This is a genomic window from Paenibacillus sp. KS-LC4 (assembly GCF_036894955.1).
Lineage (GTDB): Bacteria > Bacillota > Bacilli > Paenibacillales > Paenibacillaceae > Pristimantibacillus.
Map to the genome: position 1 here is coordinate 1240243 of NZ_CP145905.1, position 57671 is coordinate 1297913.

General features: G+C 48.9%; 46 protein-coding genes (1 of these 46 running past the window's edge). 39 read left to right on the forward strand and 7 right to left on the reverse strand.

Annotated features, from left to right (window positions below; genetic code table 11):
* Window positions 1-191 precede the first annotated feature (191 nt).
* From V5J77_RS05230 to V5J77_RS05255, 6 genes are all read left to right on the forward strand, one after another.
* Window positions 192-1541 carry a sugar ABC transporter substrate-binding protein gene (locus V5J77_RS05230; protein ID WP_338554736.1) on the forward strand — a complete coding sequence of 450 codons (1350 nt, stop codon included), beginning with the start codon at window positions 192-194 and terminating at the stop codon, window positions 1539-1541.
* Window positions 1542-1744: 203 nt separating this feature from the next.
* Window positions 1745-2635, forward strand: a complete 891-nt coding sequence (locus V5J77_RS05235; protein WP_338554737.1) for a sugar ABC transporter permease — start codon at window positions 1745-1747, stop codon at window positions 2633-2635.
* A gap of 33 nt (window positions 2636-2668) precedes the next feature.
* A complete protein-coding gene (locus V5J77_RS05240; protein WP_338554738.1) occupies window positions 2669-3511 on the forward strand; it encodes a carbohydrate ABC transporter permease in 843 nt (280 codons plus the stop codon).
* 110 nt (window positions 3512-3621) lie between these two features.
* Complete coding sequence (locus tag V5J77_RS05245) at window positions 3622-4929, forward strand: arabinan endo-1,5-alpha-L-arabinosidase (protein ID WP_338556563.1); 1308 nt, start codon at window positions 3622-3624, stop codon at window positions 4927-4929.
* A 507-nt stretch (window positions 4930-5436) separates the two neighbouring features.
* Window positions 5437-6282: a DUF421 domain-containing protein gene (locus V5J77_RS05250; protein WP_338554739.1), complete on the forward strand. Its 846-nt coding sequence runs from the start codon at window positions 5437-5439 to the stop codon at window positions 6280-6282.
* 109 nt (window positions 6283-6391) lie between these two features.
* Window positions 6392-7540: an MFS transporter gene (locus V5J77_RS05255; protein ID WP_338554740.1), complete on the forward strand. Its 1149-nt coding sequence runs from the start codon at window positions 6392-6394 to the stop codon at window positions 7538-7540.
* 81 nt (window positions 7541-7621) lie between these two features.
* Here the strand turns inward: V5J77_RS05255 and V5J77_RS05260 are convergent, their stop codons facing one another.
* Window positions 7622-8329, reverse strand: a complete 708-nt coding sequence (locus V5J77_RS05260; RefSeq protein ID WP_338554741.1) for a YhcN/YlaJ family sporulation lipoprotein — start codon at window positions 8327-8329, stop codon at window positions 7622-7624.
* Window positions 8330-8651: 322 nt separating this feature from the next.
* On the opposite strand from V5J77_RS05260, the gene coxB reads away from it, so the two are divergent.
* The 24 genes from coxB to V5J77_RS05380 all read left to right on the forward strand — a co-directional run bounded on the left by coxB (window position 8652) and on the right by V5J77_RS05380 (window position 36942).
* The gene (coxB, locus tag V5J77_RS05265; RefSeq protein WP_338554742.1) at window positions 8652-9701 is read left to right on the forward strand and encodes a cytochrome c oxidase subunit II; all 1050 of its coding nucleotides are present in this window, start codon (window positions 8652-8654) and stop codon (window positions 9699-9701) included.
* A 68-nt stretch (window positions 9702-9769) separates the two neighbouring features.
* Window positions 9770-11611, forward strand: a complete 1842-nt coding sequence (gene ctaD, locus V5J77_RS05270) for a cytochrome c oxidase subunit I (RefSeq protein WP_338556565.1) — start codon at window positions 9770-9772, stop codon at window positions 11609-11611.
* Window positions 11608-12225: a cytochrome (ubi)quinol oxidase subunit III gene (locus V5J77_RS05275; RefSeq protein WP_338554743.1), complete on the forward strand. Its 618-nt coding sequence runs from the start codon at window positions 11608-11610 to the stop codon at window positions 12223-12225. The genes ctaD and V5J77_RS05275 overlap by 4 nt, the downstream gene beginning before the upstream one ends.
* Window positions 12226-12229: 4 nt before the next feature.
* Window positions 12230-12553 (forward strand): cytochrome C oxidase subunit IV family protein, encoded by a 324-nt coding sequence (locus tag V5J77_RS05280; protein WP_338554744.1) that lies wholly within the window; start codon window positions 12230-12232, stop codon window positions 12551-12553.
* 80 nt (window positions 12554-12633) lie between these two features.
* Window positions 12634-13530 (forward strand): cytochrome c oxidase assembly factor CtaG, encoded by an 897-nt coding sequence (gene ctaG, locus V5J77_RS05285; protein WP_338554745.1) that lies wholly within the window; start codon window positions 12634-12636, stop codon window positions 13528-13530.
* Window positions 13531-13575: 45 nt separating this feature from the next.
* Window positions 13576-14040: a DUF420 domain-containing protein gene (locus tag V5J77_RS05290; protein WP_338554746.1), complete on the forward strand. Its 465-nt coding sequence runs from the start codon at window positions 13576-13578 to the stop codon at window positions 14038-14040.
* Between the two features lie 68 nt (window positions 14041-14108).
* On the forward strand, window positions 14109-15749 hold the full coding sequence (locus tag V5J77_RS05295; protein WP_338554747.1) for a GAF domain-containing sensor histidine kinase: 1641 nt from the start codon (window positions 14109-14111) through the stop codon (window positions 15747-15749).
* A complete protein-coding gene (locus V5J77_RS05300; RefSeq protein ID WP_338554748.1) occupies window positions 15746-16465 on the forward strand; it encodes a response regulator transcription factor in 720 nt (239 codons plus the stop codon). Before V5J77_RS05295 ends, V5J77_RS05300 begins: the two co-directional genes overlap by 4 nt.
* A 155-nt stretch (window positions 16466-16620) precedes the next feature.
* Complete coding sequence (locus V5J77_RS05305) at window positions 16621-17247, forward strand: FMN-dependent NADH-azoreductase (RefSeq protein WP_338554749.1); 627 nt, start codon at window positions 16621-16623, stop codon at window positions 17245-17247.
* A gap of 230 nt (window positions 17248-17477) precedes the next feature.
* A complete protein-coding gene (locus V5J77_RS05310) occupies window positions 17478-18191 on the forward strand; it encodes a hypothetical protein (RefSeq protein WP_338554750.1) in 714 nt (237 codons plus the stop codon).
* 40 nt (window positions 18192-18231) lie between these two features.
* Window positions 18232-18621, forward strand: coding sequence for a GntR family transcriptional regulator (locus tag V5J77_RS05315; protein ID WP_338554751.1), 390 nt, complete (start codon window positions 18232-18234; stop codon window positions 18619-18621).
* A gap of 20 nt (window positions 18622-18641) precedes the next feature.
* The gene (locus V5J77_RS05320) at window positions 18642-19553 is read left to right on the forward strand and encodes an ABC transporter ATP-binding protein (protein WP_338554752.1); all 912 of its coding nucleotides are present in this window, start codon (window positions 18642-18644) and stop codon (window positions 19551-19553) included.
* Window positions 19554-19572: 19 nt separating this feature from the next.
* Window positions 19573-20475, forward strand: coding sequence for an ABC transporter ATP-binding protein (locus tag V5J77_RS05325; protein ID WP_338554753.1), 903 nt, complete (start codon window positions 19573-19575; stop codon window positions 20473-20475).
* Window positions 20468-21787: an ABC transporter permease gene (locus V5J77_RS05330; protein WP_338554754.1), complete on the forward strand. Its 1320-nt coding sequence runs from the start codon at window positions 20468-20470 to the stop codon at window positions 21785-21787. Before V5J77_RS05325 ends, V5J77_RS05330 begins: the two co-directional genes overlap by 8 nt.
* A gap of 309 nt (window positions 21788-22096) precedes the next feature.
* On the forward strand, window positions 22097-24367 hold the full coding sequence (locus V5J77_RS05335; protein WP_338554755.1) for a glycoside hydrolase family 95 protein: 2271 nt from the start codon (window positions 22097-22099) through the stop codon (window positions 24365-24367).
* 371 nt (window positions 24368-24738) lie between these two features.
* A complete protein-coding gene (locus V5J77_RS05340; RefSeq protein ID WP_338554756.1) occupies window positions 24739-25764 on the forward strand; it encodes an ABC transporter substrate-binding protein in 1026 nt (341 codons plus the stop codon).
* Window positions 25765-25772: 8 nt separating this feature from the next.
* Complete coding sequence (locus tag V5J77_RS05345) at window positions 25773-27830, forward strand: iron ABC transporter permease (protein ID WP_338554757.1); 2058 nt, start codon at window positions 25773-25775, stop codon at window positions 27828-27830.
* A 290-nt stretch (window positions 27831-28120) separates the two neighbouring features.
* Entirely contained in the window at window positions 28121-28273 is a 153-nt protein-coding gene (locus V5J77_RS05350; RefSeq protein ID WP_338554758.1) for a hypothetical protein, read from the forward strand.
* 393 nt (window positions 28274-28666) lie between these two features.
* On the forward strand, window positions 28667-29686 hold the full coding sequence (locus V5J77_RS05355; protein ID WP_338554759.1) for a fibronectin type III domain-containing protein: 1020 nt from the start codon (window positions 28667-28669) through the stop codon (window positions 29684-29686).
* Window positions 29687-29866: 180 nt separating this feature from the next.
* A complete protein-coding gene (locus V5J77_RS05360) occupies window positions 29867-31660 on the forward strand; it encodes a histidine kinase (RefSeq protein ID WP_338554760.1) in 1794 nt (597 codons plus the stop codon).
* 24 nt (window positions 31661-31684) lie between these two features.
* Complete coding sequence (locus V5J77_RS05365; RefSeq protein ID WP_338554761.1) at window positions 31685-33259, forward strand: response regulator; 1575 nt, start codon at window positions 31685-31687, stop codon at window positions 33257-33259.
* Window positions 33260-33438: 179 nt separating this feature from the next.
* Window positions 33439-34359 carry an ABC transporter permease subunit gene (locus tag V5J77_RS05370; RefSeq protein WP_056042839.1) on the forward strand — a complete coding sequence of 307 codons (921 nt, stop codon included), beginning with the start codon at window positions 33439-33441 and terminating at the stop codon, window positions 34357-34359.
* Between the two features lie 15 nt (window positions 34360-34374).
* Entirely contained in the window at window positions 34375-35301 is a 927-nt protein-coding gene (locus V5J77_RS05375) for a carbohydrate ABC transporter permease (RefSeq protein ID WP_338554762.1), read from the forward strand.
* Between the two features lie 69 nt (window positions 35302-35370).
* Entirely contained in the window at window positions 35371-36942 is a 1572-nt protein-coding gene (locus V5J77_RS05380) for an ABC transporter substrate-binding protein (RefSeq protein WP_338554763.1), read from the forward strand.
* Window positions 36943-37037: 95 nt separating this feature from the next.
* On the opposite strand, the gene V5J77_RS05385 is transcribed toward V5J77_RS05380, so the two are convergent.
* The 4 genes from V5J77_RS05385 to V5J77_RS05400 form a co-directional block, all read right to left on the reverse strand.
* Window positions 37038-38150: an endospore germination permease gene (locus V5J77_RS05385; protein WP_338554764.1), complete on the reverse strand. Its 1113-nt coding sequence runs from the start codon at window positions 38148-38150 to the stop codon at window positions 37038-37040.
* 15 nt (window positions 38151-38165) lie between these two features.
* The gene (locus V5J77_RS05390; protein WP_338554765.1) at window positions 38166-39344 is read right to left on the reverse strand and encodes a Ger(x)C family spore germination protein; all 1179 of its coding nucleotides are present in this window, start codon (window positions 39342-39344) and stop codon (window positions 38166-38168) included.
* Window positions 39341-40858, reverse strand: coding sequence for a spore germination protein (locus V5J77_RS05395; RefSeq protein WP_338554766.1), 1518 nt, complete (start codon window positions 40856-40858; stop codon window positions 39341-39343). Before V5J77_RS05395 ends, V5J77_RS05390 begins: the two co-directional genes overlap by 4 nt.
* Window positions 40859-41041: 183 nt before the next feature.
* Window positions 41042-41578 (reverse strand): cupin domain-containing protein, encoded by a 537-nt coding sequence (locus V5J77_RS05400; RefSeq protein WP_338554767.1) that lies wholly within the window; start codon window positions 41576-41578, stop codon window positions 41042-41044.
* A 192-nt stretch (window positions 41579-41770) separates the two neighbouring features.
* On the opposite strand from V5J77_RS05400, the gene V5J77_RS05405 reads away from it, so the two are divergent.
* The 4 genes from V5J77_RS05405 (at window position 41771) to V5J77_RS05420 (ending at window position 49360) form a co-directional block, all read left to right on the forward strand.
* Window positions 41771-42631, forward strand: a complete 861-nt coding sequence (locus V5J77_RS05405) for a VOC family protein (RefSeq protein WP_338554768.1) — start codon at window positions 41771-41773, stop codon at window positions 42629-42631.
* A 6-nt stretch (window positions 42632-42637) separates the two neighbouring features.
* Entirely contained in the window at window positions 42638-43714 is a 1077-nt protein-coding gene (locus V5J77_RS05410) for an LLM class flavin-dependent oxidoreductase (protein ID WP_338554769.1), read from the forward strand.
* A 307-nt stretch (window positions 43715-44021) separates the two neighbouring features.
* The gene (locus V5J77_RS05415) at window positions 44022-47975 is read left to right on the forward strand and encodes a S8 family serine peptidase (RefSeq protein WP_338554770.1); all 3954 of its coding nucleotides are present in this window, start codon (window positions 44022-44024) and stop codon (window positions 47973-47975) included.
* 146 nt (window positions 47976-48121) lie between these two features.
* Window positions 48122-49360, forward strand: a complete 1239-nt coding sequence (locus tag V5J77_RS05420; RefSeq protein WP_338554771.1) for an S-layer homology domain-containing protein — start codon at window positions 48122-48124, stop codon at window positions 49358-49360.
* Window positions 49361-49446: 86 nt separating this feature from the next.
* On the opposite strand, the gene V5J77_RS05425 is transcribed toward V5J77_RS05420, so the two are convergent.
* Complete coding sequence (locus V5J77_RS05425) at window positions 49447-50415, reverse strand: MraY family glycosyltransferase (RefSeq protein WP_338556567.1); 969 nt, start codon at window positions 50413-50415, stop codon at window positions 49447-49449.
* Between the two features lie 254 nt (window positions 50416-50669).
* On the opposite strand from V5J77_RS05425, the gene V5J77_RS05430 reads away from it, so the two are divergent.
* A complete protein-coding gene (locus tag V5J77_RS05430) occupies window positions 50670-52547 on the forward strand; it encodes an AbfB domain-containing protein (RefSeq protein ID WP_338556569.1) in 1878 nt (625 codons plus the stop codon).
* A 344-nt stretch (window positions 52548-52891) separates the two neighbouring features.
* Here the strand turns inward: V5J77_RS05430 and V5J77_RS05435 are convergent, their stop codons facing one another.
* Entirely contained in the window at window positions 52892-53413 is a 522-nt protein-coding gene (locus tag V5J77_RS05435; protein WP_338554772.1) for a molybdenum cofactor biosynthesis protein B, read from the reverse strand.
* A 388-nt stretch (window positions 53414-53801) separates the two neighbouring features.
* Between V5J77_RS05435 and V5J77_RS05440 the strand changes: the two genes are divergently transcribed.
* The 4 genes from V5J77_RS05440 to V5J77_RS05455 form a co-directional block, all read left to right on the forward strand.
* On the forward strand, window positions 53802-54518 hold the full coding sequence (locus V5J77_RS05440) for a metal ABC transporter ATP-binding protein (protein ID WP_338554773.1): 717 nt from the start codon (window positions 53802-53804) through the stop codon (window positions 54516-54518).
* Entirely contained in the window at window positions 54455-55414 is a 960-nt protein-coding gene (locus V5J77_RS05445; RefSeq protein WP_338554774.1) for a metal ABC transporter permease, read from the forward strand. Before V5J77_RS05440 ends, V5J77_RS05445 begins: the two co-directional genes overlap by 64 nt.
* Window positions 55398-56522 carry a metal ABC transporter substrate-binding protein gene (locus V5J77_RS05450; RefSeq protein ID WP_338554775.1) on the forward strand — a complete coding sequence of 375 codons (1125 nt, stop codon included), beginning with the start codon at window positions 55398-55400 and terminating at the stop codon, window positions 56520-56522. Before V5J77_RS05445 ends, V5J77_RS05450 begins: the two co-directional genes overlap by 17 nt.
* Before the next feature lie 98 nt (window positions 56523-56620).
* On the forward strand, window positions 56621-57671 hold the 5' portion of the coding sequence (locus tag V5J77_RS05455) for a GTP-binding protein (protein WP_338554776.1). Its footprint extends 167 nt past the window's final position; the window shows 1051 of its 1218 coding nt (coding positions 1-1051); the start codon lies at window positions 56621-56623; its stop codon lies beyond the right edge, outside the window.

Consider the following 57671-nt stretch of genomic DNA (forward strand, 5'->3'; position numbering starts at 1 on the left):
CATTAATAATTAATAAAATTATTATCAATGTTTGTTAGGCGATATGCAATCATACGGCGTCATACGACGGTTGAAGGGGCAATTGGCTTGAAATCAGATGTGTAGCGTAAGCCAGTACTTATACCAGCATGATGCACGTCAACTTTTTTGAAATATGTATGCGGTTTCAATTTGAGGAGGAGGGCTTGAGGATGAAAAAAAGTTTACTTGCAGCAATGGCAGCGACGCTTGTGATAGGGGGAGTTGTTGCAGGATGCAGCAGTAATTCGCCAACAGACGGAAGCTCCGAGGCTGGGCAGGGAGGCACGAAGCAAATTAGCTTCATGTTCCGCGGCGGACCAGAGGAGCAGAAAGCATACGAAGCAACGGTCAAAAAATTTGAAGCGGATCATCCTGACGTTAAGGTGAAGATTATTACGACGACGGGGGATCAGTACGCGACGAAGCTTAAGGCGGCTATTACAGGGAAAAGCGTGCCGGATGTGTTTTATTTTGAGCCGGGTGATTTAAGAGCTTATGTAAATGCGGGAGTGCTCAAGGATATTAGCGAATATGTGAAGGATGTCGACTTCGATAACCTATGGAAGCGCGGCGTCGATATTTACCGCTATGATGGCAATAACGTAGGCCAGGGCAGCATATATGGTTTGCCGAAGGACGTCGGCCCGTTTGCGCTAGGCTACAACAAAGATATGTTCACAGCGGCTGGAATCCCGTTGCCTGATAAGGAAAAGCCGTACACCTGGGACGAATTCATTAAGGTCAATCAGCAATTGGTGAAGGATACGAATGGCGACGGCAAAATCGACCAGTATGGAACGGGCTTTAATGTCAACTGGGCGCTGCAAGCCTTCGTCTGGAGCAATGGCGCGGACTGGCTGGATGCAACGAATACGAAGGTGACGATTGACGATCCGAAGTTTGCGGAGGCGCTGCAATATTTTGCCGATATGCAAAATGTACATAAAATCACGCCTTCCATTGAGGATGCGGCGACGCTTGATACGTATCAGCGCTGGATGAAGGGCGAGCTCGCTTTTTTCCCGGTAGGCCCTTGGGATCTTGCGACGTATGAGACGCTTCCTTTCGATTACGATTTGATCCCTTACCCCGCTGGCTCGACAGGCAAATCGGCAACCTTCCTTGGCTCGCTTGGCATCGGCGTATCCAGCAGCTCGAAGAACCCGGAAGAAGCAGCGGAGCTCGTAACGTATTTGACCGCATCGCCGGAAGGCATGCAGCAGCTCGTCGATGCGAAGGTGCAAATTCCGAATTTGATTGATATGGCGGAAAAATGGGCGGCCGACACGACTACGAAGCCTGCTAATAAAGCAGAATTCCTGCGTATCGTCGAGGATTACGGCAAGCCGATTCCTAATACGTTGACATACAACTCGGAATGGTATCAGTTATTTTTCACCGACATTCAGCCTGTGCTTGATGGCAAGCTGACAGCAGCGGATTATGTAAAGGCGGAACAGCCTAAGATGCAGAAGCTGCTTGATAAAGCGATTGAGCAGGAGGCAAAATCCAAGAAATAAGCGAAGGCGTAAAGCTAATCTCAGTACCGGAAGGAGGGAGGGCGAGCGGACGGACGGACGGATGGCTGGGGCGAAGCAAGGCTGTTTGTCTCCAGCAGAAGGCGGCCGCCTTGCCGCCTAGCTGCCTAGCTGCCTAGTCGCCTAGCTGCAATGCCGTCAGGTGTGCCTGCTTCTCCGCCACCGGCCATTATGAGGGGTGAAACATGAAAGCAAGATCGCATCTTTACCGAAAGGAAAGCTATTACGGGTATTTATTCGTGCTGGCGCCTGTTGTTGGCTATCTCTTGTTTACGCTGTACCCGCTGCTTTACACCCTATATGGCTCATTCACCGATTGGGACGGGCTCGGGCAGATGACGTTTATCGGTCTGGACAATTTTAAGGATATTGTCGCGGATGAGCTTTTTTATAAGGCGAGCTTTAATACGATATTTATGATGATTGGCATTCCGATTGAAATTACATTGGCGCTGCTGCTGGCGATGGGGCTGAACCGAAAAATGTTCGGTACGACGACGTTCCGGGTCATCTATTATGTGCCGGTGATTTCCTCACTCGCGGCTGTATCCATTTTGTGGCAGTGGGCTTATAACGGTGACTACGGACTAGTGAATCAGTTTCTGGCGCTGTTTGGCTTTGAGGGCCCGAATTGGCTCACGGATAAATACACGGTAAAGCCTGCACTTATTCTAATGATGATTTGGAAAAATATCGGCTACTCCATGCTGCTTTATTTGGCTGCGCTGCAAAGCGTGCCGAAGGATTATTATGAAGCGGCGGCGCTGGACGGAGCGAATAGCTGGAAAATTTTCTGGAACATTACGTTTCCGATGGTGAAGCCTGTCACGTTTTTTATCGTCGTCACGAAAATGATCGGGGGAGCGCAAATTTTTACTGAGGTTAACATTATGACGCCAACGGGCGGGCCGGAATACAGCTCCGCAACGGTCGTTTTCTACGTATGGAAGAAAGCGTTCGAGAACCTGCAGATGGGCTATGCTTCGGGGATGGCGATGCTGCTGGGATTATTTATCTTCATTATTACACTCGTGCAGTTCCGCTTGAATGAACGTTCCTCGAAGGATATGGAATAAACCTGCCTGCAGGAAAGGAGTGAAGCCTGACTTATGCTATCTTTAAAAAGATTTAAGCCTACCGATTTGCTCGCTTTTATCGTCATCAGTATCGGCGGCGTATTCATGATTGCCCCGCTGCTGTGGACGCTGTCGACCTCCTTCAAGTCGAAGGCGGAGGTTTTTGCGCTGCCTCCGGTATGGATACCGGAAACGTTCCATTTTGAGAAGTATATTGAAATATGGGAGAAGGGTCCGCTGCTCAGCGGCATCCAGAACAGCCTGATCATTACGGTGTGCGTGACGATTATCGGCACCTTCACCTCCAGTCTGGCGGCGTTCGCCTTTGCCAAGCTGCGGTTTCCTTTCAAAAATATGATTTTTCTGCTGCTGCTTTCCGCCCTCATGATTCCTTACCCGGCGGTTATGATACCGCAGTTTATTTTATTCTCCGAATTTGGCTGGGTCGATACGCTGAAGCCGCTAATCGTGCCTGGTTTATTCGGCAATATAATGATGATTTTTTTTCTGCGTCAGTATTTGACGAGCGTGCCTAGCGCTATTATTGAAGCGGCGAAAGTGGATGGAAGCTCGTACTTCGGCATTTTTTCCAAAATCATTTTCCCGCTTATCCGCCCAGCTGTGGCGGCGCAGCTCATTTTATGGTTTATGGCGGTATGGAATGATTATTTGGCGCCCATTATTTATTTGAATTCGCCAGAGAAGCAGACGCTTCAGCTCGTTATTGCGAATTTTAACGCGACGTATGCGATTCAGACCGACTATGCGCTTATTATGGCGGCCTCGTTCGTTGCGCTGCTGCCGATGCTTATTATTTTTCTCGTGTTCCAGAAGCAAATTATTGAATCGGTTGCCATTTCTGGCGTGAAAGGATAGAGGCGCCTATGAAACGATATTTGTTAACGATTACGGCAGTTGCAGCAGTATGGCTGTCTGGCTGCTCCGGCGAGGCAATAAAATATCCGCAGGCGCCGCCTAGCTACCCGATGTACGATACCTCGTCAATCGACAATGAGCAGGGCTGGAATATAAGCAATGTGCATGATCCTTCTATTATTAAGGAGGGGGATACGTATTATATTTTCTCGACGGATGTTAAGGTTGGCGGGACGGCAAAGCCGGGACTCATGGTCAGAAAATCGAAGGACTTAATAAGCTGGGAATGGGTAGGCTATGCGCTCGATGGTGTCCCAGCGCAAGCAGAGGCTTGGACGGGAGCAACAGGGATGTGGGCGCCAGAGGTTGCGAAGCTGGGCGAGCGCTTCTACTTGTATTATTCCGCGTCAACCTTCGGCTCGAATCGCTCGTTTATTGGTGTGGCAACAAGCGATTCGCTCGAAGGACCGTGGACAGACGAAGGAGAGGTTATAAAGACAGGATCAGGTGATGAACCGAATGCCATTGACCCCAACATCGTAAAGGATGCCGATGGCAAGCCTTGGTTTGTGTATGGTTCTTTTTTCGGGGGAATTTATGTATCTCCGCTTGATCCGGCTACGGGCAAGCTTGAGGAGCAGGGCTTCGGGACGAAAATTGCAGCTCGTGCCGCCTTGGAATCGGGTGCCGTGGAAGGTCCTTATATGATTTATAATGCGGAGCAGAAGCAATATTATTTGTTCGTTTCCTACGATTCGCTCAGTCAGGATTATAATGTGCGAGTAGGACGCTCGTCGTCGATAACAGGGCCTTTTCTGGATTCTCTCGGACGGGATCTGCTCGATACTGCCTATGATCCGACCTTCGATGTCGGCAATAAGCTGATGGGCGGCTATCGGTTCGCGGAAGGAGAGGGCTGGATCGCACCTGGCCATAACTCGATTTTACAGGATGGCGACAGCGATTATATCGTTCATCATGCTCGTCCTGAGAAGGATTCGAACTGGATGTATCTGCATGTACGCAAGCTGCTTTGGACTGGGGACGGCTGGCCGGTAGTATCGCCGGAGCGTTTCGCGGGGGAACAGGTACAGACGCTGCCTAAGGCTGCGCTGGTGGGAGCATGGGAGCGCATTGTACACGAGAAATATATAGACGGGCCGATTGATTCGGATAGGCTAGAGCTGAGAAAAGACGGAAAGATTGGCGCCAAAGACGCAAAAGATGCAGTCGACTATTGGGAGTTTGACGGCGAGCATACGCTGCGCTTGTACTTTCAAGAAGAGGATCAGACGGAGGCGGCGGTCGAGACGGTGCTGGTACTGCCAGCATGGGACTGGGAGCTGAACGAGCCTACGCTCGTATTTACCGGCATGAACGACAAAGGGCTTGCTGTCTGGGGCAAAAGGATCAAATAGCTAAAATACCTCTATAAAATTGGATAGCGGCACCCTAATAATAGGTGCCGCTGTTTGTGTATCGTATATTTAACCGGGCCTTCTGCAACAAGATGGCCGTTATATCCCTTGTTAATTGTGCAAGACAGCATAATCTTGCTTCGTAACCTAACTCCAAAACAACGGAAGCCCTACCTCTCTTCCATCCTTGCGGCTCCTAGACCGCGCCAGTGTGAATCAAAGCTCGTACAGCACGAACGTGAGAATTCAGAAATAACAGAAAAGAAAATCCAGAAAAGAAGATTAAAATCTGTGGAAAACATTGAATCTCTAGGAGGGATATTTGGGGGTTAAATATAACACATCAAAGTTCATTATAGCCCATGCAAGGAAGAATAGCAAGGGCAGATGAAAAAAACCTGAGCATGTATGAGTTTTGCCCATCTGGATATTCTATTGTTGGTAAAGATGGATGATCCATCTTCTAACAGGTGCAAGAGCATATCAATGCAGGAGGCGGAATCTTATATGCAAGATTGGTTGGAAATTACGCTGCGAACGTTGTCCTCGGTCGTCATATTATTTGGCATGACGAAGCTGCTGGGCAAGCGCCAAATCTCGCAGCTGTCGTTATTTGAGTATATTACCGGCATTACGATGGGCAATATCGCCTCTTATGTTTCGCTTGATCTCGATAATGACTGGTATTTGGGTATTGTGGCTTTATCGGTGTGGGTGATTGTGTCTGTAGGCTTTGAGTTCGCGACGATGAAAAGCAAAAAGCTGCGCAACTTTATAGATGGACAAGGAACGGTGCTTATTAAAAAAGGAAAGCTGCTGGAGAGAAATTTAACCAAGGAGCGTATGACTCTGGACGAGCTGCTTGAGCAGCTGCGCAAAAAGGATGTTTATCAAGTAGCGGATGTGGAGTTTGCCATCATGGAGCAGAGCGGCGAGATCAATGTGCTGCTGAAGAAGGAGCAGCAACCGCTCACCGCCGAAATGCTAGGCATTCAGGTTCCGGAGCAGGCAGAAGCTAAAACCATTATAATGGATGGAAAAGTACTCGTACAGGCGCTGCGCGAGGCAGGCCTTGATGAAAATTGGCTGAACAAAAAGCTGCGTGAGCAGCAAGTAAAAGTAAAGGACATTTTTTTGGGCCAGGTGGACGATCAGGGAGGTCTCATGCTTCAGACGGGCAATAAAATAATTGAGCCGACAAAGCCTAAAAATCCCAAAACGCAGCTTCTTCAGATCATGAAGCAATTTGAGGCTCAACTACAGCTTCAAGATCAGCTGTTTCTTGATGAGAAGGACAGGTCCGACTATCAAAGTGCGATAAACAAGCTGCAAGCGCTAATTAATAAAAAATAGGCGGGCGGCTAATGACGCAGAGTCATCAATGCGGTAAAATCGTCTGTTCAAAGCAGACAATCTACTTTAACATATACGGAGGTGAATATATAACGTTAAGGGGAGAGCTATGAGACAGGTTATACTTTTGCGCGCATACAATTACTTTTATTTCTCGCTGTTTGCCTTATTTCTCTCCTTTCTGCCCATCTATTTGGCTGAACGCAATATCAGCGCGACAAATATTGGATTCATGCTGGGGCTGGGCAGCCTCATAGGCGTCGTATCTCAGCCGCTCTGGGGCATGATTAGCGACCGATATAAAGTAGTCAAAAAGGTTTTGCTGCTGCTAATTGCGATATCCGTCGTAATCGGCGGTATGCTCTTTCGCTCAACAGAGCTGGTGCCGTTGTTTGTAGGAATTAGCCTGATGTATTTTTTCTTCATGCCGACCGACCCTCTCGTTGAAAGCTTCAATTATCGCGTGTCCCGTCAATACAAGGTCAATTTTGGCTCGATTCGGATGTATGGCGCGCTTGGTTTTGCGATGGCATCTTCCATCATTGGCTATGCGGGTAAGCACTATGGCATTGGCAGCTTGGCGATATTGTTTCTGGCTTATGGGGTCATTACCTTGCTGCTGTGCAGTCTGCTTGCAGAAGTGCCGGCAGCCTCCAAGCCGATTGCGGCTAAGGATATCGGCTTGTTTCTCAGAAGCAGGCAGACGCTATGCTTTCTCGGGCTCGTGCTGTTTCTCGCTGTGCCGCACCGGATGAATGATAATTATATCGGCCTCTACATCAAAAGCTTAGGCGGTGATGTAGAGCTGGTCGGGCAAGCCTGGACCGTAATGACGATTATTGAGGTTGTCTTTTTTGCCATAAGCCATTATTTTATTAAACCGGGTAAAGAGCTGGCCGTTATCGCTGCTGCGGCTAGTTTTTATGCGCTGCGCTTTGCGCTGTCTGCTGTCGTCACCGATCCTGCCGGGCTCATGTGGCTGCAGCTGCTGCAAGGCGTCTCCTTTGTGCTTTTTTATGCGGCTTCGATTCAATATTTGTATGCGATTATTCCTGAGGAATGGAAGGCAACGGGGCAGACGGTGCTGGCGGTATTGCTGTTTGGAGTATCCAGCATCGTATCGGCAACCTTCGGGGGATGGTTCATGGATCAGTACGGCGGGGCGAAGCTTTACGGGACGATGGCGCTCTGGTCGCTTGCTGCCATGCTGCTATGTCTGTTCATTAGGCGGAAACAGAAGAAAGGGGACCTTGCTTAACGGTCCCCTCTCTTCATTGTTGCGTTGCATCAGCATATATAATAGAAGAGTTTTTTTGATTCATAACGATAAGGCAAGACTTTATGGTATTTTTCTGGATTGAATCGGCTTTGGCATTTGCTTGCCGCCGATAAATTGATGTTTCACCAAAGTATTAAAAGCATCGACATGCGGCGTCAGCGGTCGTCCGCCCCAAGACTCCACCGCATAATCATTCATTTGGTTCACAAAATCCATATTGGCGGATATGTGCACCTCCTGCACCATGGGAGCGAGCTCGCGAATACGCTTGGCGATCGTCTGTTTAAGCTCTGGCGACAGCTCATTGTGGTCGTTGACTGAGAAATACGACTGATAGGGCTTGACGAGCAGACGATTGTCCTCAAGCGGGCTGACACGGCTTGTGTTGTAGGCATCCTCCGGCTTCCCGCCGTTCAGTTGCTCCCGATTGCCGCCAGCGCCTCTTGTGCCAACAGCGGTCCAATCAAGCACAATACCGACATAAGCGTTTTTGTCTGTCAGTATGACGTTCGCCGAGGCAACGCCATTTAAAGCCGTCACCTTTTTCGAGAGGGTATTGCTGTATTCAAAAAAAGCATTGTCATGCTGATGCGGATTGCTTGTCGTCGTGCCATACATTTTGCTGCCCAGCATTTTTGGATCGCCGGCTTGTCTGCTGCCATAATCGTAGTCGCTGTTTTGTACCCGCTGCTCGTAGTTGCAGGCAGTAGTTGAGCAAACGAGAAGTGCGGCGCATAATAACGCATGAAGCATTCGATTTTTAGGCATTGGGATAACCTCCATTCCTGCTGTAATAAGAATAGGGTTTGTAGGGAACGATTAAATATACACAGGAAAAGCTATACAGATTTGACTTTGTGAACGGAAAGCCCGTGATTCTCGAAAAAAGCGCTTTAAAATAACGAATTTGACAGCTTTGCGAACAATTTGTGAACTCTCTGTGGAACATTGACAAATAAGGGCTTCAACTTTATATTTAATAAGGTATTAAGGTCGCAGAAGTTGTCTTTTTTTATTAGCTTAAAACAAGCAGTTTGCCACAATTTCGGGGTGTTTACAGCTGCAAAAACGTCAAAAGTGGGGTTGATTATTGATGAATCGGTGGCAGTTTTTAAAACGGCTTACGCCGCTTCTGGCCTTGATGGTATTGGTGCTGTCAGCATGCGGACGAGCAGATTTATCCGCGCTGAATCCCCAGGGGCCCGTAGCGCAAGAGCAATTCGGATTGATGAAGCTCGCATTTTCAATCATGATTGGTGTAGTAGTGGTTGTATTTGCGCTTTGTTTGTTTGTCATTGTTCGTTTTCGCAGACGCAGAGGGGATAAGTCGATTCCCAAGCAGGTCGAAGGTAGCCACAAGCTAGAGATTATTTGGACCGTAATTCCTATTATTCTCTTGATTATTTTGGGTGTTCCTACTGTACAGTCCGTATTTAACCTGTCAAAGGATCATTCAAACGATCCAGATGCGGTTAAAGTTATCGTGACTTCACATCAGTATTGGTGGGAATTCGAGTATCCGGAGCTGGGTATTAAGACTGCACAGGAATTGGTTATTCCGAAAGGCAAGATCATTACGATTGAAGCGAAGACAGCAGACGTGCTTCACTCGTTCTGGGTACCTTCCCTTGCAGGTAAAATTGATACGAATCCTGGCGGCAATGCCAATAGAATGTACTTCTCGGCACCAAAAGAAGGCGTTTACTTGGGAAAATGCGCCGAGCTTTGCGGACCTTCCCACGGCTTGATGGATTTTAAGGTGAAATCGGTTGATGATGCATCGTTCGACCGTTGGGCAGCCGCGCTTCAAAAGCCAGTAGCAATGCCAAGCGATCCGGTAGTTGCCGCTGCTTTCGAAAGCAAATGTCTCGTTTGCCACGCTGTAGGCGACAAAGGCGGACCATTGTATCCGAACCTTACCGGTATCGGAAGTCGTGATTCCGTTGGTGGTATCCTGATTAATACAGATGATCCTAAGTACTCCAATGAAGGTTCCACTTACGACAATCTTCATCGTTGGATTGAAAACCCGGATGACATTAAGCCAGGCAATCTGATGGGCAAGATCGATCTGACGCAGCAAGAGCTTGATGGTATTGCGAAATACTTATCAGAATTAACATTGGATAACGAAAAATAGATCATCGTTGATGAAAAGGAGGTACCAACTTGGCTCAAGGACACGCGGTTAAGCGTTACTCTGGTCTGATGGACTGGTTAACAACGGTTGACCACAAAAAAATCGGTATTTTATATTTGATCGCCGGCGGTTTTTTCTTTCTGGTCGGTGGTTTGGAAGCACTTCTTATTCGGATTCAGCTTTGGAAGCCGCTCAATGATTTCGTTAGTGCGGATACATACAATGAGCTGATTACGATGCACGGTACGACGATGATTTTCTTGGCGGCGATGCCGATGCTGTTCGCTTTAATGAATGCGGTCGTTCCGCTGCAAATTGGCGCACGCGACGTTGCCTTTCCGTTTGTAAATGCACTTGGCTTCTGGACGTTTTTCTTCGGAGCCGTATTATTGAATGTAAGCTGGTTCACAAGCACAGGCGCACCGGCTGCAGGCTGGACGGCCTATGCACCGCTTTCAGGGCCGGCGTTTAGTACTGGACATGGGATGGATTATTATGTTCTCGGTCTTCAGATAGCCGGTATCGGTACGCTAATTGGGGGCATTAACTTCCTGGTAACCATTATTAATATGCGTGCGCCAGGCATGACCTTTATGCGGATGCCGATGTTTACGTGGGCTTCGTTCATTACGTCAGCGCTTATTTTGTTTGCTTTCCCTGCACTTGCTGTAGGCTTGGCAGCATTGATGTTCGACAGAGTATTCGATGCCAACTTCTTCGACCCTAACAATGGCGGTAACGCTGTATTATGGGAGCATATTTTCTGGATTTTCGGACATCCTGAGGTATATATCCTCATTTTGCCTGCCTTCGGTGTTATTTCCGAGGTAATCAGTACGTTCTCGCGTAAACGCCTGTTCGGCTACAGCTCGATGGTGTTCGCGACTATTCTGATCGGCTTTTTGGGCTTCATGGTATGGGCGCATCACATGTTTACAACGGGTCTAGGTCCTGTAGCAAACGCCTTGTTCTCCATAGCAACGATGCTGATTGCGGTACCGACAGGTATCAAAATCTTCAACTGGATCTTTACGATGTGGGGCGGCTCGATCAAGTTTACGAGTGCTAACTTGTATGCGGTTGGATTCATTCCAACCTTCGTTATGGGTGGCGTTACAGGCGTTATGCTTGCAGCTGCGCCAGCGGATTTCCAGTATCACGATACGTATTTCGTCGTTGCGCATTTCCACTACGTTATCGTCGGCGGTCTGATTTTAGGTATTTTCTCCGGTCTTCACTACTGGTGGCCTAAAATGTTCGGTCGCATTCTGAATGAAACGCTTGGAAAATGGACGTTCTGGATGTTCTATATCGGCTTCCATCTGACATTCTTTATTCAGCATTTCCTCGGCTTGCTCGGTATGCCGCGTCGTATTTGGACGTACCTGGACGGCCTTGGATTCAATGAAATGAACCTGATTAGTACAATCGGTGCGATTATGATGGGTATTGGTACGATTATGTTCATCCTGAACGTAGTCATTACGAATGCAAAACCACAAAATGCAGCGGATGATCCGTGGGAGGATGGCCGTACGCTGGAATGGACCATTCCATCGCCGCCTCCGGAGTATAACTTTAAGCAAACTCCGCTTGTTCGCGGCTACGATGCTTATTGGAAAGAAAAAATGGATGGACACAAAGGCATGACACCTGCTGAGCCAATTGGCTCAATTCACATGCCATCTCCTTCTATTCTGCCGTTCACAATGTCGCTTGGCTTGTTCATTACAGGCTTTGGCCTGATGTATTCGAGAGATTGGACGTTCATTACAGAGCATATCGGCTTCTATATTGCCGGTCTTGGCCTGCTTATTACGTTCGGAAGCATGTTCCTTCGCTCGGTATATGATGATCACGGTTTCCACATTGAGCCGGAAGAGTTGGAAGACAAGGGGGTTAAAGCATGAGTTCACATTCACATGCAGAGGGGCAGCTTCCTCATGAGCCCGAGAAAGCCACTCTTGAGGGCCGCAATAAAGTATTAGGCTTTTGGCTATTCCTTGGTGGTGAAACGGTTCTGTTCGGAACGCTGTTCTCAGCGTTCCTTGCCCTTCGCCATCAAGTGCTGGATGGACCGCAGCCGAATGAGCTGTTTAAGCTTTCGCTCGTTGCAGCAGCAACTGCTATTTTGCTTACATCAAGCTTAACTAGCGTATTTGCTATCCAAGCGTTGCATAATCATAATGTAAAAGCGTTAATCAATTGGTTGATCGTAACCGTAGTGCTCGGACTTGGATTTCTTGGACTCGAAATTTATGAGTTTTACCACTATGTGCATGAAGGACATGGCTTTACGACAAGTGCGTTCAGTTCTTCCTTCTATACACTGGTCGGATTCCACGGCGCTCACGTTGCGTTCGGTATCGTCTGGATTTCCAGCATTATCGGGCAGTTGATGAAAAAAGGCCTTACCGTTGTTACCGCTCCTAAAGTGTATGTTGCAGGGATGTACTGGCACTTTATCGACGTAGTTTGGGTATTTATCTTCACCGTCGTTTATTTGATGGGAAAGGTGGTCTAGCCAAATGGCAAGCAATCACTCGACAGCTGAAGAACAGCAGCGTCCCGTTCGCCACAACTCAGAAGGACCTAAGAAGCATGTTATTGCTTTCATTTTCTCCATATTGCTTACACTCGTAGCATTTGCTGCGGTTGCGGCTGGCGAAATCAATAAAAGCTTCATCTATATCATTATTATGGGTTGCGCTATGCTCCAAGTATTCGTACAAATGGCATTCTGGATGCATATGAAGGACCGCGGTCACGTTTTCGCGACGATCGGCATTCTTATGGGTGTATTCATTGCATTCACGTGTATCGTTATGGCAGAATATTGGGTTTGGTGGTAATACAGATTTACAATTGCACAGAGGAGGGTTCCCGGGTGGGTTCCCTCCTCTTTTGCAGAAGATAAAGGGAGGTTGCAGCCATGCTTGGCCTGGAATATTTCAGTTTTGAAGAGTTGTGGACCCCATGGTACATGTTCGGTACAATTGCAGTTGTGATTTTGTATTTTTATTTGAACGGACCATGGCGGGAGAAGCACGCACCGCTTGAGGCGTCTGCAACAGGCAAGCAGCGGTTTATGTTTGTTGTTTCAGCTATTCTCTATTATTTGTGCAATGGCGGGCCGCTTAATTTCCTGGGACATTTAATGTTCACCTTCCATATGTTCAATATGTCGATTTCGTATCTCATTGTGCCGCCAATGCTTATTTTGTCAATTCCTGCATTTATGTGGCGCAAGCTGTTTGCTTCGACAAAATGGCGTTCGCTCCATTTTCTAATGAATCCTATTGTATCGCTTCTGCTGTTTAATCTCTTGTTTTCTTTTTACCACGTTCCAGGCATTCATGACTTTGTCATGACTCACTATACGATTCACCGTATCTATTATTTTGTTATGCTAATTGCTGCGATTATGATGTGGTGGCAGATTGCATGTCCTGTGCCGGAATGGAATCGCCTGACAGATTTGAAGAAGATGGCGTATGTTTTCGCGAATGGCATTTTGCTCACTCCCGCGTGCGCCTTAATTATATTTGCAAGCGCCCCCTTGTATGCGGTATATAATGATCCAAACGTTTGGGTTCTGGCGATGGGTTATTGTGTATCGGGTGATCCGACAAGGCTGCTTACGATGTTCGACGGCCCTCAATTTTTCAATTTAATGGATGTGGTTGAGGATCAGCAGCTTGGCGGGATCGTCATGAAGCTATTGCAAGAAGTCATGTATGGCATTATACTGGCGTATATATTCAAGCAATGGTACAAGCGTGAGCAAAAAGAAGACGATTTGCCTAATACCAATACAGGTACGGCATAATAGATATACGGATTTACCATTTTACCGATATAGGTGGGATCGACATTGGATTGGTATTTTATTCTCCCAACAATAAGCACTTCGTTTATCGTTATTAGTGCGATACTCGTTGCAATCGGTTGGGGACTAATTATTAAGCGGAAGGTTGAGGCGCATAAGAAAGTAATGATTGCAGCTGCTATTGCAGCCATCATCTTCTTTATTATTTACTCCTCACGAACAATCGTTGTCGGCAATACGACATGGGGCGGACCCGACAGCATGCATCTCTATTATGTTATCTTTCTGATTTTCCATATTACGCTCGCAACGGTAGCAGCGGTATTCGGAATTACGACGCTGGTGCTGGGCTTTAAAGAAAAGTATGCCAAGCATATGAAGTGGGGACGCGTAACGTCGATCATCTGGTTTTTAACAGCGATTACTGGCGTATTTGTTTATGTACTGCTCTATTTATTGTATCCAGGCGGGCATACAAAGCCGATGATTGACGCTATATTTGGTCTATAAGGTCTAAAATCACGACAACGAAGCCGCGAAGCTGATTCGCGGCTTTGCTGTATTAAGGGGGGCTTGCTATGCCTAGAGAGATTCATGCAGATGAGCTGGCGGCGCTCAAGGAAATTGCCGAAATGCTCAATTCAATGAATGATATGAAGGTCATGCTAAATGCGGTGCTGGTGAAGCTGCTTGAGGTCACGAGCTTTACGACGGGCTGGATCTTCTTGCTTGATGAGCATTCAGACAGCATATGCGCAGCGGCGCAAAATCTTCCTTCGACCCTTGCTGCAAACGATAATGAGGCGATGTGCGGAGAAGGCTGCTGGTGCACCGAAAGCTATCGGCAAAATAAGCTGAACCGCGCGGTCAACATTATTGAATGCTCACGAATCGTATATGCTGCGGAAATCAATTCCGGCGATAAAGGCGGCTTGACCCATCATGCGACGGTACCACTGAAAGCAGGGGCAGAAAGCTTTGGACTGCTGAATGCAGCGCAGGCGGGCAAGGATTTTTTTTCGAATGAGGAGCTGGCTCTACTACAGGCGGTTGCCTACCAAATAGGAACAGCAATTAAGCGTATCCGCCTATATCAGGCACAGGAGCGAAGCGCGCTGCTTTATGCGAAGCTTGGGGATGTTATTACGCGAATCCATGCTGTGCAGGACATTAGCGAGCTTCCACTTAAAGCCATAGAACATATAGCTGAAGCGTTCAATTGGCCGCAAATGGCTTTATTCGTCTATGAGCAGGATAAGCTCTCGCTTCGTGCTAATTACGATGGACGGCAGACGAGGGAAGGCTGGCAGCAGCTTGATTGTGAACAGGGAGGTCTTGTTGCCGAAGCGTTTCACCATAATCGTCTCGTCGTTGCCGTGGATAGCAAGGAGGAAACGGTTGTGCCGCTAACAGCTGCGGGGCTAAAGACATTCTCATCAGCCGTGGCGATTCCGCTGCGAAGGGGAGGCTGTCCGTATGGTGTTTTGTTCATTAGCAGTATGGATAATGGGCAGTTCGATCATTATCCTGAGGAATTTATGTATGCGCTCGGTGAGCATTTGACGCTCAGCATTGATAATTTGAGAGTCATTGAGCAGCGCAGGGAGCTTGCTCGTATGGAGGAAAGAATCCGAGTGGCAAGAGATTTGCATGATTCGGTGATGCAGAAAATATTTTCGATGTCCTTTATCGCTAAAGGGGCAGAAAAGATTCTTGGCGGTAAAGAGCCGATTGTGGAGCGCTCGCTTCAGGAAATTTCCAGCTTGTCGCAGGAGACGCTTGGGGAGATGCGTAGCCTTATTTGGCAGCTGCATCCGGCTGGTTTGGAGAATGGGCTGCTGCCTGCGCTTAAGCAATACGGTGAAAGGATGGAGCTTACTGTACATACGAAGGCAGAAGGGCTGAAGGAGATGCCCCGAATGCTGGAGGAGGGGCTGTGGCGAATTGGTCAGGAAGGGCTCAACAACATTCGAAAGCATGCTGGTGTGAATGAGGCCTATATTCGAATGGTGAAATCGGAGCGGGCAGTATTGCTGGAAATTGAGGATCATGGGCGAGGCTTTTCACCTGATGAGCTGAATGGACAGACGATGGGGATGCTGTCTATGCGTGAAAGAGCGGAGGCGCTCGGCGGTGAATTTATGATTCATAGTGAGATAGGGCAGCGAACGGTTATTCGAGTTAGCATGTCGCTGGCATCAGAGGAGAGCGACCGATGAAAATTAGGCTTTTACTCGTGGACGATCATCAAATTGTTTTGAAGGGCATTGCTTTTTTTCTGAGCTTGCAGCCGGATTTTGAAATTGTCGGAGAGGCAGCCAATGGACAGGAAGCGGTGGAGAAAGCGGCTGAGCTGCAGCCGGATCTGATCTTGATGGATTTGCAAATGCCTGTTATGGACGGCATAGAAGCAAGCCGAATCATTGCCGAGCAGCATCCGGGGATAAAGGTGCTGGTGCTGACCAGCTTCGCTGACCGCAGCCATATTGTACCTGCTCTACAGGCGGGGGCAATTGGCTACATGCTGAAGGATGTCGCACCGGATCAACTAGCGGAGGCGATACGGAGCGCCTATAAAGGCAATATTCAGCTGCATCCCGATATTACCGGCGTGTTAATTGGTGCGGGAGCAGCCTCTTCACCGCTCGATGATATAGAGGAGCGCTTATTCCATTCGCCCCTGCAAGCAGAGTCGAAGCGCGATGGATCGCGATCCAAGTCAGATCAAATAGCCTTTGCTTCGCTGACGCCCCGTGAAACGGAGGTGCTCAGGCAATTGATGAAAGGAAGCAGCAATAAAGAAATTGCCCAGGCATTAGTCGTTGCTGAAAAAACAGTCAAAACACACGTCAGCAGCATTCTTGGCAAGCTTGATGTAACGGATCGAACACAGGCTGCGCTGCGTGGCATTCATTATTTGGGCCCGGAGGCGTAAGTCTGGACTTAAGCCCTCCGCGCCTCTAAGCTGGCGATTTTCATGCTATTGGCCGATGATTTGTGAGCACAAGGCTTGTAAAATAAAGCTTATCACAAATACACAATAGAGAAGCTGCCCGAATAGAGCGCTTTTTTACGGAGGGAATATTGATTATGAGTACTGTACTTTTTGTAAAAGCAAATGATCGTGGCTTAGACCAAGCGGTTAGCGTAAAGCTTTATCAAGCTTTTCTCGATTCATATAAAGAAACACATCCGAATGATGTCGTGACAGAGCTCGATTTGTTCCAAGAAGAGCTTCCGTATATGAATGCTAATATGATTAACGGCAATTTCAAGGCGCCACGCGGCTATGAGCTGACACCAGAAGAGCAAGCAGCGGTTGACGTTTCCGGCAAATATATTGATCAATTTCTTGCGGCGGATAAAGTTGTTTTCGGCTTCCCGCTGTGGAATTTGACGATTCCTGCTGTGCTGCACACTTATATTGACTACATTTACCAAGCAGGCAAAACATTTAAATATACCGAGCAAGGTCCAGTTGGCCTTATTCCTGATAAGAAGGTTGCTCTGCTTAATGCAAGAGGCGGCGTATACTCCGAAGGTCCGGCAGCGGCAGCAGAAATGTCCCTCAATTATGTCCGCAACATTATGCAGTTTTTCGGCGTAACGAATTTCGAAATCGTGATTGCAGAAGGTCACAACCAAATGCCAAATGAAGCGGAAGCGATTGTTGCTCATGCCATTGAAGAAGCGAAAGCAGCAGCAGCGCGTTTCTAATTTGCAGCATATAATGGAAAGTAGTAAAGCCTTGTCCAGTGCCTAATAGGTGCTGGACAAGGCTTTTTTGTCTTACTGCTGCCGGATCGTTCGGATAGAGTAGTAAAGCAGAATAAGGCAGCAAAGCAGCTTTGTAAAAATTTGCTGGCGATGGATTGACAACGAAAGAGGGTGTGTTTATACTGTGTATAAAGATATATACAGTATACAGAGTGACAGGAGGAAAGCTTGTGAGTATGTGGCAAGGGGCATGTCATATTTTAATTTACGAATTGCGGAAGACTCGTTGGGGTTTTCTAGGCTCGTTCTTTTTAGCTTTATATTTGGCGATTATTGGGGGGGCGCTCTTCCAGCTAGATGAGCCGCTGGTTGTGGCAGCCGAGTATTGGCCCATTGATTTTGTTTTTCTCACGACGCTTCCTTGTTTAGGCTTTGTGCTGAGCCATACGAATATGCTCTCTTGGCGTCAAGATACCTTTAGCGGGAAGCTGGCTGAATGGCGCATCTTGCCGATATCGCTGCCTCAGTTAATTTGGGGAAGGCTGCTGCAAATTGTGGTTATACTGCTTCCGATGCAGATTGTTTTTTTCCTCAGTCAGTATTTTTGGGTTAATGGGATGAAAGAAACGATTTCTCCGGGCTCTTATATTTTATTCGGATTATTCTGGTTTCTATACTCACTTGGTATGGCAGCAACCTATGCCATTTGGGAGTACGGCTACAGTGGAAAAACGTATATGCTCGTTTGTATAGTCTATAGCGTTTTTTATCTGTTGCTCACGTTCTTGCTTAGTGTCAATGATATTTCGATTGTCCAAAGCTTGTTAAGTGCAATGGAAAATGGCGAGTGGTGGTATTTGTTAATCGGATTATTGATAAGTATCGTTGGCATTGCCGTCAGCTATATGAGTCTTAAACGCCGTTTGGAAACACGAAGCTTTTAAAAAGCAAGACATTCAGTAATTAAGCAAAGAAGGTGAAGCCGTGTGGCTGCCGATTCAAATTAATGAGCAAAGCGCAGAACCGCTTTATTATCAAATAGAAGTACAGCTGAAAGCGCTGATTGTTAGTGGACAACTGGCCGAAGGAACGCTGCTCCCGTCTATTCGGGAGTTTGCACAATCGTTGAAATGCAGCGTCATTACCGTTCGACGGGTTTATCAGGATTTGGAGTCGGAAGGGCTGCTGCGAACGAGGCAGGGAACGGGAACCTACGTTGCTGCGGTTGAGCAGGGTGATCGTGATCGCTATCGGCTAAATGCTGTAGTTGAAGCATTCGAGACAGCAATTACAGCGGGACAGCGAGTGAAGTGCTCCCGCGAGGAACTGGAACGGATTTTTCGCGAGCAGTTGGAGAAGCTTTTTAAGGATTAAGCATAGAGGGAGGGCAAGTCATGAGCAACGATATTGCTATACGAATACACGAAGTAGAGCTGCGGCATGAGCGGTTCCAACTGGGCCCTTATTCACTGGAAGTACCGAAGGGCTGCGTCACCGCAATTGTTGGTCCGAATGGCTCGGGCAAAAGCTCGACCTTCCGAATGCTGCTGAACCTGATTAAGCCGGATAAGGGCGAGCTGAGCATTCTCGGACATTCTATTGCAGATCACAAGGATATGGGATGGAAAAATAAAATCGGTTATGTACCAGAGCTGTTTGGCAGCCATGATAATAGGTTAAGAGCCTCGGACAAGACGGAATTTGTGCGAAAATGGTATCCGAATTGGGATGTAAACCTGTATCGTGAAATTTTGCGAATGTTCGAGGTCGATGACAGCATCAGGCTTGGCAAAATGTCCAAGGGGACGCGGCGCAAGTATGAATTTGCACTTGTGCTTGCCCATCGCCCTGAGCTGCTGCTCCTTGATGAGCCTTCCTCTGGCTTCGATCCGTTGGCTTGGCGCAGCATGATGAGCTTTCTGCACAATTATATGAATGATGGAGAGCGGACGATTCTTATGGCCTCCCACGTTGTAGAGGAGGTAAAGCGTCTCGCGGATTATATCGTCTTTATGTCGCAGGGCCGTATACTCGGCATGTACGAGAAAGATGAGCTGCTTAGCAGCTGGCATATGTTTTATGTGAGTGGCAGCTCGCTTGATGGTAGGGATGTCAAGAGCATCCCCGGCGATTGCATAATCGAGGATGCAGGCGGCGGAAATATGCAAATCATTACGCGGCAGGCACGGGACACCGAGCGGTGGCTGGAGCAGTCGGGCATTCAGATCATGGGGCGGCAGCCGCTCGACCTTGATGATATTTTGGCGATCTTAATTGATCAGGACAGACAGCATATTAGAGCATAATAACGAGGAGGCTACGACGATGAATCCATTAAAAATCGAACAAATTTATAAGCAATATGGCGATAAAACAGCCGTAAATGGCATTAGTCTAGAAGTAGGAGAAGGAGAAATTTACGGCCTGCTAGGTGCGAATGGCGCGGGCAAAACGACGACGATGCGTATGGTGCTGGGACTTATTTTTCCCGATGGGGGCCAAATTTTATATAACGGTAAGCCATACAGCCATAATCAGCTGCAAATGCTCGGTTATTTGCCGGAGGAGAGGGGCATGTATCCGCGTGTTCGTGTAAGCGACCAACTGCTGTACTTGGCGAAGCTGCGGGGGATGTCGAAGCGGGATGCCGATCAAAGCCTAAAGTATTGGCTGGAAAAATTCGGCGTGCCGGAATATTACAATAAGAAGCTGGAGGAGCTGTCGAAGGGCAACCAGCAGAAAATCCAGTTTATCGCCTCGGTCATTCATAAGCCGAAAATCGTCATTCTGGATGAAGCCTTTAGCGGGCTTGACCCCGTGAACGTAGAGCTGCTGAAGGCTGCGGTGAAGGAGCTCCGTGAAGAAGGCACGACTATGCTGTTCTCGACACACCGTATGGAGCATGTGGAGGAGCTGTGCCGCAATATTACGATTATGCACCGCTCGAACGCGGTGCTGCAAGGCAATCTTAAGGAGCTCAAGGGGCAGTATCCACGCGAGCGCGTCATGCTGGGAACCGAGCGCACCGTGAAGGGGCTGGAGACGCTGAAAGGCGTAACGAATGTGCAGCGCAATGAATCAGGCTACGAGCTCCGAATTGAGAACGAAGCGGCGGGCGGGCTTATTTTACGCCATGCGATGGAGCAGACAGAGGTTCGACGCTTTGAGATAATGGAGCCAACCTTAAACGAAATCTTTATAAAATTGGTGGGTGAAAAGCATGAGTAATTTTTGGACAGTCGTCAGCTTTACCGTTCGCAATAAGTTTCGGACTAAATCCTTTCTCGTTATGACATTGATCTTCGCAATCATTATTACGATTGGCGCTAATTTGCCTTATCTAATTTCCTTATTTAACAATGACAGTGTAAAAACGGCCTCGATCGGCTATATTCAGTCGGAAGCGGGCAGCGCGGCCGAAGGAACAAAGCTTGCCGAGCAGCTCAAAGCTTATTATTCGCAGCAGGAGCAGCCTAATGTGGTGCTGGTTGATTTTGCGGACACAGGCACGGATGCTGGCAATGAGCAGGCACTTAAGCAGGGCATTATTGATCAGAAAATTAAAGGGTATTTGACCTTTGGCGACGTTCAGGCCAATGGCCTGCCAGCTGTAACTTATAAGTCTGAGAAGCTGATGGATGAATCCACAACTCGTTCGCTGCAAGGTGCTCTGCAAACGATCCGCACCGAAATGATTTTCAAGGAAGCGGGACTGAGCGAGGAGCAGAAGGTGCAGCTATTCGCGCCAGTTTCAATTGAAACGATGCAAATTGCTGCGGAAGCGGGAACAGGGTCTAATACTGATGGTTTATCGCCACAGCAGCAAGCGGTCAATATGGGACTCGTATCCATTATCGTCATTATGCTGTTCTTCGTCATTATGGTGACGGGGCAACTGATTGCGACAGAAATTACATCGGAGAAGGGCTCGCGGGTTATGGAAATACTCATTACTAGCGTATCGCCGCTGACGCAAATGTTCGGAAAGGTGTTCGGCATGTTCCTCGTCGGCTTGTTCCAACTGGTGCTGTATGGAGCCGTAATGATCATTAATTTATCGTTGCCGCAAAATAAAAATGCGTTTATGAATTGGAACATTGATTTCAATCAAATTAACCCATCGCTGATTGTATATGCAATCATCTACTACTTGGCAGGCTATTTCCTATATGCGATGCTGTATGCGGCGATTGGCTCCATTGTAAGCCGGACGGAAGATTTGGCGCAGGCAGTTATGCCGATTACAATTCTGTCGCTAGCAGGCTTCTACATTAGCACATTCAGCATTTCTAATCCGGATACGATGCTCGTGAAGGTTGCTTCCTATGTGCCGTTCTTCTCGCCATTCGTCATGATGCTGCGAATTGGACTGACGAACCCGCCAGTGTGGCAGGTGCTGCTGTCGTTGGGCATTTTGTTCGTATCCATCTACATCTTCGGCTGGCTGGGCGCGAAAATCTATCGCACCGGCGTCCTGATGTACGGCAAGCGCCCGACTTTTAAAGAACTGATTAAGGCTATGCGTGCGTATAAGGTTTAAATTGTTTTTGAAAGTAAGTTGTAAGATTCTATTATAACTGAGACAAAGTACAATACATGTTTGAGACAACCAAAACCCTTGATACATCAGGAGATACCGATGTATCAAGGGTTTTTTATGACCGAAAAGGGCTGGATCAATTAAATAAAAACTTAAGTATATTAGATGATCAGGTTTTTTTGCGTTTAAGCTCAGGCTAGTATAGAAGAGGATAGAATAGTTCATGCATAAGTTAATTTTCTACATTCTATATGAATAAGGCATAACTTAGAATGAAAGAGTCTTTTTAGTGAGGGAGGACGATGAAACTTGTTGAATAACGGACAAAAAAATAAATTATGGTATAAAGAGCCGGCCTCGGAGTGGAATGAGGCGCTTCCTATTGGCAATGGTCGATTAGGTGCGATGATCTTTGGTGGCGTATATGAAGAGAAGCTTCAACTAAATGAGGATACGGTGTGGTACGGCGGACCGCGGGATAGGAATAATGAAGATGCGCTGCCTCATTTGCCGCAGCTGCGGGAGCTGTTAATGCAAGGACGGCTGAAGGAAGCCGAGGAGCTCGCAGCCCTTACACTGCCGGGTCTGCCGGAAACCCAGCGGCATTATTTGCCGCTCGGTGATCTGCTCCTTACGATGGGTGGACATGACCAAGAGGCTAAGGATTACCGGCGGGAGCTGGATTTGTCTGACGGAGTGGCAAGGGTCAGTTATCGTATAGGTGCTGCAAGCTGCACCCGGGAGCTGTTCGCCAGTCATCCTGACCAGACGATTGTGCTGCGGTTTACTGCCGATACACCAGGAGCGATATCACTGAAGGCCCGATTCAACCGCAATCAGTGGAGGTATATGGAGAAGACGGAAAAATGGGGTCATAACGGACTGGTCATGAAAGGCGAATGCGGGGGTGAAGGGGGAAGTCAGTTCCGGGTGGTGCTTAAGGCTGTCCTTGAAGGGGGAAGCTGCCGGACGGTTGGTGAGCATCTCCTTATTGAGAAGGCGGACAGTGTAACCTTATTGCTGATGGCGGCTACTACCTTTCGTTACAACGATCCCGAGACACACTGCAAATTACAGCTAAGCGCATTGGAGAAGCTGCCGTATAATGAATTACTCGTTCGGCACACTCAGGATTACAAAGCCCTATATAATCGGGTGGAGCTAGAGCTTCCGGCGGATAATGGCGGGGCAATGGTCGAGCTGCCAACTGATGAAAGGCTAGGCAGGTTCAAGGAAGGGAAGGCGGACAATGGTTTAGTCGCCCTTTACTTTCAGTATGGGCGCTATCTGCTGATCTCCTCCAGTCGTCCCGGTTCTTTGCCAGCTAATTTGCAGGGCATCTGGAATGACAGTTTTCTGCCGCCATGGGACAGTAAATATACGATTAATATTAATACTCAGATGAACTACTGGCTGGCGGAAAATAGTAATTTAGCGGATTGTCACGAGCCTTTATTTGAGCTGATTGAACGGATGAGAGAGCCTGGCCGCCGCACAGCTAGAGTCATGTATGACTGCGGAGGCTTTACAGCCCATCATAATACAGACATCTGGGCGGATACCGCCCCGCAGGATACTTATTTGCCGGCTTCCTTCTGGCCGATGGGCGCAGCATGGCTCTGCCTGCATCTCTGGGAGCATTATCGTTTTGGAAAGGATTGCTCCTTTCTGGAACAGGCCTATGAAACCATGAAGGAGGCGGCAGAGTTTTTACTGGATTATTTAATAGAAGATACAGAAGGAAGGCTGGTCACCTGTCCATCTGTATCTCCTGAGAACCGTTACTCCTTGCCCGGAGGGGAGAGCGGTGTACTCTGCGTGGGTGCCTCTATGGATTTTCAAATCATTAGGGCTTTGTTCGGCGCTTGCATAAGCAGCAGTGAAATTCTGAATCGGGATCAGCCGTTCGCTGAAGAGCTTGCCGCAGCGCTGAAACGGCTGCCGCTGCCGCAGATCGGCAAATATGGACAGGTTCAGGAATGGATGGAGGATTATGAGGAGTCGGAACCGGGTCACCGTCATATTTCCCATCTGTTTGCCCTCTATCCTGGCGACGAGTTTAATCTGGAGCAGACGCCAGAGCTTGCGGCTGCATCCCGTGTAACACTGGAGCGCAGGCTGAGCGCCGGCGGCGGGCACACGGGATGGAGCCGTGCCTGGATTATTAATTTTTGGGCACGTCTTCAGGATGGGGAGAAAGCTCTCTCCAATGTTGTGGCATTATTAGATCATTCGACACTGCCTAATCTGTTCGACAATCATCCGCCGTTTCAAATAGACGGCAACTTTGGTGGAGCGGCAGGCATCGCCGAGATGCTTTTGCAGAGTCATACTGGGGAAATTCTGCTCCTGCCAGCTCTGCCGGAGGCATGGAGCACTGGCTTTTTCCGTGGTCTTAGAGCGCGTGGAGGATTTACTGTAAGCTTGCAGTGGTCGGAATTGAAGGTGGTAGAGGTCAGGGTAGCGTGTACAGAGGCTGGCCTATGCACAATAAGCGGGCCGGGTCTCGCGAGGATTGAATTTATGGCTAAAGCGGGACACACCTATTCCTTCTCATCGAACAAGGAAATTCATTTATAGTCTTATTAGCCTTATATATAAGCTTCGAACGTATCCCCAAACTTCTATTATAAGTAAGCCAAACAGCGATTGCTCATAAATAGAGAAAGGATGTAATTTTTTGATCCTTTCTCTATATTTCTACGCGAAACGGTAGCTTTACCGCCAGAGGACGGCGACAGCCGTTTACGCTCGTGTATGAGGGAATCGTTGTTTGGCTTTTTTTGGCTTTGCTTTAGAGGTGGTTATTTGTGAGAAAAGCATTGACTTTCGGTAAAATGGTAGCTAATATAGCTATTGTGCCCAATCATGATAATCATTATCAACATAATGATAAACATTATCGCAGTAGAATAGCTTTTGATTTTTAGAATAATAGGGGGAGAAACAAAATGAACAGAAGGCTAGTAGGTTTAATTATGCTTATCGTTGTAATGCTCGTCGTAGCAGGCTGTGGATCTAACACTGCGAATACTTCGACAGCAGAAGGAACTGCAACTGATCAGGCAGCTGCTGCAAATTCGAATGGGGAGTCCGCTGCGGCTGGACCAATTGTATTAAAGGATGCTAAAGGCGAGGTTAAGCTGGATAAGCCCGCGCAAAAGGTTGTCGTACTAGAGTGGACATTTACGGAGGATGTGATTGCGCTTGGCGTGCAGCCAGTTGGTAATGCCGATAACGCACAATATAAGCTGTATGTGACATCAGAAGCTCCACTGGATGAAAATGTGACGGATGTTGGTATGCGTGACGCACCGAATCTGGAGACAATTGCGGCTTTGAAGCCCGATTTGATTATAGCGAATACGAATAGCCACGAAGCGATTTATGATCAATTGAAAGGCATTGCGCCAACGTTGATTTTTAGTCTATACCCGCTTGAAGGGGATATCAATCAATACGACCAGATGGAAGAAGTGTTCAAAACGATTGCAGCTGCTGTTGGCAAAACAGAGGAAGGCACTAAAGTTCTAGCTGACCTCGATGCGCATTATGCGGATGCAAAGGCTAAGCTAGCTGCGGCAGGAAAGGGCGGCTTCAACTACGTGCTGACGCAAGCGTACAGCTACCAAAATGCAGCGACGCTGCGCCTTTTTACCGACAACTCGCTTGCCGTACAAACGCTGGATCGGATTGGTCTGAAAAATGATTGGAAATCGGAAAAATTTGAGGTTTACGGATTTAGCACCTCGACGGTTGAAGCGCTGCCGGCGGTTCAAGACACCAATCTGATTTATATTGTTCAAAAGGATGATAATATTTTTTCGAAAGAACTAAAGGATAACTCAGTTTGGAACGGTCTTACCTTCGTTAAGGAGAAACGCATTTACGGACTTGATAGCGCGACCTGGGTGTTCGGCGGTCCAATTTCCTCGAAAGTAATCGTGGATGAAGTTGTGAATACATTAACGAAATGAGTGCCAAGATGAACGATAATCCTAACAATGAAGCTACTATCGGAATGGTCTGGCGGGTAATTGGAATTTTTGGGGGCGGCCTTGCCGCCCTTTTCGTGTTATCTCTGCTTAGTTTTTGCTTCGGGGAAGCTAAAATTCCGGCAGCCACCGTGTTAGATGGATTGCTCAGCCGTCAGGATGTGATGGAGCATAATCTGCTGTGGGATATCCGCATGCCGCGCACGGTTATTGGCATTTTGGCCGGAGCTGCGCTCGCTGCGGCTGGCGCCTTACTGCAAACGATAACGAAAAACCCGCTCGCTGCCTCAGATACACTAGGCATCAATGCCGGGGCATACTTTATGGTTGTCCTTGGCGTGGTAGCTTTTCCTGCTCTACAGCAGCAATTCCCTTTTTTACTGGCGGCGGCCGGGGGCTTACTGGCGGCGTTAATTGCCTATTTCCTGAGCGGCGGCCGGAAGGCTACGCCAATTAGGCTAGCTTTATCAGGCATGATCGTATCTATGGTGCTTGGAGCGTTTACTACGGCCATTCATATTTTTAAGCAGACGGAAACGCAAAATTTATTTTTATGGGGCTCAGGCTCCTTAATTCAGCTGAACTGGAGCGGAGTCGAATATGCATGGCCCTTCGTCATTGCCCTGCTCGGAATCGCGATGCTCGCCGGAAGGCAATTTGATGCCTTGGAGCTAGATGAGTCTACGGCTCGCTCGCTTGGGCAGCGCGTAGACCTAATACGGGCAATGGGGCTTGGCCTCTCGGTACTGCTGGCTGCGATTGTAGTCAGTGTCGTTGGTCCGATCGGCTTCGTTGGTCTGGTCGCGCCCCATCTTGTCCGGCTTAGCGGTATTCGCAAGCATCGCTTGCTTATTCCTGCCAGCGCATTGTGGGGAGCACTGCTTATTACGGCGGCGGATGTACTTGCTCGAATGGTGCGGAGCAATTTAGGGGAAATGCCGGTTGGCGCGGTCATGGCGATTATTGGAGCGCCTTGGCTCATCTGGCTCGTACTGACCAAGATGAAAAATATATCCGGTTCGGGCTCCGGGCAGTCATCTATGAACATCGGCGGGGTAGCGCTGCGTATGCGCTTCGCTCCGACTGCGATATCCATGACCGTGCTGCTCATCGTTATCATCCTCGTCAGCTTGTCGCTTGGAGGATCGAGAATACCGATTGCCGATTTGCTGGGCGGCCTCGTCGGTGGAGGAGACTCATCCTATTCCGTACTGTTGAAATTAAGGCTTCCGCGTACACTCGTTGCAGCTGGTGGGGGGATAGCGCTTGCTATAAGCGGCGTCTTAATTCAAAGCGCCGTCCGAAATCCGCTGGCTGATGCCTCAATTATTGGCGTGACGTCAGGGGCGGGGTTTGGCGCACTAATCGTGCTGGTTGCGCTGCCGAATGCAACAATCTTTGCTCTTCCGCTGGCGGCAATTGCTGGTGGAATTTTTGCCGCAGCCTTTGTCTTTTTCTTAGCTTGGCGCAAATCTTTAAATCCGTCTGTTCTTATTTTGCTGGGCATCGCCGTATCGGCAATCGGCTCTGCGGGCATACAGGCGATGATCGTCAAGGCGAGCCTTTGGAATAGTACAGCTCTCATTTGGTTAACGGGCACAACGTATGGGAGAGGCTGGAATCAATTTTATAGCATGCTGCTGTTTCTGCTTATCCTTTTACCGGTTGCCTACTATTTGGGCCGAAAATTCGATTTGCTGGCGTTTGGCGACGAAAGCTCGATTGGCCTTGGCCTGCCGGTTCGAGGAACGCGGCTTTGGGCGATGATTATCGGCGTATTGCTGGCAGCGGGAGCTGTTGCGAGCGTAGGTACGATAGGTTTTCTCGGGCTTATGGCACCGCATGTTGTGCGCATGATGATTGGGCATCACACGAGACGGTCTATTATTTTGTCTGGACTGCTCGGCAGCTTGCTGCTCGTCATAGCCGACACGCTCGGTAGAACGATCATGGCGCCGAAAGAAATTCCATCAGGCCTAATTATTATGCTGATCGGCAGTCCGTATTTCCTATTCCTTATGTACCGCTCGGTAGTTAGGAGGTTTTAGCCGCGTTTGTGCGGCTGCTTGGAGCCTGCTGCTTTCCAATGCAGGTGGGTACGGAACGGCAAACTCCCTGAGCAAAGTCAAGTTTGGTGGTGGACACAGCAGCCGCTATTTCAGCAGAATGACGGATATGACGCACGCCGCGGACTTAGGGGACGTTAATGCGCTGCCATAAGCCATTTTGATGGGATATTGAGGGCAATAAGGGTTTTCCTGTCCGCCTATGGCCTGAAATGGGATCAGAAGCCAAAATAGCGGAGCGTCTGTCCGCCAAAAAAAGCATGGGGGGGCCGATGCCTGAGGTAAGCTATCCGATCTGGAAGGGCATTCCAGCAGTGAAAAATAACAACGTCTACTCATATCACAACAATGCGAGCTGGCATTACACAGGAACAATTGCCAGCTCGCAAATGCTTGATGATGTGCTTGAAAGTATTGTGAAATAAATGTAATTGAGGATAAGACAAAGCTTAGAAACCCGTGGCCTTATGTACACAGGTTTTTTTAATTTTGAATTTGAAATGGAAAATTACTATTTTGTATTTCGTGAAAAATTAAATTCACTAATTTAATTTCCGTAAACTAAATTAGTGATTTTTTTTAAAATGAATATATATAATAAAAAAGAATTTATTGTAATCCATAAACTTATTTTTTTAAAAAAATAAATAAAAACAAATATCTTTAATTTATTTAATAATTAAAATAATTACATTTAATTATTTTTTTTAATTCCAATCTTTTATTGTAACTCGAAAAATGAATTCGAAACAGTCTATTAAAAATAATTAAATAGGAATATAATTTATTTATTACATAACCAAGGGGCTGGGATAAAGATGCGTTGGAAGAGTGGATTAGCGAAGTGGGTATTATGTTTAAGTTTAGTGGTAACTTTTTTTTCATTTCAAACCAATACATATGCGGCGACTGTTGGCAGTACCAAGCTAACGCAAGCTGAAGCTGGTTGGCAAAGGTTTGACGATTCTGACAATCACTTTGTTTATAGTGGCACTACAACGTTTGTAAGTGGGAATAACAAATATTACAACAATACACTAACTAACTTGCTAGCTGATGGATCGAAAGTTACCTTCAAATTTGAGGGAACAAAGATCAGAATTATAGGGTCACGGAATCCGGATAAATCTGATTCAATGAAAATAACAATTGACGGAACGGACTACACGTTTAAAGCTAAAGGGGCCGAGCAAACTCAAACCCTTCTATATGAAAATACTACATTACAAAATGGCATCCATGACGTTACGGTTACCTATGTTGCGGCCAATTCTTCTTCTAACTTTGTATTTGACGCTGTAGATATTGATGCTACTGGGAAATTGGTATCTTTGCCTAAAGCAACAACTAACCTTCAAGCAGTACCTGTATCCGAAACACAACAAATTGCTCTCACTTGGAGTACTGTTGGCGAATCGACCTACTATAATGTATTTCGTTCCGTGACACCGGGAGGACCTTATAGTCAAATAGCTACCAACGTAGATGGAACAAGCTATAATGATCAAAATGTTGTCCAAGGAGTAACTTACTATTATGTAATAACTGCTATTAATAATGTAGGAACAAGTGGTTATTCAAATGAAAGCTCCGCAGCTCTTGAAGAAACAGGTAGAGCCATTTTGACAATCATTATGACAAATGGTCTTGAGAAAGAATATGATTTAACGATTCAAGAAGTAAATGCTTTTATTGCTTGGTATGATGCGAAAGCATCTGGGACAGGTCCTGCAAAATATGCGTTTAATAAAAGCTGGAATAAAGGACCATTTAATAGCCGTACCGAGTATATCATTCATGATAAAATTCTTGTATTTAATGTAGATCAATATTCATAAACGTAATAGTTAAATTGTCATAACCCGTAAAGTAGACTCTAAGAGTTTACACTTTACGGGTTATTTTCTTATATGAATAAAATAAGTGCAGGAATAGTGATTTTATTGCCATACCAAAATCCCCTTCTATATTGTAGAATGATGCACATAAGCGCTGCATGACACGAAAGGGGAAGACAGATGAAGAGCTTCCAGCTGAGCAAGCTGTATATACCATTTACGTATAAAATGATGATTCCTTATATGGCGCTTGTATTGCTGACGGATGTGCTGGTCGGCTATATATCTTATACGATGCTCGTTCAGTCACGAACGGAGATGGCGGAGACGAACATTCGCACCGCTCTCGAGCAGACACGCAATAATATTGTATACCAGATGGACGAAATTGAGCGCATATCGAGCACGCTTTTTAGCAGCTTAACGTTTCAGAATGCGCTTCAAAACACAGGCGAGCCGCTGGAAATGATGCTGAAAATGAAGGATGACATCATCCCGCAGATGAGAGCGCCGCTCCAGCTGTATGGCAATAATATCAGGCTTGCCGTCTACACCGTAGACGAGAAATTGTACGAGGTGCCCGGCGATGATATGGACAAGCCGATTCAACGAAAAGACTATTACGTGCTGTCGGTGCACCAAATCGAGAATACGGACTGGTTCAAGTCGCTCCAAGCCTCCAATCAGGATAATCTTTGGATCCAGCTGGCTTCCGACCGCAAGCTGGAAAACGTTTCGCATTTTCGGAAGCTGGTGTCCTCCAGCGGCATAGCCTCGGTTATCGGCTATGTGCGTGTGACGGCCCGCTTCGATGAACTGCTTGGCAACTTCGATACGTTTCCGATTGATCAAGGCATCAGCTTGCGGCTTCTAAACACCCAATCAGGCGAGGTCATGTATACGCGCGGCCTAACCAGCGACCAGTCTAAATCCTCCTCCTACCTGAGTGTAAGAGAGAATATACCCGGAACGCCATTCGTCATTGAAACGCTTGTGCCGCATGCCTATTTAAACAAGGACGCCAGCCGTATGCAAAAGGTTATTTTCGCCGTGTGCTTAATCAGCTTTCTAGTCATGGTGTTTATTGGCTACATCGTTGCCCGGCTTTCCGGCAAAAAGATGAAGCGAATCGTCACCTTGGTTCGCTCCTTCCAAGAGGGGAATTTTCATAAGCGAATCGGCTTTACCGGCAATGACGAGTTTGTCCACATCGCCAATTCCTTCAACCAAATGGCGACGAGCATTCAAGAGCTGATTAAAAATGTCTACGTGCAGGGCATTCAGAAAAAGCAGGCGGAGCTGGACGTGCTGCAAGCGCAGATCAGCCCTCATTTTTTGTATAACACGCTCTCGACGATTGGCAGCTTGGCTAATTTGGGCGAGACGGACAAGGTGACGGCGATGGTTCAAGGGCTGTCGAAGTTTTACCGTTTAACGCTAAATGGCGGCAATGTGTACATTACGCTGGAGAAGGAGCTTGAGCAGGTAAAGACGTATTTGGACATTCAGCGGGTAAAATATGCCGATACGTTCGAGGTTTATTACGATATCGAGCCGGACATTTTGCAAACGCCAATGATTAAGCTGATTTTACAGCCCTTTGTCGAAAATATATTTAAGCATGCCTGGTTTGGCAAAAGGATAGCCATTCGCATAACGGGCAGGCGGCTGGGCGACCGCATTGAGCTGAAAATTATTGATACCGGCATCGGAATGCGACCGGATACGCTGAAGAAAATGCTCTCCAATACGTCCTTGCCTGTACCTGCTCCTGCGGGACAAACGGATAAAGTGGAAGAGGCTAAATCGGATAAATATGGTCTGAAAAACGTCGAAGAGCGAATTAAGCTTCGCTATGGCACGGATTTTGGCATTCAAATTGGCAGTCATTATGGCGCGGGCACAACGGTGCAAATTATTCTTCCGGTCGAAAGCGCCGAGATGCGGGAGGATGCAGAAGGGGCTTGGCTATAGGCAGCTTAGAGGGGAGCATGAAGGATGGACATTAGTTTATTGCTCGTGGATGATGAGGCGATTGATTTGGAATGGCTCCGGCGACGGGTAGTCGGCAATGAGCGCCTGCAATTGCAGGATGTGTCTGTTGCAACTAGCGGGTTCGAGGCGCTGGAAATGATGGAGCAGAAGCGCATCGACCTGATTCTCTCGGATATTCGTATGCCGATTATGTCGGGGATGGAATTTGCCCGCAGGGCGAAGGCGATTAACCCGATGGCGCATCTTGTTTTTATAAGCGGCCATCAGGATTTTAGCTACGCGAGAGAAGCGATTCAACTGAACGCCTCCGGCTATTTGCTTAAGCCAGTTGACGATACCGAGCTGCATGATATGCTGCTGGAGCTGTGCAACAAAATTGAGCAGGAGCGGCTGCAAAGCCAGTCGCTGACCGAGACGCTGACGCTGGTGCATCAGGAGCTGCTGCTGCGCTGGTTCAACGAGCCGACATCTGGGCGGGTGGAGCAGCATCTTCACAGCTTTCTTACACCGCTGCTGCAAGGCGGAGCAGCCGTTGCCATTATTGAAATAGATGATATGGAGTGGAAGCTGGGCAAGATGACAGCGGATGAGCGGCGTTCCTTAACAGCGGAAATGGCTTTGTTTATTCGCACCTTTGTTGACCGTCATCAGGTGGGGACGCTTTTGACTAGCTATGACTATCATTTTGTGCTGCTGGCGACGGTGCAGGAGGCGGAATGCAAGGCGCTGCTTGAAAAGCTGGTGCAAGCGTTTAATGAAGCCTTTCCCTATTCTATTACGATTGGCGCCGGCATGCATACAACGGTTATTGCCAAGCTCCATGACGCCTATCAGCAGGCACAGGCAGCTCTAAGCATCAAATGGATTGTCGGGAAAAACAGGCTCATTCACGATGCAGCATCCTGGTCGCCTAAAGCAGCGATGGCATATAGCCTTGAGGAGACGGTAGACCGAATGCTGCGGGCGATGCTGGAATATGATCTGACGACGGTGGATGATTGCCTGCGGGAGCTGTTTAGCGGCGACCAGCCGCTAACAGGGAAAAACGACATCTACGATCTCATCATTCGCATTACGTCCAAGCTGCATGCGGATCTCCAGCAAATGAATGAGCATTTATATGAAATTTTAAAATGGGATTCCCATCAGCCGTTTGTGTTGTTTCAATTTGAGACGGTGCACGACATTCTCTCCTGGCTAAGAAGGCGGTTTTTCGAGCTGTCCGAGCTGCTGTATTTGAAGAAGCAGCGGCAGAAGCGGAAGCTGATTGAAGAAATCGCACTGTATGTGGAGCAGCGGCTCGATCAGAAAATTACGCTCAATGAGGTGGCGGCCCACTTTGATTTTACGCCGAACTACTTGGGTCAGCTGTTCAAAGCCGAGACGAATACGCTGTTTAGCGATTTTCTAAGCGAGCTGCGTATGAAGCATGTGTGCAAGCTGCTGGAGGACCCGACTAAGAAGATCTATGAAATTGCCGAGCTGGCTGGCTATAAAAATATTATTTATTTTAATCGCCAATTCAAGCAGCAGGTTGGCATGTCGCCGGGGGAATATCGGAAAAAACATAACATTTAAGCGTTTTTCAGTGTTTACCTCAACGTGCCGGCTCGGAGTCCGATGGATTCCGGGTTATTTTTTGCCCGCTATTATATGCAATCGTTGAATTAGTATAAGTTTTAGTTGTTCCCCTTAATTATGCGGACGTCCTGCTTTTCTTATAATAAAAGCAGACAAGAGAAGAGAGGGGAGCACAGATGAAGCGACACGGATTTATACAGGATGTCATCAAATATCGGGCTATTTTGCTCATGCTGCTGCCAGCCGTTTTATTTTTTCTACTGTTTGCTTATATACCGATGGCGGGTATTATTATTGCTTTCAAGCATTATGATTATGCCGGCGGAATTTTCGGCAGCGCGTGGAATGGGCTGGACAACTTTCGGTTTTTCTTTGAATCGGGCGATGCCTGGCGCATAACAAGAAATACGGCGCTCTATAATATTGCTTTTATTGTAGTCAACAATGTGCTGCAAATTTTCACGGCGATTTTGCTGTTTGAGGTTGGGGGCAAATGGTTCCGCAAAATCGCTCAGTCGATTTTATTCCTGCCTTACTTTATTTCCTGGGTTGTCGTGGGCGCGATTGCCTACAACCTGCTTAGCTTTGACATTGGAACGGTTAATTCCCTGCTCAGAAATATAGGGATGGAGCCCATTGATATTTATAATACGCCTGCCTACTGGCCGATTATTCTCGTACTGGTCGCGGCGTGGAAAACGCTAGGTTATGGTACGATTATGTATTTGGCGGCGATTACGAGCATTGATACCGAAATGTATGAGGCCGCGGAAATTGATGGCGCGAACATTTTTCAGCGTATTTTCAAGGTAACGATTCCTAATTTATATCCGACCGTCATTATATTGGTGCTGCTGGCAGTGGGCAATATTTTCAAAGGTGATTTTGGGATGTTTTACAATATGGTCGGCAATAATGGTGTGTTGTTCTCGTCTACTGATGTTATTGATACATTCGTATTCAGGTCACTCATCACTTCGAATGACATTGGCATGTCGGCCGCTGCGGGGGTTTATCAATCGGTGCTCGGATTTACCACCATTATGCTGTTTAACTATGCCGTTCGCAAGTATGACAAAGATCGCGCCTTATTCTAGTGGGAGGTCATGAAAATGAGTGTATCTGATGCTAATATCGGCAGTAACAAGTCTCTGAAAAGCGGTCAGCTTGACCGCCAGCTTCTTGCCATAATCGGCTATACATCCTTAACCGTACTGTCGGTTCTGTGCATATTGCCTTTTATTCTAATCGTATCCTCTTCGTTAACGGAGGAAAGCACGATAGTGCGTGAGGGATATCAATTTTTCCCTACTGCCTTCTCGGTGGAGCCTTATAAAATCCTGTTCAAATATCCTGAGCAAATGATTCGGGCGTATGGGGTCACCATCTCCGTTACCGTTATCGGTACGGCGATCGGCCTGTTTCTGACCGCAATGACCGCCTATTGCTTATCGCGTAAAGATTTCAAGTGGCGTAATTTTTTCTCCTTCTTCTTTTTCTTTACGACGCTGTTCAGCGGCGGGCTTGTGCCTTGGTACCTGCTCATCGTCAATTATCTCCATATGAAGGATACGGGGCTGGCGCTCATTGTGCCGCTGCTGCTGAACGTGTTTTATATCATCGTCATGAAATCGTTTATGAGCAACATACCAGAAGCGATTGTTGAATCGGCTAAAATTGATGGCGCAGGCGATTTTCTCATTTTCATGAGACTTATTCTTCCGCTGTCCAAGCCTGCGCTCGCAACGATCGGTCTCTTCCTTGCTCTTGGCTATTGGAATGATTGGTATAATGCCCTGCTGTTCGTTGCGGACGACAAGCTGATGCCGCTGCAATATTATTTGTACAAAATGTTGGGCAACATGGATGGTATGCGCAAGGCAATGATGGGCTCAGGCGCTGTTGTGACGACAAGCCTGCCGTCAGAAGGTCTTAAGATGGCAATGACGGTTGTAGCCAGCGGTCCGATCCTGCTTGCTTATCCCTTCATCCAGAAGTATTTTGTAAAAGGCTTGACGATTGGCGCAGTGAAAGGATAATCCCAAGGGAACTTGGTTTATCAGGATAGATGGGCATATCAACAGTTACATTTAAGGGGGAAATTCAATATGCAAAAGAAGAAAAAAGTCGTTATACCGGCGGTAGCCTTAACTTTAGCCATGGTTCTTGGAGCATGCGGCAACGGTGGCAATACAGGAACAGAAGCAAGCACTGCGCCAGCGTCAGGCGCCAATTCTTCCGCTGCGCAGTCACAGACGAAGGACGGCGTAGATATTTCCAAAGAGGTTAAGCTGAAAATGGTGTTTGTCGGCCCGAAGCCGGTTGATTATGATGCCGTATTCGCAGAAATTAATAAAAAGCTCAAGGAAAAAATCAATGCGACGGTCGATGCCGAATTTCTGGATTGGTCCGATTGGGCGCAAAAATATCCGCTGAAGCTGGCGGCGAATGAAGATTTTGACCTTATCTATTCTGCGAACTGGGCGGGCTATAACGATCAGGCGCTCAAAGGCGGCTTTCTGGAGCTGACCGACGATATGCTGTCCAAATATATGCCGGAAACGTGGAAAGCGATGGACAAGGTAGGCTGGGATCAAGCGAAAGTAAACGGCAAGCTGTACATGGTTCCGCAAAACAGAGGCGAATCGGTAGAGAAGCTGATTTTATACCGGGAGGACCTGCGTAAAAAATACAACCTTCCTGCTATCGACAGCCCGGAAGCCTATGCTAACTATTTGAAAACAATTGCTCAAAACGAGAAGGGCATTACGCCATTCACACCGGAAACTGGCGATTGGAAGCTGCACAATTTAGACCGCATTCTGCTCAAGCAGCAAAATGACTGGAATATGCTCGATTTCGACCTGCCGATCGGCTTTAAGCTGACGGATGAAGCAGGTAAAGTGTTTAATGTCTATGAAACAAAGGAATTCAAGGATTTGCTGTATTACTACAAAGATCTTGCTGACAATAACGCCTGGTCAAAAAACGTATTAAACAATAAAAATGACCATCAGCAGGATTTCAAGGAAGGCAAAACAGCATCTATTACGCATAATTTGGGAACGCTCGGCTCTCTCATGGCATTGATGCGCATGGAAAAATCGCCTTATGAGCTTGCGCTTGCGGACATTACGCCAAATACGAAAAAATCGAATGCCGTATCGACACAAAACGGCGTTTCTGTCCATGCTACCTCCAAAAATCCGGAGCGTGCGCTGATGTTTGTGGACCTGATGCAAAATGACAGAGAGCTTCATGACTTGGTGCAATACGGCATTCCTGGCGTGCATTTCACAGCCGTAGGTGACGATAAATACGATACGACAGATAAAAGCGTGAACTTCACAGGCTTCTCCAGCTGGGGCTTCAATTCGCCGCTTAACCGTGACAACGCGTCCTTCCCAGAGGAAGCAACTGCGCTCACGAAGGATTGGGAAGGAAAGGTTTACCACTACCCGCTGGAAACCTTCGTTTTTGACAACAGCAAGGTGAAGACGGAGGTGGCGAACGTCGGCAATGTAATGCTCCGCTTTGCTATTCCACTGGAATATGGCGCGATTAAAGATGTAGACAAAGGCCTTGAGGATTTGAACAAGCAGGTGAAAGCGGCCGGTATTGATAAAATTCTCGCAGAGGTGCAAAGCCAAATTGATGCTTTTCTAGTAGCGAAAAAATAATAGCAGGTCAGGCAATAAGCTGCCCGCAGACCGAGTATCTGGCAACAGGTGCTCCGGCTGCGGGCATTTTCTTTTTCAGCAGGGCGATTGCGAGTTTAATGACTGTCAGGTTTGCTTTTCTTTTTGTTTTTACTGCGAATTATACCTACAATCCACAGCAGCAGCGGCAGTAAAATAAATAGGAAGGGCAAATTAAAAGGTACGGCGACGAGCTTAGGGTAAAGGATGGAGCTATCAACAAAATTGCGCGGCAGCATCGCAAGTATAAGCGCGACGGGGGCAGCGATAAAGATGAACATTCGCCAGCGCTTCACTCCGAACCATTGGGCGCTGCCGTAAGCGGCAACGAACAAATACAACGATACTTTAATGAAAATACCCATAATCCAGATGGCGACGACGATGGCATCAAGATTTTGCAAAAAGCCGAAGGAAATGAAGCGAACCAGATTGAGAAACGGATAGGTTTGTCGAGAGGATGTCGAGTAGCCGAAGATGGCGATGCACTCCATTGCGGAAAGCAATGTAAATAATCCAGCGACTATGGACCCGAGTACAGCGCTTTTTGTCCCCTCGCTCGGCTTCGAGAGGAAGGGAAGAATCATCATCAGCAGAATATTGTCACCTAGAAAGGAAGCGGTAGGCAGCGCGCCCTTGAGCAGCGTAAGCGGGCTGCCATCGGCCATAAACGGCAGTAAATTGTTTATTTTAATTTGCGACATATTTAGCAGAAGCGGCATCATAATGCCAAGCAGCACTAAGGGGCCGAATACCTCGCTGCACCTTGCAAGCACCTCAATTCCTGCAAAGGAAACATAGGCTGCCACAAGGAGCATGCCAATAATCGGAACGAGGATGGGCGTGAGCGGCAAAATGGTGCCAATCATGAAATCAGCATACTGCCGTAAAATAATGGCCATCACCGTATACCAATAAATGAAATACAACAAAATGATCGTGTGCCCAAGAAACTTGCCTACTATTTTCGGTGCATAGTTGACTAGAGTATCGCCAGGATACAAAAGGCTTATGCGTGACAGCACATAGGCAAGAGCCATGGAGAACAACGTAGAGATGGCAATGGATAACCATGCATCCTGCTTGGCGACGGCAATGGAAGGATTGATGGTCAGCAAGATGGTCATGCCGATCTGCATGGTGGATATCAGCCAGAAAATTTGATTACCGTTGATTTTCTCTTTAATCATGTAGCCTTCTCCTCCCTACTTGGATTCTTGGGTGTTGAACATACCCGGGCGCAAAATTTCTGCTTTAGCTTTAACAATGACTTTTATTTGAGGGAAAATCGCATCCCAATCCTTCTGGTTTTGCTTCCATAGGCGCGGATAGCTGCGATGGTAGGCTCCGGCAAAGTTGAATATGTCCGCCTTATAGCTTTTTTTAGCTTTGGCAACCGCCAAGCTTATGCGCTCTTCAATATTGCGTTCAAGCTGTCCCTCGATTTTTTTCAGGCTATCGCTGCTTTCGGTCAAATTGATGTCCGATGTGTTTTGCAGCAGCTGATTTTTACAGGAGACGTGAATCGTCATTGTCCATTTGCCGTCTTGATAGCTCGGCTTCATAGATGAGCGGTTCCTTAGCAGTTGAACTGAGATCGTACCGCTGGCTCCCTCTGGCTGGATCGTAATAATGGCATTGTCCATTTCATTCATAATCCACAAAATGCCTCTGGTTACCCGATTGTCAGCAACACCTACCAGCTTGCCATTATGCAAGATGGCAGTCCCGGTTATGTAGCCGACACTGCGCGCTGGATCGTCTTTTTTCGGTGGAGACATTAGCTCTACCCAAGGCAGTAAGGCGGTTTTGCTATCATCCTCAAGCATTTCAGACAAATGAGCCATAGATGACGTGATGCTCGTTTTATTGTTCGCCATCTCCCGCAATACCTCCGATGTATTCCGCTCCAATATCGAGTGATGCTCCAAAATTTTTTTGGCTTTCCCTTTGCTGACGAAGACAAATGCCCGCTCACGGGGCTCTGAATCCCGCATCAGAAAGTCCATATCCTCCTTTAAGCCTTGCTTGACCTTGGCCTCGCCAAAGATGAATACCTCGGCATGTCCCCAAAAGATTTTGCGTGAAAACTTTTGCTGAAGCTGAGATAGCGCATCGGCAATATTTTCACCATGAGCCGATTGTACGAAGGTGGTGCCGGTTCCTCCCGGCGCCTCGCTGGCACCCTGTGTTCCTTGCGTAGAGCCTTGGGGAATGAAGATTTGCACGCTCACCTCGATGAGCTTGTCGTCCTTCTTGTCAATCGCTACCCCCGTCACAAGCGCTAAATCATTGATTTCCTTGCGATCCCAGCATCCGCCGAGTACTAGACTAAGCAGCAGCGCTACTAGAATAAACAGCTTCAAACGCAGCATCTGAATCATGGAGAGGCCTCGCCTTCTTCTTGCTCGGGACGGTTGTAAGGGGACTGCCTGATTTCATTTTTACGTCCAGTAAAGCTTGGTCTTTTGCGGTTCTTCCAAATTGGAGCGCGCATGAGCGTATCCAGCATTTCACTCCACTTCATTGGCGCAAGCGGCTGCAAGTAGGGTACGCCAAGTGAGCGGATGGAGCATAAATGAATAATGATGGCGATGACGCCTAGCATCAAGCCGAGCAGGCCAAACATGCCCGCCAGAAACATAATCGGGAAACGCAGGACGCGAATGGCGATTCCAGCGCTGTATTGCGGCAGGAGAAACGAGGCGATGCCCGTAATCGCCACGACCATAACCATTGGCGAGGAGACGAGTCCAGCAGATGTCGCGGCTTGCCCGATAACGAGTGCTCCGACGATGCTGACGGCAGAGCCTACCTGCTTAGGAAGGCGAACGCCCGCTTCCCGCAGCGCCTCGAAGGAAACCTCCATCAACAGCGCCTCAATCAGCGCGGGGAAGGGGATTTCTTCCCGGGACTTGGCGATGCTAAGCAGCAGCGATGTCGGCACCATTTCCTGATGGAAGGTCAGCACCGCCACATAAAGGGATGGCAGCAGCAGTGAAATAAAGAGGAACAGAAAACGCAGCCAACGAATGAAGGTGCTAATCATAAAGCGTTGGTAGTAATCCTCTGGCGATTGCAGCATCGACATGAAAGTCGTTGGCGCAATTAGGCAAAATGGCGTGCCATCTACCATGATGCCTATCTTTCCCTCCAACAGGGAGGCGCTGACCACATCAGGCCGTTCGGTTACTTGAACTTGAGGGAAAGGCGAATACGGGTGATCCTCAATTAATGCTTCGATATAGCCGCTTTCCAATACACCGTCTATGTCGATTCCTTCGATGCGATGTCGAACTTCTTCGACAAGCGAATGATTGGCTATGCCGTCAATATGAGCGATGACTACTTCAGTTTTTGTGTAGCGCCCAACCTGAATGGAGTTTAGCTTTAGGGCAGCATCTTTAATTTTGCGCCGCAGCATGGAGGTATTGACGCTCATCGTCTCGGTAAAGCCTTCGCGCGGACCGCGAATAATGGATTCTGCCGCCGGTTCCTCGATGCCGCGTTGTTTCCAGCCGGACAAATTAATGGCGATGCCAAATGGCAGATGATTGATGAGCAGCGCAGCGCTTCCGGTCGAAATATATTGAAGAAGCTCGTTAAAGGATGTAGCGATGGAAAGCTGACTCGTCGAGACAACAGAGCGGATATAGGCAAAATCAAGCTCAGACGCTTCGGTTCGGGTTTGCAGCAGCGGAGCAAGAATGTGCAGGTCGATGAGCGTTTCGTTAACCATACCATCAATAAATAAAAGAAAAGCCTCGGTCTTCCCGGCAATCGGGAAGGTCCGGCTTTTAATATCAACGGAGCCATTATAAATCGTGTTGAGAATTTCGATATTGGCTGCTAGCTCGGTGCTGAAAGGCATCAGCCGGTAATCCATTATGTCAACCATCGTTATTCTCCCTGAATTAATAGAGTGGTTAAAGCTGAATAAGTTAAGGATATATTTACCGACAGCTTTATTTTTTATTCTGCTGCTTAGGTAGGAGGGGCAAAAAGGGGCTGCTGGCAGGCAGTAAAAAAAAGCAGCGCTCTCTTGAGAGAACGCTGCTTAAATCCGGATTAACAGGTTGGGCTAAATCAATGGTGCATCAATATTAATGGAAATGAGCACAATGGCTTTATCCTCGCCAATATTTTTGGCATAGTGGGGCATGCAGGCTTTCCAGCTAAAGGAATCGCCTGCGTAGATGGTCGCCGATTCGTCCCCCTGCTCGACGTAGAGCGTGCCGGAGAGAAGGAAGTGAATTTCTTCCCCCGCATGGGCATGCTCCTCTGCCGTCGAGGCGCCAGGCTCAAGCTCGACCAGCATCATCTTGACAGAGCCGCGCTCGCTAAGCTGCTCGACCTTCATCTTCCCGCCACTGTACAAAGTGTGCCGACGCTCATCCTTGCGTAAAATCTGCATCCGCTCATCGTTTTTGAGGAGCAGGAAGGCGAGCGGAACATTCAATGCTCCGGCAATATGATCAAGCGTAGAGATGGATGGCGAGGTTTTGTTATTTTCTACTTGGCTTAGGAACCCTTGCGATAATCCGGTAAGCTCCGCAACCTGTTGGATGGAGAGTTGTTTTTTTTTGCGAATAGAGCGAATCGTATTGCCAATATCCATGAGTACCTCCTGAAACATAGGCTGCCTCTTAACCGATGTCGTTAAGCTGTGGCGGTTGAGCCTGTGTATGTGGCTTAAGCTTCATCCATCGTAGCAAATGTTTTATTGACTTGCCAGCATTTACGTGATAATATTTCTCATATAAAACATATATTCTTATAACAAATATATCAGATAAAGAGGCGATGGACAATGACTATTTCCATTCATCCAGCTGCACATATTGGATATGTGAAGCTTAAAGTAAGTAATATGGAGCGCTCGCTCCTTTTTTATAAAGCGGTTGTTGGCTTTAAGGAGCTTTCCCGAAGCGGGAACGAAGTGCAGCTGACGGCTGACGGCAAGCGTCCGCTGCTCATCTTGCAGGAGCAGCAGGGTGCGGTTGTGCTGCCGGAGCGTGCAGCTGCGGGGCTGTATCATTTTGCGATTTTATTGCCGAGCCGTGAAGCGCTGGGGCTTGCTTTGCGTAATTTGGCAAGCCATAATGTGCCGGTTGGGCAGGGCGACCATTTGGTTAGCGAAGCGCTCTATTTCAATGATCCAGACAACAATGGCATAGAAATTTACCGTGATCGCCCCCGCGAGCAATGGGAGAAGCTGGAGGGCGGCGGCTACAGAATGACGACTGATCCCGTTGACATTCAGGGTCTGCTGGAGGCTTCCGAAGGCAAGGCTTGGAATGGCCTGCCGGAAGGCACGGTTATTGGGCATGTGCATTTGCATGTGAGCCATCTGCCTCAAGCCGAGCAGTTTTATTGCGACACATTAGGCTTTGATATTATTTTCAACATGGGCGGGTCCGCTTTGTTCATCTCGGCAGGCGGCTATCATCATCACCTTGGCTTGAATACATGGGCAGGCGTAGGTGTACCAGCCGCTCCAGCAAATGCGGCAGGACTGGACTACTACACGATAGTGCTTCCTGATCAAGCAGCGATGGATGAAGTGCTGGATAGACTGAGGCAAAAGCAAATACAATTCAGCAAGCAGGCAGATGGCTGGATGGTTACAGATCCTTCGGGCATTTCCAGTTTGCTGACGATTGGTGGATAAGCAGCTATGGAGAAGCAATTGGGGGAGCCGCAAGGCGGAATTGAAATTGGTATTTATACGTTAGGCGATATATTGCCCGATCCTCATACGGTGGAAACGATAAGCGTGAAGCAGCGGATTCAGGACATTATTGCCGCGGCAAAGCTTGCAGATGAGGGAGGGCTCGACATTTTCGGGCTGGGCGAGCATCATCGCCATGATTTTGTCGTTTCGGCAACGCCAGTTATGCTGGCAGCTATTGCCCGGGAAACGAAGCGTATTAAGCTGACTAGTGCAACTACCGTGCTCAGTACGGTTGATCCGGTGCGCTTATTTGAGGATTATGCGACGCTGGATTTATTATCGGATGGCCGTGCGGAAATTATTGCGGGACGCGGAGCATTCGTCGAATCGTTCCCGCTGTTTGGCTATGAATTGAGCGATTATGATGAGCTGTTTAGCGAAAATCTGGAGCTGTTCGGCGAGCTAAGCCGCCAGGATACGGTCACCTGGCAGGGCAAGCATCGCCCCGCACTCCGGGCCGCTGCAATTGCCCCACGTCCGGTTCAGCCGCAAATTCCGGTATGGGTGGGCGTAGGCGGTTCGCCGCAGAGCGCTGTACGCGCGGGTGAATTCGGCCTTGGCATGATCATGGCGATTCTTGGCGGCTCACCAGACAGATTCAAGCCGCTCGTAGATATTTATCGCGAAACGGGAAAGGCGTCTGGCTTTGATGCAGCGAGCCTGAAGGTTGGTGTCACCGGTCACGGCTATATTGCGAAGGACAGTCAGCAGGCGCGTGCGGAATATTATCCCTACTACACGAATTATTGGTGGCATATGAACCGCCAACGCGGCAGCGACTTCCGCATGACGCAGGAGGAGTTCGCCGAAATGACGGCACCCGATCAGGCCTTGTTTGTCGGGAGTCCAGAGGAAATAGCGGAGAAAATCATTCGTCAGCATGAGCTGTTCGGACATCAGCGTTTTATCGCCCAGCTCGATATTGGCGGCATTCCATATGCCAAGGTTGCGGAAAGCATCGAGCTATTAGCTGGTAAGGTCGCGCCTATCGTGCGTGCAGCGACAAAAACGAAATCATAAATCATAATTTAAGCCTGATTTTTGCTCATTTTGACGAAAGCTGGCGCATAACGATCCTTCATTCATAGATTCATTGACAATCTGGCAGGCGCTGCTTTACGGCGTTTGCCAGATTTTTTTTGTCTTGCTCCAAAATATTTTTAATAATCAGACGGTTCTACAATTTTCTCGTAAATGATCCTTTACAATAGATTTTAGCGAGCATAGAAATACATATTTATGGATTAAAAGGGAATTTGTGATACGAAAGTAGAGAGGAGGCAAGGTGCGGTTTTAAGTAGAGGACAAAGAAAATAGGAGGGATTTCATGCAGCAATGGTATAAACGCAAAACAAGTCGCAATAAGCAATTATCTATTTTAATCGTCATGTCGCTTTTGCTCACCTTATTATTTCCAGCAGGGGCAATGGGGGCGGAGGCGGCGCCGCAAAGTGTTAAATCTTCCATTGTGTCCGAGCAGCTGAAGCTGCCGAAATTCGTCTATGAGCAGGTTGATTCAGCCGGCAAGAAGGAGTCGGCAGGGCTGCTTGGCGCGCAGGGGGAGCAGCGCTTTAAGGTGGAGGCGACAGACTCTGCTGCAAACGGAACAACACCACTGCTCAGTACGCCGCAAAACTATGTGCCGCAATCGGACAGCGGCAAGACGATCAGCGTCATTGTAGAGCTGGTATCCGATCCAATTGCCGTGCAGAGCGTCAAGGCACAGCAAGGTCAGGCCAAGTCGATTGCCGGCTATCAGACGATGGTGAAGCAGGAGCAATCCAGCTTTGCTGCTGCTGCAAGGAAGCTGAATGTGAAGCTTGGGCGTCAGTACCAGCAAATTTTCAATGGCTACTCGGTACAGGTTCCGGCAAATCAGGTGGACAAGCTGCTTACTTTGCCTGGCGTGAAGGCGATCTATCCGAACTCGGAAATTATCATTGAGCCGCAGCCAAGCGTGGAGGCCAAAATGGACGAGAGTGCTCCATTTATCGGCACCCCTGTTTATTGGGACAGCGGCCTAACAGGGGCAGGCATTAAGGTTGGGGTTATTGATAGCGGTATTGACTATCTCCATCCAAGCTTAAAGGATGCTTATAAGGGCGGCTATGATTTTGTCGACAATGATAATGATCCGTATGAGACGCTTCCCGATCCGAATGATGCCGAGGTGGCAACCTCCCATGGCACGCATGTGGCTGGCACCGTGGCAGGGCGTGGAGATCCGGAAAACCCGGATGGCGAAAGCGGATGGGTAAAAGGCGTTGCATACGGTGCAGATATTTATGCTTACCGCGTGCTGGGACCGAAAGGCAGAGGCTCGACCGAAAATGTTATCGCCGCGATGGAACGCTCGGTTATCGACGGCATGGATATCATTAATCTTTCGCTTGGCGATGACTTTAATGATCAGTTCGAGGCGAGCGCCGTCGCGCTGAATAATGTGATGCTGGCAGGCGTTGTAGCGGTTGCGGCGAACGGCAATGATGGACCTGAGCCTTATACGGTTGGCGTTCCGGCTACAGCGGAGCTGGCGATTTCCGTTGGAGCCTCTACGCCTCCGCTTTCTGTGCCTGTGCTGACAGGAAGCGGAGTAGGTACCATTTATGGCGGCTATATGACCTACTCCCCTGAGCTTGGCAATCTCGAAAATAATGCTCTGGAGCTTGTGTATGCGGGATTAGGAACAGCGGAGGATTTCATTGGCAAAGATGTAACGGATAAAGCTGCACTCATTTCACGCGGCTCTATTACTTTTGGCGAGAAGGCGCTGAATGCCTTAAATGCCGGAGCTGCGGCTGTCATTATTTATAACAATGCGACAGGAGGCTTCAGTGGAACGCTGAATGCGGGGGTCGATTATGTCCCTACGCTTAGCATTTCCAAGGAGGATGGACTTGCTTTGAAAGCGAAGGTTGACGCGGCTGCCGGGTCTGGCGGGTATGCAATCAACTTTGGCATAACAGTAGAACAGGATATGATGGGTGATTTCAGCTCGCGCGGTCCATCACTGCCGGGTCTGGCTATTAAGCCGGATATTTCGGCGCCAGGTGTAGCCATTCGTTCATCCGTGCCTGCTTATGGCGGCGATTATACGGATGCTTACGAAAATAAGCAAGGCACGAGCATGGCGAGTCCTCATATTGCAGGCGCTGCGGCTTTGCTGCTTCAAAAGGAAAGAGGACTTACTCCATTTGAGGTAAAAGGGTTGCTGATGAACAATGCGAAGAAGCTGGCAGATCGCAGCGGTGAGCGTTATTCGCATATGGATCAAGGGGCAGGACGGATTGATCTGGAGCAAATTTCTAATGCAAAAGCGATAGCGCTCGTGGAGGAAACGACAATTGCAGTAGCAGGCGCTGCCGCTACGTCTTATTTGACGGGCAGCTTATCTTTTGGAGCGTTAGCTCCAGGAGATGAATCGGCGAAAACGATCCAAGTAAAGGATATTTCTGGCACGGCCAGCTCTTATGCGGTATCGACGATATGGTACGGCGAGGCGGCAGGAGAGCTGAGCGTTAGTGAAGATACGTTCGCGGTGGCGGCAGACGATACAGCTTCCTTCGATGTAGCGCTGCAGGTAGCTGAAGCAGCGGAGGAAGGTCGTTACGAGGGTGAAGTCGTCATTCAGGGTGGAGGGCAGACTATACAGCTTCCACTCGCTGTCTATGTAGGCGACGTGGAGCTTCCGGCAAAAGTATCGGAAATTACGCTTGAACCGTTTCTCTTCTCGCCAAATGGTGATGGTGCAGCGGATACGACCGACCTTAAGTTCCGTGTAAATGCTACGCTGCCGTATTTTTCACTTGATGTTTATGAGGTTTCGGGAAGCAATTTGTCCTGGAAAGGGGTCATTGTGGAAAATGCGCAGGGCATTTCCCCGGGCAGCTACATCGTTGAAGGCTGGGACGGAGAAATATTGACGTCTCGCGGCCCTCAGCAGCTTGGTGAAGGACATTATGTCGTCGTGCCTTGGATCGGTTTTGGGTCAGAAGACTTTTTGCTTGACCAGCTTGCCGAATTTGTCGTGGATGTGCAGGCTCCTGTTGCACAACTGGCTGACCCGTCCATTGTGGTTACAGGCAATGACGGTGTGATTAGCGGACGAATAATCAGTGACCGCCTCATTACGTTGTTCGGGGATTATTCGGCAGTTGGCGCTGCTGCCGTCGCTGAGGATGCCAACGGCGATTTACAGCAGTATGATGCGACGATCGCAGCAGACGGGCGCTTCGAGATTTCGGTGCCTATTGTGCAAGGAAGCAACACGTTTGACGTGTATGTGTATGATGCCGCCGATAATGGCGTCTTGGAGCCAGCCTTTGTTGTCAACTATGAGAGTGCGAATGAGCAGCCTGCCACATTGGCAGCTGTTGCTTCAAAGACTAGTGTGCGCACGGGTGAAACCTTTGATATTGATGTGAATTTTGAGCATGTAAAGGGTCTATATGCGGCGCAGTTCAGCTTGACCTATGACAGCGCTCTAGTAAAAGGCTCGGTTACGCCAAGCGTTACGCTGTCCACCTACCAGCAGCAGGTCAGCCCTGGCGGATCGCTTATCGTAAATGAGACGGTTGTTGATCTCGGCAATGGCAGTGCGAGAAGCGACTATGTCCTATCGTTGACCGGGGATCACAGCGGTTATAGCGGCTCCGGTACACTGGCAACGTTCCATTTTTCCAGCGGCAGCTCAGGAAAACGAGATTTTAAGCTGTCCAATGTTCGGGCCTTGAACAGCGATACGCAAGAAATTACTTATAGCAGTGTGAGCGATGCTTCTGTGACGGTGACGCAGGGTCCTACCGAGCCAGAGCATCGGATTACAGGCAAAATAACGGCTGAAGCTCTCGGCAGCAGTGTGAATTATGGCGAGACGTGGTACCAAGGTGCCGATGGTGTGCATAAAGTTGTCGTAGAGGCGATTACAGCAAGCAAGGAGGTTGCAGCTGTTGGTGAAGTGAAGGCGGATGGAAGCTATACGCTGCTTGTTCCAGCGGGTACTTATACCGTGCGTGTAGTCGTGCCAGGCCATGTGGCTTCGGCGTCTTCGGTGACGGTGGCAGGCGAGGATACGACGCTTAATGTCGGACCGCTTCAGGCGGGCGATGTGAATAGCGACGGTAAAATTGATCTTGCCGATCTCCAGCTTGTCGCCAAGCAGTTCGGCAAGTCGCGGAATACAACTTGGGCCAATGCGCCAGCAAGCGCAGCTGACATTAACCGGGATAACGCGGTTGACCTGCTTGATATTTCCTTTATTTTAGGCAACTTCAAGCTGTAAGAGGCAAGAAGTAAGAAGTAAGTGGTAAAGAGCAAGAGACGGATTATAAAACGGCAGTGAAACATGGAAGGGGAGCGCGATTGGCTCCCCTCCTTATTTTTAGAATGAGGTATAGGCGCAAGAAGTCGAAGACAGGAGAGATGAATATGAGAGGGAGTCAGCATTCAAAATGGTTGTCATTAATGGGGCTAAGCCTGCTGGTCACTGCATGGCTTGGTACGGCAGCGGCATCGGGAGCAGAGAAGGCGGAAGCAGACAAGCTGCCGCAAATTCGTATTGTTCCTTCTGCGGATCAGGTGAAGATTGGCGATGTGTTCGAGGTCGCTGTATGGCTCCAAGGCTTTAAGGGGAGCTACGGTGGGGTTCAAGGCTATGAGGTACATATGAAATACGATTCAAAGCGAATAGCGCCTGTAGTTGAAAACGAGGCGGGGGCGCTGCTGCGGCCAGCGGTGTTTGCAGCTTCGGCGAGTCCCATGCAACTGCTGAACAAGCTTGATGCCGCAGCAGGCCTTATTCAAATTGCCGAGGCGACGGCCCAGCGAGGCCCGGCATTATTTTCAGGCTACGGAAAGCTGGGCAGTCTGACCTTTAAGGCAGAGAAGGAGGGAGCTGCTGTTTTCAGCTTGGCGAAGTCGATTATTATTTTGCCGGATAATCCGGGGCTGAATATTCAGCATCGAGTAAATGAGCCGGTCGTCAGCATTGGCGCAGAATTAGTCAAGGAAGGCGCGACGAAGGTCGTCGGACAAGCGCCTGCGAAAGTGGAAGCGCGGTTGACGGTCGAGCAGCGCCTCAAGCAATTCAACGACTATGAGGCGGTTGCGAAGCTGAAGTGGGCTTCGGCAGCTGTTGGGGAGCTTGCGCTTGCGCAGGTGATGCAAGGGACGGCAGCTGGCGCCTTTGAGCCGGGGCGCCTCATGACGCGGGCAGAGTTCGCGAAGGCCGCTGTGCTTGCATTCGAGCTGGATATGAAGCAGCAATCCATGCCTACCTTTACCGATGTGCGCAAAGGCGATTGGTCATACGACTATGTAGAGACAGCCGCGGCAAATGGTCTGCTGCAAGGTGTAGAGCGGCCGCAAGGCAGTGTTTTTCTGCCGAATCAGTCGATTACGCGGGCGGAAATTGCCGCCGTGCTGTCGCGGGAGCTTAAGGCGCTCGGCCCGGTCGAGCCAGCAGGTGAACAGGAAAAGGCTGCATCTGGTGTGCATCCGTTTAGCGATATTAGCGGCCACTGGGCGGAGCAGGACATTGCCTATTTGTACGAGCTAAAGCTGCTGCAAGGACGGACGGACAAGCTTTTTGCTCCGGGCGACCATGCAGTGCGAGCGGAGGTCAGCGTACTGCTGCACCGCGTGATGGAGCGTCTGAACGGACATTAGCTATTCGCATCGACTAAGGTAAGGAAGCCCCTTCCACGCCAAAAAAACCTCTGCCACACGGGAGAGGTTTTTTGGCAATCCATGCTTTATACCGGAATCATAAGTAAAATAATCGAAAATAGCGAGAAGCAAACGCTGATGAGAAACAGAAACGACAGCACTTGTCCGGGTTTGAGCCCGGAATGCAGCAGGCGGTAATGAACCTGTGTCGCATCTGCTTGGTAGATGGGCTTGCCTTGAATCATACGCTTGATTACGACGAAAATATTATCGAAGATCGGCACGCCAAGCGCCAAAATCGGAATGAAAATCGACAGCACAGTCGCCTGCTTGAAGGCGCCGTCAAGTGCAATGACCCCAAGCATAAAGCCGAGGAACGTCGCCCCAGCGTCACCCATAAATATTTTGGCCGGAGGCTTATTGTAGCGCAGGTAAGCAATTGCTGCTCCAATCAAAATAATAGCCAGCATCGCGGAATCGCTTTGCCCCTTGGCAAGAGCCACAATAAACAGCGTCACAGCTGAAATCGTAGAAAGGCCGCCCGCCAAGCCGTCCATGCCATCGGAGAAGTTAATAACGGTCGTTACCCCGAAAATCCATAAAATCGTCAATACGAATTGCAGGGCATAAGGCAGATTGACGAATTCCCCGCTGAGCGGATTGTAGAAGCCCTCGAAAGATACACCAGCGAAAAATACGATTGCCGCCGCCGACACTTGAACGAGCATCTTCGGCAATGACGGAAAATCCTTGCCATGCGTCTTGTACCAATCGTCAATTGTGCCAATAATGAGCAGCAAGATCGAGCTTATTATAATAGCGACTGTTTTCATTGTAATTTCATCTACGAATACTAAATACGTAGCCATAAAGCCGACAAAAATAGCATAGCTCGCCGTGAGTGGAATCGGCTCTTTATGTATTTTGCGTTCGACATCTTTGCGGGGCTTGTCCACAAAATCGATGCGGAAGGCAAGCTTGCGTAGCGGAGGGATAAGCAGCAGCACAATAAAGAATGACATTGCAAATGCAGCAGCGTAACTAATCGAGATCATCTCCTGAATGTATAAATATATAAAAATAGGCAGCAAAGCTAGCAATCTCTCAAACTATTAAAATGTTACAATAAACGAGTTTGAATAGCAAATTTTTGATAAATAGCTCATCATCCGTCGAAGTCCAGATCGTTCACCATTCGCCGGATTGTTCAATTGATATCGCTTACATAAATGCTAAAATAAGGGATGTGCGTTGCTGGTCTTAACCAGGCGTCGCATCATTATAAAGGAGGAGTTCAAGCATGGTGATTATGGGAAAAAGAAGTTTGATCGCTGTTTTGCTGCTTACTCTACTGCTTTCAATTGCTGCCGGAGCGATTCCGGCGGGCCGCGCTGACGCTGCCAGCGTAAGTATTGTAAACGGGACGGATTGGAAGGACACCGCTGGCAACCCGATTCTTGCAAACAGCGGGAACATATTAAAAGTCGGCTCCACCTATTATTGGTATGGCGAGCATGCGACGGGCGGAACGTTCGATGCCGTTAACGTGTATTCATCAAGCGACCTCAAAAATTGGACCTTCCGCAGCAGCGTGCTGACCAAAACCTCGGCAGCGGAGCTGAATACGAGCAAGATCGAGCGCCCTAAGGTCATCTATAATGCTGCAACGGGCAAATATGTGCTCTGGATGCATTATGAAAATGGCAGCGATTATTCGCTCGCCCGCGTTGCCGTTGCGACGAGCTCTACACCAGATGGAGCATTTACGTATCAAGGCAGCTTCCGGCCGCTGAACTACGAGTCCCGGGATATGACGGTATTTGCCGATACCGATGGCAGTGCCTACCTCATTACTGCTTCGAGGAAAAATGGCGGTGCCAACGATACGATGGCGATTTTCAAGCTGAATGCCGATTACACGGGCGTCAGCAGCTTCGTCGGCTGGATTTATGAGAACGGTTACCGCGAAGCGCCCGCTGTTGTGAAGAAAAACAATACGTATTATTTGTTCACCTCGCAGGCTTCGGGCTGGTATCCGAACCAAGGCGGCTATTCCACAGCCTCGGCGATGAACGGCACATGGTCTGCGATCTCGCCCTTTGGCGATCCGGCGGCTTACAGCTCTCAGATTGAAAATATTATGACTGTGACGGGCAGCGCCGTCACCAGCTACATCTATATGGCGGACCGCTGGAATCCGCTCAATCTCAGTGACCACAAATTCATCTGGCTGCCGCTCACGCTGAATGATGCAAGCAATAGCGCCACGCTCAATTGGTATAGCTCCTGGGACATTGATGCTGGAACTGGCGCGGTCACGCTGCCCTCGCAAGTCAACCATGCGCTGGGCAAAACCGCGACCGCCAGCAGCATAGCCTCGGGAAGCAGCGCGGCAAATGGCAACGACGGCAACGCCCAAGTGTCATGGGCGGCTGCAAGCAACAGCTGGCCGGCATGGTGGCAGGTGGATTTTGGAGCACCGAAGACGATTACTGAGGTTGATATTTCGTGGTTTATGTATAAGGGCTCCGAGGGCTATTACAAATATAAAATCGAAATCAGCAATGACGGCGTGAACTATGCCGTCATTGACCGCACGACGAATACCGCATACGGCTTTACGACCGATGCGGTGCATTTTACAGCGCGTTATGTGCGAATTAATATGGTGAGTGCGGTGCTGTTCAACAATCCGGGCAACTGGTATACGCCAACGCTGCACGAGGTTCGGCTGCTCGGTCCGGCGACGGCGGAGGCGGCGGGCTACAGCACCTTTGAAGCGGGTGCTCTTGCTGGTTACCTAATTCGTCATAATAACTATGTTGGACGCGTTGATTCAGGTGTATCTCCGGCTGCCGATTCGCAGTTCCGAGTCGTACCGGGTCTTGCGAACGCGTCGTCCGTATCGCTGGAGTCGATGAATTACCCGGGCTATTTTTTTCGCCGAAATGCCAGCAATCAGATTGTGCTTCAGCAATATGACGGAACGGATGCGTTCAAACAGGATGCGACCTTCAACATCGTCAGCGGGCTTGGAGACAGCACGAAAATTTCCTTTGAATCGTACAGCCAGCCCGGCTATTACGTTCGCCATTACAACTATGTGCTGCGGCTGGACGCCTTGAGCGCCCTCAATACAACCATCTCTAAAAATGATGCAACGTTCAAACGAACGAACTTTTCGTAAAATCGTAGAGAGAAGCATAGACGAGGGCTGAAAAGAGGCAGGAAGAGGAGCAGGAACAAAGCTGAAAAGATAGGGGGAAATAGGGAGCAAGAGAGAAAAACTCAAGACACAAGACACAAGAGACAAGACACAAGACACAAGACACAAGACACAAGACACAAGACACAAGAGACAAGACACAAGAGACAAGACACAAGACACAAGACACAAGACACAAGAGACAAGACACAAGAGAAAGAGTGGGCTCCCCCTCTTTCTCTTGTTTTTATGAATGAAGGTAAGCATCCCCTTCTAAATCCGTGGAGAGATAGAGCTTCGTTAATCCTAGACTTACTTTAAAGCGGTCAGCGAAGATCCTTATAAATTTCCCGCATGACATGACCTAGCTCAGGAATGATAATGCGTTCGGCCGCCAGCCGAACTGCGCCGCTGGAGCCTGGCATGGAGAAAATCGCCGTATCCTCGTAAACGCCAGCAATCGCCCTGCTCAGAATTGCCGCCGTGCCGATATCCTCAGTAAAGCTCAAGTAGCGAAAAATCTCGCCAAATCCGTGCATTTCCTTATCGAGCAAATCCTTTACAGCCTCATAGGTCGTATCCCGCTTGGCAATGCCTGTACCGCCATTGAGCAAAATCGCCTCAACCGCCGGGTCCGAAGCTCCGCTGCGCAGTGCGGATTGGATTTCGCTGTATTCGTCCTTGACGATGGCGTAGCGCGTCGCCTGATAACCGCCTGCCTTGAGCAGCTCAATAAGCAGCGTGCCGCTTTTATCGGTAGCGGGCGTACGCGTGTCAGATACGGTAATGACCATGCAATTAACGGCCTTAGGTGCTTCCTCGCGATGTTGTTCAACGGATGTACTCATTGAAATGTAAGCATCCTTTCTTGGGCAGTTATGCCGGAAAATTATTGAATAATGACTCCTATTGTATACTGGATCTGACCCCGATGCCAGCGCAGGCAGGGAATGTTCCTCCGTAAAAGGCACGGCGGGCTGGCACAAAATAGGCAGTTGACGAATGAAAAGCGGCTTGCTATACTCATTAAGCGTAATGATTACTATTAAACAACATGATAACCGTTAATGAATCGCTGCCGGCGATTTCTTTTTTTGAATTATTATCGTAATTATTACGATTAAATGCAAAGGGTTGGTGCCATCCACTGGCAGTAAAGCGGCCGTTTTGAGGGTGAAGCTTAAACCTTATTATCTTTTTTGAAAAATAGCATTGGAGCGAAAGGAGAGAGACAGCGTGGAGCTTGCTTCATTAAATAATGTCGTGTTCGGCTACGGCAGCGTACCGAGTCTGAATGAGGCGGATATGGTCATTCATGCTGGTGAATTTATAGCGGTAACCGGGCCCAACGGCGCCTCGAAGACGACGCTGCTTAAGCTGATGCTGGGCTTGCTGAAGCCGTGGAGTGGAGAGGTTTATTTGGCGAAGCTCGGCACGAGCGGCAAGAGGCTCGTGATTGGTTATGTGCCGCAGCAGATCGCGGCGTTTAACAGCGGCTTTCCAAGCACGGTGCTGGAGTTCGTCAGGTCCGGCGCATACGAGAGCGGAGCTTGGCTGCGGCGAATGCGGCCGCAGGAACGAGCTCGTGCCGAGGAGGCGCTGCGCCAGGTCGGCATGTGGGAGCAGCGCGGCTGCAAAATCGGCGAGCTGTCCGGCGGACAGAAGCAGCGGGTGTGCATTGCCCGAGCGCTGGCACAGCAGCCCGACCTGCTCGTCATGGATGAGCCGACAACAGGAATGGATGAAGCAAGCCGCAAAGGCTTTTACGAATTAATGCATCATCATGTGCAGGCTCATGGGCGGACGGTTGTGATGGTAACCCATGGACTCGAAGAGGTCCGTCCGTATTTGAACCGCATCATTGAGCTGGAACGGAAGGGGGAGGGAGGATGGAAATGCTGCACTACGACTTCATGCAGCGGGCATTTTGCGCCGGAGGCATCATCGCTTTAGTCGCTTCTGTGCTGGGTGTGCATTTAATGCTGAGACGGCAGGCGCTGATGGCGGATATGCTTTCACATGTCTCATTAGCTGGCGTTGCCGCAGGGGCCTATCTGGGCTGGAATCCTTCTTACGCCGGGTTCTCCGCTGCTGTAGCAGGAGCGATTGCCGTTGAATATATTCGGCGCTCCTACCGGGCCTACAGCGAAATGTCGATTGCCATCATTATGATTGGCGGCTTGTCGAGCGCCGTTGTGCTGATGGGGCTGAATAAAGGGATGAACAAAAGCTTCTCCTCTTATTTATTCGGCTCTGTCGTCGCAGTGAACGAAACGGAGCTAATGCTGATGCTTGGAGCAGCGGCCGTAGGAGCGAGCTTTTTTATATTGCTGCGCAGACCGCTGTATCAGATGGCGTTCGACGAGGAAACGGCGCAAGCAAGCGGCATTCCTGTCCGACTCATCTCCATGCTGTTCAGCATGGTGACGGGTATGATTGTCGCTGCGGCTATGCCGATTGTAGGCGTGCTGCTCGTATCAGCGCTGATCGTGCTGCCAGCGGCGCTGGCGGTACGTCTTGCCCGCAGCTTTGCGGCAGCGCTCATGATTGCGATGCTTGTCGGCGTTGCAGGCGTATTTTCGGGACTGACCGCCTCGTATGAGCTGGGAACGCCGCCGGGCGGAACGATCGCATTATTTTTGCTCGCGCTGCTGAGCTTAGGCATTGTATTAAAAAAGGTGTCCGTTATAGCCGGGAAGCTCGGCAATCGGCAAAATCGCACCATCATTAACAATCATCAAACGGGGCAGTTGGCGAAGCAGGACGTTTTTCCCCGCATAAAGAGCGGTAGACTGGATGCGTCAGCTACTCACACAAATGGAGGTACAGAAAATGAAAGCTATGTTTAGCAAATTTTCTTTGTTATTTATCGCAGCAGTGCTGCTGCTATCGGGATGCGGCGCGGCTGGCAGCATGAATGGAGCAAGTCCAGTTGGCGCTCAAGTCGATAACGGAGGTGCCGTTGCCTCTGAAGCGAGCGTGTCGCAAGCTGCCGGGGAGGCGGAAGCGAAGAAGCTGCAGGTCGTAACGACCTTTTATCCGATGTATGAGTTCAGCAAGCAGGTGGGCGGGGATTACGCCGATGTAACGGCGCTGATTCCGGCTGGAACCGAGCCGCATGACTGGGAGCCAAGTGCCAAGGACATGGCGGTGCTGAAAGAAGCGGATGTATTCGTCTATAACGGCATCGTAGAAGGCTGGGCGGAGCAGGCGCTGGAAAGTGCAGTAAATGAGAAACGTGTCGTCGTGGAGGCGAGCAGCAGCATAGAATTAGCCGAAGGCGGGGAAGACGAGCATTCGCATGGGGGAGTAGCGAATGGTGCCTCAGAAGCTGCACATGCGGATGCCGAACATGAGCACGACCATGACCATGCTGCGGAGCATGAGGAGGCTACCCACGAGGAAGAGGGGCATGCTCACGAGCATGAGCATAGTCTCGATCCGCATGTATGGCTGAGTCCGAAGCTGGCACAGGCAGAGGTGGCGGCCATTCAAGAGGCGTTTGCGAAAGCAGATCCAACCCATGCAGACCAATATAAAGCAAATGCAGATGCCTATATTGCGAAGCTCCAACAGCTGGACGATGCGTATAAGGCGGGGCTTGCAGGGGCGAAGCGAACCGAGTTCGTCACGCAGCATGCGGCTTTTGGCTATTTGGCGCGTGAATACGGCTTGACGCAGGTGCCGATTTCCGGCCTGTCTCCTGACCAGGAGCCCTCCCCGGAGCAAATGGCGGAAATTGTGAAGCTGGCGAAGGAGCAGCAAATAAAGACGATTTTTTTCGAAACGTTGGTTGATCCGAAAATCGCCAGCACCATCGCGAGCGAAATTGGTGCCAAGACAGCGGTGCTGAACCCGCTTGAGGGGCTGACCGAGGAAGAAACGGAAGACGGGCTCGATTATATTGGCGTGATGACAAACAATCTGGAAGCACTAAAGCTTGCTTTGAACGAATAAGGGAGGTTGAAGCCGCAGCAAGAGACCAATGATATCGTGTTTATGCAAAGCTATATAGATGAAGGGAAGCGTGAAAAAGAATGGGCGAGGAAGCAGCAGTGAAGAGGCAAGCAGATTTTAAAATTCCGGTGACGGTGCTGAGCGGTTATCTAGGAGCGGGCAAAACGACGATACTCAATCATGTGCTGAACAATCGCGATGGGCTTCGGGTGGCGGTTATCGTCAATGATTTGAGCGAGGTCAATATTGATGCGGCTTTGGTTCAAAAAGAAGGCGGGCTTTCCCGCACCGATGAGCAGCTGGTGGAAATGTCAAATGGCTGCATCTGCTGCACGCTGCGCGGAGATTTGCTGCGCGAGGTGGAGCGGCTGGCGAAGCAGGAGCGCTTTGATTATATTTTGATCGAATCGACGGGCGTGGGCGAGCCGGTTCCTGTAGCTCAAACATTCACTTATATTGATGAGGAGCAGGGCATTGACCTGTCGCAATTTTGCCGCTTGGACTGCATGGTGACGGTCGTTGACGCATATCGCTTCTGGCATGACTATTCCTCGGGCGAGACGCTGCTTGAACGCAGTCAGGGAGCGCATGAGGAGGATCACCGAGAGGTTGTTGATTTGCTGATTGACCAAATTGAATTTTGTGATGTGTTGCTGCTTAATAAATGCGATATGGTCAGCGCTGAGGATTTGGACGAGCTGGAGGGCGTGCTTCGCACGCTGCAGCCGCGCGCCAAGCTGATTCGCACCGAGCAGGGCAAGGTTGATCCTGCGGAAATTTTGAATACGGGCAGATTCAACTTTGAAGAAGCGAGCGTATCGGCTGGCTGGATGCGGGAGCTGAATGCGCCAGTCCATACGCCAGAAACGGAGGAATACGGAATCGGCTCATTCGTTTATGTGCGGGCGAAGCCTTTTCACCCGGAACGGCTAATGCGCTGGATGGAGGAGTGGCCGGAAGCTATCGTTCGGGCAAAAGGCATTATGTGGCTGGCAACCCGCAGCTTGCAGGCGCAGAGCATTAGTCAGGCGGGGCCGTCCATTCAATTTGGCCCTGCTGGACTGTGGGTGGCTGCGCTTCCCGAGCCTGAGCAGCACTTGCTGCTGGAGGAGGAGCCTGAGCTGGCGAGCAGCTGGCATCCAATGTATG

Bases quoted from the DNA above. Each gene is read 5' to 3' on its own strand.
- V5J77_RS05280 (WP_338554744.1), top strand. From the start codon at position 12,230: ATGGCAAGCAATCACTCGACAGCTGAAGAACAGCAGCGTCCCGTTCGC.
- V5J77_RS05345 (WP_338554757.1), top strand. From the start codon at position 25,773: ATGAACGATAATCCTAACAATGAAGCTACTATCGGAATGGTCTGGCGG.
- V5J77_RS05445 (WP_338554774.1), top strand. From the start codon at position 54,455: ATGGAAATGCTGCACTACGACTTCATGCAGCGGGCATTTTGCGCCGGA.
- V5J77_RS05230 (WP_338554736.1), top strand. From the start codon at position 192: ATGAAAAAAAGTTTACTTGCAGCAATGGCAGCGACGCTTGTGATAGGG.
- V5J77_RS05275 (WP_338554743.1), top strand. From the start codon at position 11,608: ATGAGTTCACATTCACATGCAGAGGGGCAGCTTCCTCATGAGCCCGAG.
- V5J77_RS05435 (WP_338554772.1), bottom strand. From the start codon at position 53,413: ATGAGTACATCCGTTGAACAACATCGCGAGGAAGCACCTAAGGCCGTT.
- V5J77_RS05420 (WP_338554771.1), top strand. From the start codon at position 48,122: ATGAGAGGGAGTCAGCATTCAAAATGGTTGTCATTAATGGGGCTAAGC.
- V5J77_RS05245 (WP_338556563.1), top strand. From the start codon at position 3,622: ATGTACGATACCTCGTCAATCGACAATGAGCAGGGCTGGAATATAAGC.
- V5J77_RS05330 (WP_338554754.1), top strand. From the start codon at position 20,468: ATGAGTAATTTTTGGACAGTCGTCAGCTTTACCGTTCGCAATAAGTTT.
- V5J77_RS05425 (WP_338556567.1), bottom strand. From the start codon at position 50,415: ATGATCTCGATTAGTTACGCTGCTGCATTTGCAATGTCATTCTTTATT.
- V5J77_RS05250 (WP_338554739.1), top strand. From the start codon at position 5,437: ATGCAAGATTGGTTGGAAATTACGCTGCGAACGTTGTCCTCGGTCGTC.
- V5J77_RS05365 (WP_338554761.1), top strand. From the start codon at position 31,685: ATGGACATTAGTTTATTGCTCGTGGATGATGAGGCGATTGATTTGGAA.
- V5J77_RS05355 (WP_338554759.1), top strand. From the start codon at position 28,667: ATGCGTTGGAAGAGTGGATTAGCGAAGTGGGTATTATGTTTAAGTTTA.
- V5J77_RS05295 (WP_338554747.1), top strand. From the start codon at position 14,109: ATGCCTAGAGAGATTCATGCAGATGAGCTGGCGGCGCTCAAGGAAATT.
- V5J77_RS05305 (WP_338554749.1), top strand. From the start codon at position 16,621: ATGAGTACTGTACTTTTTGTAAAAGCAAATGATCGTGGCTTAGACCAA.
- V5J77_RS05400 (WP_338554767.1), bottom strand. From the start codon at position 41,578: ATGGATATTGGCAATACGATTCGCTCTATTCGCAAAAAAAAACAACTC.
- V5J77_RS05375 (WP_338554762.1), top strand. From the start codon at position 34,375: ATGAGTGTATCTGATGCTAATATCGGCAGTAACAAGTCTCTGAAAAGC.
- V5J77_RS05360 (WP_338554760.1), top strand. From the start codon at position 29,867: ATGAAGAGCTTCCAGCTGAGCAAGCTGTATATACCATTTACGTATAAA.
- V5J77_RS05260 (WP_338554741.1), bottom strand. From the start codon at position 8,329: ATGCCTAAAAATCGAATGCTTCATGCGTTATTATGCGCCGCACTTCTC.
- V5J77_RS05350 (WP_338554758.1), top strand. From the start codon at position 28,121: ATGCCTGAGGTAAGCTATCCGATCTGGAAGGGCATTCCAGCAGTGAAA.
- V5J77_RS05385 (WP_338554764.1), bottom strand. From the start codon at position 38,150: ATGATTAAAGAGAAAATCAACGGTAATCAAATTTTCTGGCTGATATCC.
- V5J77_RS05300 (WP_338554748.1), top strand. From the start codon at position 15,746: ATGAAAATTAGGCTTTTACTCGTGGACGATCATCAAATTGTTTTGAAG.
- V5J77_RS05380 (WP_338554763.1), top strand. From the start codon at position 35,371: ATGCAAAAGAAGAAAAAAGTCGTTATACCGGCGGTAGCCTTAACTTTA.
- V5J77_RS05235 (WP_338554737.1), top strand. From the start codon at position 1,745: ATGAAAGCAAGATCGCATCTTTACCGAAAGGAAAGCTATTACGGGTAT.
- V5J77_RS05415 (WP_338554770.1), top strand. From the start codon at position 44,022: ATGCAGCAATGGTATAAACGCAAAACAAGTCGCAATAAGCAATTATCT.
- ctaG (WP_338554745.1), top strand. From the start codon at position 12,634: ATGCTTGGCCTGGAATATTTCAGTTTTGAAGAGTTGTGGACCCCATGG.
- V5J77_RS05320 (WP_338554752.1), top strand. From the start codon at position 18,642: ATGAGCAACGATATTGCTATACGAATACACGAAGTAGAGCTGCGGCAT.
- V5J77_RS05325 (WP_338554753.1), top strand. From the start codon at position 19,573: ATGAATCCATTAAAAATCGAACAAATTTATAAGCAATATGGCGATAAA.
- V5J77_RS05390 (WP_338554765.1), bottom strand. From the start codon at position 39,344: ATGATTCAGATGCTGCGTTTGAAGCTGTTTATTCTAGTAGCGCTGCTG.
- V5J77_RS05370 (WP_056042839.1), top strand. From the start codon at position 33,439: ATGAAGCGACACGGATTTATACAGGATGTCATCAAATATCGGGCTATT.
- V5J77_RS05395 (WP_338554766.1), bottom strand. From the start codon at position 40,858: ATGGTTGACATAATGGATTACCGGCTGATGCCTTTCAGCACCGAGCTA.
- V5J77_RS05255 (WP_338554740.1), top strand. From the start codon at position 6,392: ATGAGACAGGTTATACTTTTGCGCGCATACAATTACTTTTATTTCTCG.
- V5J77_RS05450 (WP_338554775.1), top strand. From the start codon at position 55,398: ATGAAAGCTATGTTTAGCAAATTTTCTTTGTTATTTATCGCAGCAGTG.
- V5J77_RS05410 (WP_338554769.1), top strand. From the start codon at position 42,638: ATGGAGAAGCAATTGGGGGAGCCGCAAGGCGGAATTGAAATTGGTATT.
- ctaD (WP_338556565.1), top strand. From the start codon at position 9,770: ATGGACTGGTTAACAACGGTTGACCACAAAAAAATCGGTATTTTATAT.
- V5J77_RS05405 (WP_338554768.1), top strand. From the start codon at position 41,771: ATGACTATTTCCATTCATCCAGCTGCACATATTGGATATGTGAAGCTT.
- V5J77_RS05240 (WP_338554738.1), top strand. From the start codon at position 2,669: ATGCTATCTTTAAAAAGATTTAAGCCTACCGATTTGCTCGCTTTTATC.
- V5J77_RS05340 (WP_338554756.1), top strand. From the start codon at position 24,739: ATGAACAGAAGGCTAGTAGGTTTAATTATGCTTATCGTTGTAATGCTC.
- V5J77_RS05430 (WP_338556569.1), top strand. From the start codon at position 50,670: ATGGGAAAAAGAAGTTTGATCGCTGTTTTGCTGCTTACTCTACTGCTT.